At 68.4% G+C, this 56,167-nt stretch carries 54 protein-coding genes and 1 tRNA gene (1 of these 55 running past the window's edge); 25 read left to right on the top strand and 30 right to left on the bottom strand.

The features are described 5' to 3' along the window. Positions 1–317: 317 nt before the first annotated feature. A complete protein-coding gene (locus tag ABZY89_RS11235) occupies positions 318–797 on the top strand; it encodes a GNAT family N-acetyltransferase (RefSeq protein ID WP_355227128.1) in 480 nt (159 codons plus the stop codon). A gap of 141 nt (positions 798–938) precedes the next feature. Beyond that, the gene (locus ABZY89_RS11240) at positions 939–1,328 is read left to right on the top strand and encodes a VOC family protein (RefSeq protein ID WP_355227130.1); all 390 of its coding nucleotides are present in this window, start codon (positions 939–941) and stop codon (positions 1,326–1,328) included. Positions 1,329–1,426: 98 nt separating this feature from the next. Here the strand turns inward: ABZY89_RS11240 and ABZY89_RS11245 are convergent, their stop codons facing one another. Beyond that, positions 1,427–1,903 carry a VOC family protein gene (locus ABZY89_RS11245; protein ID WP_355227132.1) on the bottom strand — a complete coding sequence of 159 codons (477 nt, stop codon included), beginning with the start codon at positions 1,901–1,903 and terminating at the stop codon, positions 1,427–1,429. A gap of 548 nt (positions 1,904–2,451) precedes the next feature. Here ABZY89_RS11245 and ABZY89_RS11250 point away from each other — a divergent pair. From ABZY89_RS11250 to ABZY89_RS11275, 6 genes are all read left to right on the top strand, one after another. After that, positions 2,452–3,465: an NAD(P)-dependent alcohol dehydrogenase gene (locus tag ABZY89_RS11250; protein ID WP_355227134.1), complete on the top strand. Its 1,014-nt coding sequence runs from the start codon at positions 2,452–2,454 to the stop codon at positions 3,463–3,465. Positions 3,466–3,621: 156 nt separating this feature from the next. Continuing rightward, positions 3,622–4,224: an antibiotic biosynthesis monooxygenase gene (locus tag ABZY89_RS11255; RefSeq protein WP_355227135.1), complete on the top strand. Its 603-nt coding sequence runs from the start codon at positions 3,622–3,624 to the stop codon at positions 4,222–4,224. Positions 4,225–4,349: 125 nt separating this feature from the next. Continuing rightward, positions 4,350–4,757, top strand: coding sequence for a hypothetical protein (locus ABZY89_RS11260; RefSeq protein ID WP_355227136.1), 408 nt, complete (start codon positions 4,350–4,352; stop codon positions 4,755–4,757). Continuing rightward, positions 4,754–6,658 (top strand): caspase family protein, encoded by a 1,905-nt coding sequence (locus ABZY89_RS11265; protein ID WP_355227137.1) that lies wholly within the window; start codon positions 4,754–4,756, stop codon positions 6,656–6,658. Before ABZY89_RS11260 ends, ABZY89_RS11265 begins: the two co-directional genes overlap by 4 nt. A gap of 239 nt (positions 6,659–6,897) precedes the next feature. After that, positions 6,898–8,775: a tachylectin-related carbohydrate-binding protein gene (locus tag ABZY89_RS11270; RefSeq protein WP_355227139.1), complete on the top strand. Its 1,878-nt coding sequence runs from the start codon at positions 6,898–6,900 to the stop codon at positions 8,773–8,775. Between the two features lie 55 nt (positions 8,776–8,830). Then, positions 8,831–9,523 carry a hypothetical protein gene (locus ABZY89_RS11275; RefSeq protein WP_355227141.1) on the top strand — a complete coding sequence of 231 codons (693 nt, stop codon included), beginning with the start codon at positions 8,831–8,833 and terminating at the stop codon, positions 9,521–9,523. Here the strand turns inward: ABZY89_RS11275 and ABZY89_RS11280 are convergent. The 3 genes from ABZY89_RS11280 to ABZY89_RS11290 form a co-directional block, all read right to left on the bottom strand. Further along, entirely contained in the window at positions 9,517–12,411 is a 2,895-nt protein-coding gene (locus ABZY89_RS11280; RefSeq protein ID WP_355227143.1) for a metallophosphoesterase, read from the bottom strand. The genes ABZY89_RS11275 and ABZY89_RS11280 overlap by 7 nt on opposite strands. A gap of 119 nt (positions 12,412–12,530) precedes the next feature. After that, positions 12,531–13,199 (bottom strand): response regulator transcription factor, encoded by a 669-nt coding sequence (locus ABZY89_RS11285; protein WP_355227145.1) that lies wholly within the window; start codon positions 13,197–13,199, stop codon positions 12,531–12,533. Further along, on the bottom strand, positions 13,196–14,332 hold the full coding sequence (locus tag ABZY89_RS11290; protein ID WP_355227147.1) for a histidine kinase: 1,137 nt from the start codon (positions 14,330–14,332) through the stop codon (positions 13,196–13,198). The genes ABZY89_RS11285 and ABZY89_RS11290 overlap by 4 nt, the downstream gene beginning before the upstream one ends. 132 nt (positions 14,333–14,464) lie before the next feature. Between ABZY89_RS11290 and ABZY89_RS11295 the strand changes: the two genes are divergently transcribed. After that, on the top strand, positions 14,465–16,606 hold the full coding sequence (locus ABZY89_RS11295; protein ID WP_355227149.1) for an MMPL family transporter: 2,142 nt from the start codon (positions 14,465–14,467) through the stop codon (positions 16,604–16,606). Here ABZY89_RS11295 and ABZY89_RS11300 read toward each other — a convergent pair. Then, the gene (locus tag ABZY89_RS11300; protein WP_355227150.1) at positions 16,580–17,089 is read right to left on the bottom strand and encodes a GNAT family N-acetyltransferase; all 510 of its coding nucleotides are present in this window, start codon (positions 17,087–17,089) and stop codon (positions 16,580–16,582) included. The two genes, ABZY89_RS11295 and ABZY89_RS11300, sit on opposite strands and share 27 nt — an antisense overlap. 241 nt (positions 17,090–17,330) lie before the next feature. Between ABZY89_RS11300 and ABZY89_RS11305 the strand changes: the two genes are divergently transcribed. After that, positions 17,331–17,660 (top strand): hypothetical protein, encoded by a 330-nt coding sequence (locus ABZY89_RS11305; RefSeq protein ID WP_355227152.1) that lies wholly within the window; start codon positions 17,331–17,333, stop codon positions 17,658–17,660. A gap of 27 nt (positions 17,661–17,687) precedes the next feature. Here ABZY89_RS11305 and ABZY89_RS11310 read toward each other — a convergent pair whose 3' ends face one another. The 3 genes from ABZY89_RS11310 to ABZY89_RS11320 all read right to left on the bottom strand — a co-directional run bounded on the left by ABZY89_RS11310 (position 17,688) and on the right by ABZY89_RS11320 (position 20,870). Further along, positions 17,688–19,211 (bottom strand): FAD-dependent monooxygenase, encoded by a 1,524-nt coding sequence (locus ABZY89_RS11310; RefSeq protein ID WP_355227154.1) that lies wholly within the window; start codon positions 19,209–19,211, stop codon positions 17,688–17,690. Continuing rightward, positions 19,208–19,804, bottom strand: a complete 597-nt coding sequence (locus tag ABZY89_RS11315; protein WP_355227156.1) for a hypothetical protein — start codon at positions 19,802–19,804, stop codon at positions 19,208–19,210. Before ABZY89_RS11315 ends, ABZY89_RS11310 begins: the two co-directional genes overlap by 4 nt. A 154-nt stretch (positions 19,805–19,958) precedes the next feature. Next, positions 19,959–20,870 carry a LysR family transcriptional regulator gene (locus ABZY89_RS11320; protein WP_355227157.1) on the bottom strand — a complete coding sequence of 304 codons (912 nt, stop codon included), beginning with the start codon at positions 20,868–20,870 and terminating at the stop codon, positions 19,959–19,961. A 115-nt stretch (positions 20,871–20,985) separates the two neighbouring features. Between ABZY89_RS11320 and ABZY89_RS11325 the strand changes: the two genes are divergently transcribed. Further along, the gene (locus ABZY89_RS11325; protein ID WP_355227159.1) at positions 20,986–23,049 is read left to right on the top strand and encodes an alpha/beta fold hydrolase; all 2,064 of its coding nucleotides are present in this window, start codon (positions 20,986–20,988) and stop codon (positions 23,047–23,049) included. Here ABZY89_RS11325 and ABZY89_RS11330 read toward each other — a convergent pair. Then, the gene (locus tag ABZY89_RS11330; protein WP_355227160.1) at positions 23,034–23,777 is read right to left on the bottom strand and encodes an SDR family oxidoreductase; all 744 of its coding nucleotides are present in this window, start codon (positions 23,775–23,777) and stop codon (positions 23,034–23,036) included. The two genes, ABZY89_RS11325 and ABZY89_RS11330, sit on opposite strands and share 16 nt — an antisense overlap. A gap of 101 nt (positions 23,778–23,878) precedes the next feature. Between ABZY89_RS11330 and ABZY89_RS11335 the strand changes: the two genes are divergently transcribed. Further along, positions 23,879–24,718 (top strand): helix-turn-helix transcriptional regulator, encoded by an 840-nt coding sequence (locus ABZY89_RS11335; RefSeq protein ID WP_355227162.1) that lies wholly within the window; start codon positions 23,879–23,881, stop codon positions 24,716–24,718. Positions 24,719–24,736: 18 nt separating this feature from the next. Here the strand turns inward: ABZY89_RS11335 and ABZY89_RS11340 are convergent, their stop codons facing one another. The 5 genes from ABZY89_RS11340 to ABZY89_RS11360 form a co-directional block, all read right to left on the bottom strand. Next, positions 24,737–25,582, bottom strand: a complete 846-nt coding sequence (locus ABZY89_RS11340) for a hypothetical protein (protein ID WP_355227164.1) — start codon at positions 25,580–25,582, stop codon at positions 24,737–24,739. 3 nt (positions 25,583–25,585) lie between these two features. Further along, on the bottom strand, positions 25,586–26,245 hold the full coding sequence (locus tag ABZY89_RS11345) for a hypothetical protein (RefSeq protein ID WP_355227166.1): 660 nt from the start codon (positions 26,243–26,245) through the stop codon (positions 25,586–25,588). A gap of 43 nt (positions 26,246–26,288) precedes the next feature. Then, positions 26,289–27,653, bottom strand: a complete 1,365-nt coding sequence (locus ABZY89_RS11350) for an NAD(P)-binding protein (RefSeq protein ID WP_355227168.1) — start codon at positions 27,651–27,653, stop codon at positions 26,289–26,291. A 73-nt stretch (positions 27,654–27,726) separates the two neighbouring features. Further along, positions 27,727–29,115: an aspartate aminotransferase family protein gene (locus tag ABZY89_RS11355; protein WP_355227169.1), complete on the bottom strand. Its 1,389-nt coding sequence runs from the start codon at positions 29,113–29,115 to the stop codon at positions 27,727–27,729. Further along, on the bottom strand, positions 29,108–30,628 hold the full coding sequence (locus ABZY89_RS11360) for a CoA-acylating methylmalonate-semialdehyde dehydrogenase (protein WP_355227171.1): 1,521 nt from the start codon (positions 30,626–30,628) through the stop codon (positions 29,108–29,110). The genes ABZY89_RS11355 and ABZY89_RS11360 overlap by 8 nt, the downstream gene beginning before the upstream one ends. A 129-nt stretch (positions 30,629–30,757) precedes the next feature. Here ABZY89_RS11360 and ABZY89_RS11365 point away from each other — a divergent pair, with 129 nt between their 5' ends. Beyond that, positions 30,758–32,338 carry a PucR family transcriptional regulator gene (locus ABZY89_RS11365; RefSeq protein ID WP_355227173.1) on the top strand — a complete coding sequence of 527 codons (1,581 nt, stop codon included), beginning with the start codon at positions 30,758–30,760 and terminating at the stop codon, positions 32,336–32,338. Positions 32,339–32,355: 17 nt separating this feature from the next. Here ABZY89_RS11365 and ABZY89_RS11370 read toward each other — a convergent pair whose 3' ends face one another. Further along, complete coding sequence (locus ABZY89_RS11370; protein WP_355227175.1) at positions 32,356–33,405, bottom strand: Lrp/AsnC ligand binding domain-containing protein; 1,050 nt, start codon at positions 33,403–33,405, stop codon at positions 32,356–32,358. Between the two features lie 150 nt (positions 33,406–33,555). Here ABZY89_RS11370 and ABZY89_RS11375 point away from each other — a divergent pair, with 150 nt between their 5' ends. From ABZY89_RS11375 to ABZY89_RS11390, 4 genes are read left to right on the top strand one after another with little or no spacing between them, the layout of a single operon-like run. Continuing rightward, positions 33,556–34,848 carry an MFS transporter gene (locus ABZY89_RS11375; protein ID WP_355227177.1) on the top strand — a complete coding sequence of 431 codons (1,293 nt, stop codon included), beginning with the start codon at positions 33,556–33,558 and terminating at the stop codon, positions 34,846–34,848. Further along, the gene (locus ABZY89_RS11380; RefSeq protein ID WP_355227179.1) at positions 34,838–36,130 is read left to right on the top strand and encodes an amidohydrolase; all 1,293 of its coding nucleotides are present in this window, start codon (positions 34,838–34,840) and stop codon (positions 36,128–36,130) included. The genes ABZY89_RS11375 and ABZY89_RS11380 overlap by 11 nt, the downstream gene beginning before the upstream one ends. Next, positions 36,127–37,542: an amidase gene (locus ABZY89_RS11385; protein ID WP_355227180.1), complete on the top strand. Its 1,416-nt coding sequence runs from the start codon at positions 36,127–36,129 to the stop codon at positions 37,540–37,542. The genes ABZY89_RS11380 and ABZY89_RS11385 overlap by 4 nt, the downstream gene beginning before the upstream one ends. Positions 37,543–37,550: 8 nt before the next feature. Next, on the top strand, positions 37,551–38,429 hold the full coding sequence (locus ABZY89_RS11390) for an alpha/beta hydrolase (RefSeq protein WP_355227182.1): 879 nt from the start codon (positions 37,551–37,553) through the stop codon (positions 38,427–38,429). A 15-nt stretch (positions 38,430–38,444) separates the two neighbouring features. On the opposite strand, the gene ABZY89_RS11395 is transcribed toward ABZY89_RS11390, so the two are convergent. Further along, positions 38,445–38,873 carry a DUF309 domain-containing protein gene (locus tag ABZY89_RS11395; protein WP_355227184.1) on the bottom strand — a complete coding sequence of 143 codons (429 nt, stop codon included), beginning with the start codon at positions 38,871–38,873 and terminating at the stop codon, positions 38,445–38,447. An 82-nt stretch (positions 38,874–38,955) separates the two neighbouring features. On the opposite strand from ABZY89_RS11395, the gene ABZY89_RS11400 reads away from it, so the two are divergent. Then, a complete protein-coding gene (locus ABZY89_RS11400) occupies positions 38,956–39,501 on the top strand; it encodes a YciI family protein (RefSeq protein ID WP_355227186.1) in 546 nt (181 codons plus the stop codon). Positions 39,502–39,529: 28 nt separating this feature from the next. Beyond that, positions 39,530–39,880, top strand: a complete 351-nt coding sequence (locus ABZY89_RS11405; protein ID WP_355227188.1) for a UBP-type zinc finger domain-containing protein — start codon at positions 39,530–39,532, stop codon at positions 39,878–39,880. 49 nt (positions 39,881–39,929) lie between these two features. Here the strand turns inward: ABZY89_RS11405 and ABZY89_RS11410 are convergent, their stop codons facing one another. Together ABZY89_RS11410 and putP are read right to left on the bottom strand one after the other, a co-directional pair. Continuing rightward, positions 39,930–40,133 carry a cold-shock protein gene (locus ABZY89_RS11410; RefSeq protein WP_141804077.1) on the bottom strand — a complete coding sequence of 68 codons (204 nt, stop codon included), beginning with the start codon at positions 40,131–40,133 and terminating at the stop codon, positions 39,930–39,932. A 216-nt stretch (positions 40,134–40,349) separates the two neighbouring features. Next, positions 40,350–41,858: a sodium/proline symporter PutP gene (gene putP / locus ABZY89_RS11415; RefSeq protein ID WP_355227190.1), complete on the bottom strand. Its 1,509-nt coding sequence runs from the start codon at positions 41,856–41,858 to the stop codon at positions 40,350–40,352. 181 nt (positions 41,859–42,039) lie between these two features. Here putP and ABZY89_RS11420 point away from each other — a divergent pair, with 181 nt between their 5' ends. After that, the gene (locus ABZY89_RS11420) at positions 42,040–42,492 is read left to right on the top strand and encodes a hypothetical protein (RefSeq protein ID WP_355018435.1); all 453 of its coding nucleotides are present in this window, start codon (positions 42,040–42,042) and stop codon (positions 42,490–42,492) included. Positions 42,493–42,839: 347 nt separating this feature from the next. Here ABZY89_RS11420 and ABZY89_RS11425 read toward each other — a convergent pair whose 3' ends face one another. Together ABZY89_RS11425 and ABZY89_RS11430 are read right to left on the bottom strand one after the other, a co-directional pair. After that, positions 42,840–43,298, bottom strand: coding sequence for an ArsI/CadI family heavy metal resistance metalloenzyme (locus tag ABZY89_RS11425; protein WP_355227192.1), 459 nt, complete (start codon positions 43,296–43,298; stop codon positions 42,840–42,842). Between the two features lie 73 nt (positions 43,299–43,371). Further along, the gene (locus tag ABZY89_RS11430; RefSeq protein ID WP_355227194.1) at positions 43,372–43,752 is read right to left on the bottom strand and encodes a DoxX family protein; all 381 of its coding nucleotides are present in this window, start codon (positions 43,750–43,752) and stop codon (positions 43,372–43,374) included. A gap of 79 nt (positions 43,753–43,831) precedes the next feature. Here ABZY89_RS11430 and ABZY89_RS11435 point away from each other — a divergent pair, with 79 nt between their 5' ends. Beyond that, a complete protein-coding gene (locus tag ABZY89_RS11435; protein WP_355227196.1) occupies positions 43,832–44,053 on the top strand; it encodes a sigma factor in 222 nt (73 codons plus the stop codon). Between the two features lie 31 nt (positions 44,054–44,084). Here ABZY89_RS11435 and ABZY89_RS11440 read toward each other — a convergent pair whose 3' ends face one another. The 7 genes from ABZY89_RS11440 to ABZY89_RS11470 all read right to left on the bottom strand — a co-directional run bounded on the left by ABZY89_RS11440 (position 44,085) and on the right by ABZY89_RS11470 (position 50,885). Continuing rightward, complete coding sequence (locus ABZY89_RS11440) at positions 44,085–44,675, bottom strand: hypothetical protein (protein WP_355227198.1); 591 nt, start codon at positions 44,673–44,675, stop codon at positions 44,085–44,087. Continuing rightward, positions 44,675–45,268: a VOC family protein gene (locus ABZY89_RS11445; RefSeq protein ID WP_355227199.1), complete on the bottom strand. Its 594-nt coding sequence runs from the start codon at positions 45,266–45,268 to the stop codon at positions 44,675–44,677. Before ABZY89_RS11445 ends, ABZY89_RS11440 begins: the two co-directional genes overlap by 1 nt. Positions 45,269–45,274: 6 nt before the next feature. Next, positions 45,275–46,708 carry a cytosine permease gene (locus ABZY89_RS11450; protein WP_355227201.1) on the bottom strand — a complete coding sequence of 478 codons (1,434 nt, stop codon included), beginning with the start codon at positions 46,706–46,708 and terminating at the stop codon, positions 45,275–45,277. A gap of 193 nt (positions 46,709–46,901) precedes the next feature. Next, positions 46,902–47,777, bottom strand: coding sequence for a polysaccharide deacetylase (locus ABZY89_RS11455; protein WP_355227202.1), 876 nt, complete (start codon positions 47,775–47,777; stop codon positions 46,902–46,904). A gap of 2 nt (positions 47,778–47,779) precedes the next feature. Further along, the gene (locus tag ABZY89_RS11460; protein WP_355227203.1) at positions 47,780–48,901 is read right to left on the bottom strand and encodes an NADH:flavin oxidoreductase; all 1,122 of its coding nucleotides are present in this window, start codon (positions 48,899–48,901) and stop codon (positions 47,780–47,782) included. Continuing rightward, positions 48,898–50,256, bottom strand: a complete 1,359-nt coding sequence (locus tag ABZY89_RS11465; protein WP_355227204.1) for an amidase family protein — start codon at positions 50,254–50,256, stop codon at positions 48,898–48,900. Before ABZY89_RS11465 ends, ABZY89_RS11460 begins: the two co-directional genes overlap by 4 nt. Beyond that, entirely contained in the window at positions 50,253–50,885 is a 633-nt protein-coding gene (locus ABZY89_RS11470) for an urea carboxylase-associated family protein (protein WP_355227206.1), read from the bottom strand. Before ABZY89_RS11470 ends, ABZY89_RS11465 begins: the two co-directional genes overlap by 4 nt. 118 nt (positions 50,886–51,003) lie before the next feature. Between ABZY89_RS11470 and ABZY89_RS11475 the strand changes: the two genes are divergently transcribed. Next, a complete protein-coding gene (locus tag ABZY89_RS11475) occupies positions 51,004–52,557 on the top strand; it encodes a PucR family transcriptional regulator ligand-binding domain-containing protein (protein ID WP_355227207.1) in 1,554 nt (517 codons plus the stop codon). Positions 52,558–52,656: 99 nt separating this feature from the next. After that, positions 52,657–53,211: a hypothetical protein gene (locus tag ABZY89_RS11480; protein ID WP_355227208.1), complete on the top strand. Its 555-nt coding sequence runs from the start codon at positions 52,657–52,659 to the stop codon at positions 53,209–53,211. Positions 53,212–53,360: 149 nt separating this feature from the next. On the opposite strand, the gene ABZY89_RS11485 is transcribed toward ABZY89_RS11480, so the two are convergent. Next, entirely contained in the window at positions 53,361–53,852 is a 492-nt protein-coding gene (locus ABZY89_RS11485) for a hypothetical protein (RefSeq protein WP_355227210.1), read from the bottom strand. Positions 53,853–54,095: 243 nt separating this feature from the next. Beyond that, positions 54,096–54,170 (bottom strand) — tRNA-Val (locus tag ABZY89_RS11490). A gap of 110 nt (positions 54,171–54,280) precedes the next feature. On the opposite strand from ABZY89_RS11490, the gene ABZY89_RS11495 reads away from it, so the two are divergent. Next, complete coding sequence (locus ABZY89_RS11495) at positions 54,281–55,090, top strand: alpha/beta hydrolase (protein WP_355227212.1); 810 nt, start codon at positions 54,281–54,283, stop codon at positions 55,088–55,090. Here the strand turns inward: ABZY89_RS11495 and ABZY89_RS11500 are convergent. Then, complete coding sequence (locus tag ABZY89_RS11500; RefSeq protein ID WP_355227214.1) at positions 55,087–55,449, bottom strand: nuclear transport factor 2 family protein; 363 nt, start codon at positions 55,447–55,449, stop codon at positions 55,087–55,089. The two genes, ABZY89_RS11495 and ABZY89_RS11500, sit on opposite strands and share 4 nt — an antisense overlap. A gap of 99 nt (positions 55,450–55,548) precedes the next feature. Here ABZY89_RS11500 and ABZY89_RS11505 point away from each other — a divergent pair, with 99 nt between their 5' ends. Further along, positions 55,549–56,167, top strand: the 5' portion of a protein-coding gene (locus ABZY89_RS11505) for a LysR family transcriptional regulator (protein WP_355227215.1). 251 nt of this gene lie beyond the right edge of the window; the window shows 619 of its 870 coding nt (coding positions 1–619); it begins with the start codon at positions 55,549–55,551; the stop codon falls past the right edge of the window.

The following is a 56,167-nucleotide window of genomic DNA, read 5'->3' on the forward strand; positions in this document are numbered from 1 at the left end:
CACAGCATCTCCCTCGTGTTCGCAGACCTTGAGGTCACAACGATCCCGCCCGGGTTCGCGCCGTTCGTGGTGCCGGCATCAGGGCCGGATGCCAAGTTCCCCCTGGCTTGAAGTTCGGGCTCCGACGCCCGCCGTGCTGCTCCAACGCAACCGCCACCCTTAAGCGCGCGACTCTGCCGCTGACATCGCTACTCAGGCCACTTCCACAGGCGCCTTGGCGGTGCCGGCTTCCCCCGCGAGATGCCGGGAGCGCACCGACCAGGAGCCGAGTCGAAATCTAGTGGCAGCACCGACAGGTTTGCTGTCAACTCGATGCCATGAACGTCGAGGTACGCACCATCACCGCTGATGACTGGTCCCTCCTTCGCAACGTCAGCCTGCGGGCGCTGGCCGACTCACCCGACGCCTTCAGAACGACGCTCGCCGAGGCCCAGGCGTTCACGGATGACTTCTGGCGGAAGCGGGCCGAGGGGTCAGCACCGATCCTGGTGGTGCTGGACGACGGCCGAGGGGTAGCGATGGGTGGCGCCTTCACTCCCCCGGACAGCGCCGTCGCCTATGTCTGGGGCATGTGGACGGCGCCCGAGGCACGCGGCCGTGGGTACGCCGCCGGGCTCCTCACCGATCTGGTGAACTGGTGCCGCGACCGAGATCTCGGCGTACGTCTGCACGTCACCGAGGGCAACCAAGTCGCGCGCCGCCTCTATCTCGTCCACGGCTTCAAGTCGACCGGTGTGTGGGAGCCGCTGCGGGAAGGATCGGCACTGCGGGTCGAGGAGCTACAGCTAGGGACGTGACTTGCGGTGACGCTCAGGACGAGGCGTCTCCGAGCAAGCACACACCCGGATCTGCCTCATCCCGCGCCGGCGGAACCTGCGTCACACCACCGCCTGCGCAGCAGCCGCCCGAGGTCTAGACTCAGGCATGATGCTGCCGTGATGACATCAGACGAAGCGGATCCGCTCGCCACCTTGGAATGCGTCGTCCTGGACTGCCCTCAACCAATCGTGCTGGCGACCTTCTACCGCGAACTGCTGGGCGGCGTGATCAATCAGCCGGATCCACGCTGGGCAGTCAATGAGGCCTGGGCAACGCTTCACACGCCTACCGGTCAGGTTCTGGCGTTCCAAGCGGTGGAGCCCTACGTCTCGCCAGACTGGCCCGATCCGGAACGTCCGCAACAGTTCCATCTCGACTTCCACGTCGGGAGCCTCGATCTGGCGCATTCGGCCGTGCTCGCATCGGGTGCTCGGCTGCTTGAGTCAACACGGGGTTGGCGGGTCTACGCCGATCCGGCCGGACACCCCTTTTGCCTTGTCGGGAAATAGCGTCGGAAGCGAGGCGTCCTCCGAATCGCTCATCTAGTCGGCACCCGCACTGCGCTGCACTAAGCGCGTCTTTCCGCCGCCTGTGGCGTACGCCTTGGCTAGAAGTTGAGTCGCGGTTGGTCATAGAAGGTCGGCGGCCCGGGCCCGAACTCGACTCCAGCGAAGGTGCCAGGTGGTCCGGTGTGCGATCCAGCCACGAAACGAAGGATCGTCCCGTCCGGATCCGCCACATCCATAGCGATGCCGAACTCCCCGCGATCGTGAATCTCGCCGTGCGCGATGCCCAGATCGACACACCGAGCGACCACCGTCATCATCTGTTCGGGCGTGCTGACCATGAACGCACAGACATCGAAACCGTCCAGCACCGGGCCACTCGCACAGTACTCTCGCTGACGAAGGCCGATCACGAAACCCGCAGCGTGGTCGGCAAGCACGATCCCCCGGACCGCCGAGTCCTCGTAGAACTCAGCCGCCAACTCGAGGCCGAACAGGTCGGAATACCAACGAGCACTGCGAGCCAGATCGCTCACCGGGAGCTTGATCTGGCGCACACCGACAATCGGGAGCTTCATGCCTCGCAGCATTCCGCAGCCACGAGGCACCAGTCGACATGAGTACGCGTGTTTCACCATCGGTGATGAGTGCCGCCGCAGCGTGTGCAACTTTCCGCCGCTTGTCGGCGCGCTCGATGCGCCGGCTCCTACGGACCGGCGGGCGCGTTGCCTGGACGGGGCAAGACGGCTGAGCGCTAGGAGTAGCGGTGGCTCTTCGCCGCGTGGCCTTGCTCGCGTGTGCAGGTGCGTCCATTCATCGAACGGTGGCCACACAGCGCCTCGGCGGGCGAAGGCGGAGCAGCCGACCTGGCGGCCTGGGCCTTCGCAGGTCGAATCGCCGATCTGGTCGGCGTCGAGTCGTCGGTCGACGCATCTTGCCTTTCGCGATACCGGGCCTCGCGCATTGCCCGCATTGCGGCGTCCTTGCTCATTGTGTAATCACCTGACGAACTCTAGGCGTGCGTACCGACAGTTTCGTTCAGGCGCGGCGCCGACAGCCGCCGCCGCTTCCCATCTTCGGCTTTCGTATTCATCGGTCGAGGACGCCGTCCCAGTACGCTCCGACCATGAGAGCGATCGTTCAGGGCCGCTACGGATCCGTCGACGACCTCAGCCTGAGCGACGTCCCTCGGCCGGACCCAGCCGAGGACGAGGTGTTGGTCCGGGTCCGGGCAGCGTCCGTACATCCGGATGTGTGGCACGTCGTGGCCGGCCGGCCCGCGGTCCTCCGCCTCATGGGCTCCGGAGTCAGACGCCCCCGCGAGCGCGTACCCGGGACTGACGTCGCCGGGGTGGTGGAGTCCGTCGGGAGCGCGGTAACCCGGTTCGAGCCGGGTGACGAAGTCTTCGCGGAGACCATTCGCGGTATCCAATGGCGCAACGGCGGTGCGTTCGCCGAGTACGCCACGGCCCCCGAGGAGGGAGTGGCGCTCAAGCCTTCCGGCGTCAGCTTCGAGGAGGCGGCCGCGGTGCCGACCGCCGGGCTCATCGCCTTGAACAATCTGCCCCGACGACGGGTGCCCTCAGGGTCGCGAGTCCTGGTCAACGGCGCTGCGGGAGGCGTCGGCGCGATCGCCGTACAGCTTGCCAAGGCCTACGGCGCGCAAGTCACCGGTGTCGACCACGCGAGCAAGCTCGCACTCGTGCGCTCCCTTGGCGCGGACCGAGTCATCGACTACACCTCTGAGGACTTCACGCGCAGCGGTGAGCAGTGGGACCTCATCTTCGACGTGCCCGGCAACCACTCCTTCAAGGCGATCCGCCGTGTGCTGGACCCGCGAGGGCGCTACGTACTGATCGGGCATGACGCATTCGGGGCAACCGGCCACCGCTGGCTCGGCAGCATCCCGCGCGTCCTCGGACTCGTGGCACGCTCGGCGGTCTCCCCGCAACTGCGCGGAGGGTCCTTCGCGTCACCAGACAAGCGGCAGTTGATGGGCACCCTTGCGAGTCTCATGCAGACCGGCCAGCTGCGCGTGGTGATCGACCAGACCTTCCCCCTGAGCCAAGCGCCACAGGCACTGCGCCACCTCATGTCCGGTCAGTCGCTTGGACGAGTCGTTGTCCGCATCGACAACTGAGACACCGCGTCTAACAGCACAGACAATGTCGGACCAGCCCGACGGGGGCCGAGAACCCCAAAGCTTGGCTATGGCTTCCCCGCGCACAGAGGAGTAGACAGGAAACTACCGGCGGTGCCGGTCCGGGCACTGCCCTGTCCTAGAAAGGAGCGGGCCGTGTACGCACGTTCCAGTACGTTCCACGGGAACCCCGGCAACATCGACGCGGGCATCACATTTGTCAAGGACGAGGTCGGGCCCATGCTCGACAGCATCGAGGGCTGTCGCGGCCTCTCGATGCTGGTCGACCGCGAGACCGGGCACTGCATCGCAACAAGTTCGTGGGAAGACGAGGCGGCCATGCGCGCCAGCGATGAGCAGCTTCGCCCGGTACGCGATCGAGGGAAGGACATCCTCGGCGGCTCCATGCAGATCGACGAGTGGGAGATCGTCGTCATGCACCGTAGCCATCACGGCGAGTGCGCCCGAGTCAGCTGGCTGCAGGGTGACCTCGACGCCATGGCCGAGACCTTCCGGGTGGGGATCCTTCCCGAGCTCGAGCAGACCGCTGGATTCTGCAGCGCCAGCCTGCTGATGAGCCGGTCGTCCGGCCTGGGTTGCGCCACCACAGCCTGGGAGTCCCGCGCCGCGATGGAAGCCAGCCGCTCGGCGGCCGACAACATGCGCAGCCGGGCCGCGAGCGACGCGGGCGGCGAGATCCTCGACGTGCACGAGTTCGAGCTCGCGTACGCACACCTGCATGTCCCCGAGATGGCCTGAGGTCCACGTCTTCGCCGAGCCCGCCCTGGCTGGGCTCGGCCACCGTGTCGGTGAATCCGCTGACGAGCCCCCGGTCTGGGAGGACACTGACCATAAGGGGAGTCCTTTGAAGCGAGGAGCCGCGGATGAGTCGCCAGATGACCATCACGATCCACGATCCTGATGTGGAGCGTCTCGATGAGCTCAGCTCGGTCTTGCGCCGGGAGCTGCTGGACCTCGGCGTCGATGATGTCGAACGCGCGAGCGCGTGCGCGGCGCCTCCTGGCACCCGTGGCATCGACGTCACGGAGATCGGGGTTCTGCTCGTGGCTTTCCAGGAGTCACTGGTCGCCGTGACCGCCATCGCGGGGGTGATACGGGGGTGGATGTCCTCTACTCGCGGGGCCAACGCGGTCGAGCTCACCATCGGCGACCAGACACTCAAGATCGACTCGGCGTCGCGGGAGCAGCAGGATCGACTCATCGACGAGTTCGTCGCAGCCCTGCACGGGTCAGGGAAGCCGGACCCACCTGCCTCCTCACCGGTGCCATGACCGCCGGTCGGCGCAGCGCGCTGGTGGTGGCGAACGACACGTACGACGACCAGCGGTTGAGCAGGCTTCGCGCGCCCGCCACCGACGCCGAGCAACTGGCAAGCGTGCTCCGGAACGCCGAGATCGGGGGCTTTGAGGTCGAGGTGTCACTCAACGAGCCGGAGCATGTGGTCCGGCGCAAGGTCTCCAGCTTCTTCGATGACCGCGGGCCTGACGATCTTCTCCTGCTGCATCTTTCGTGCCACGGGGTGAAGGATGAGGACGGGAGGCTCTACTTCGCTACGCCGGACACCGAGATCGACCACCTGGACGCCACGTCCCTGCCCGCCGACTACGTGAACAGGCAGATGACGAAGAGTCGATCCCGGCGCATCGTGCTGTTCCTGGACTGCTGTTACAGCGGCGCGTTCGCGCGCGGGATGATGAATCGCGGCGACGAGCGCATGGACATCATGGAGCGTTTCGATGGCCGCGGGCGGATCGTGCTGACGGCGTCGAGCGCGATGGAGTACTCATTCGAGGGCGACCAACTTGCCGGCGAGGGCAAGCCTTCGGTGTTCACCTCTGCTCTGGTCGAGGGTCTGGCCACCGGCGAGGCGGACCGGGATCGTGACGGTTTCGTGACGGTCGACGAGTTGTACGACTTCGCCTTCGACCGCGTGCGGACCGTCACGCCGTCTCAGACGCCGGGCAAGTGGGTCTTCGACGTGCAGGGGGACTTCCACATCGCCCGCAGCAACCGCCCACCTGAACCGGTGGACCTGTTGGCCGACTTGCGTGGTGCCATCTCGAGTCCGTTCACCAATGTGCGTCTCGGTGCAGTGGAGGAGCTGGCCGCGTTGCTGGACGACGCGGACTCCGCTCGCGCCGCCGCGGCCCGCATGGCGCTGGACGACCTGGCTGAGCATGACACCCAGAGTGTCGTACGAGGGTCGGCCGACCGAGCTCGTACGCCCGCCGAGGCCTCGCCCCCGCCCCCGCCGGCCGTCCCTGAGCAACCGACGGTCGTGCCGCCCCCACCAGACATACCCGCACCGGCGGCCGAAGCCGCTGTGGCGCGCGAGCCCGAGCACAGCCCGCGGCCGGTGGCAGCTACCGAGCCCCAGCCGCCCGCGTGGGTGCCGGCCGTCGCGTCAATCGCTGCCGTGGCGCTCCTGGCTGCGATTCCGTTGCCGATGCTGGCCGAGGCCCCGACGTCCTGGGACTCGTTCGCGGTCGTCACGCCGTTCGAGGCAGGGCTTGCCGCCCTTGCTCTCCTCTTCGCGGCGGGACAGCTCCGCCGTGAGCAGCTGGCTACAGCCGACGCAGCAGGACTGTTCATCGTGGTCGGGATCCTCATGGGCGCCGCCGGCATCGGACTGGTGAAGTTCTCCCTCGAGGAGATCGGCGCCATCGGTGTTGTTCTGGGTCTTCTTGTCGCGTGCGGCGGAGTGGGAGCTGTCGTGGCAGGCCGGGCGTGCTTGAGCGTGTCGCCGAGGGATCGCGACGTTGGTCCGGTCGAGCCCGTCTGGCTCGTATCGGCCCTGGCGGGCGCTGGACTGGCCATCCTCGCGCTGTTCATCCCGTACGACGGCTTCAGCTCGTACTGGACCGAGGTCGAGGAAGGCGCAAGCGCCGAGTTCATCTTCGAGCCGGCGGCAGTGGTCGGTTGCCTGGCCTTCGGCATGCTGTCTCTCTCCTCCCGGCGTCGGTTCGCCACCGCCGTCCTCATCTCTGCCGGTGCCCTCACCGCAGTCCACTACGTCGGGGTCGTCATAGCGGCCTGGGTGGCGATCGGCGAGGAAGGCGAGGTGCGTTCCGCCGGATGGGTCGGCATTGCCGGCGGCCTGCTGGTCGCCTTCGCTGCATGGCAGATCCAGCAGTCGCTGACACGGGGCGGCGCGGGGTCTGGCACAACCTGACCCGCTCAGCAGGGGCACGTCAACATCGCCTAGATAGGGCATGACTCCATACATCGGCAGCAGTTCCATGGGTTATGGCTTTCTTTCCTGCGTCTTTGGCCGACTTCGGCCACAGCTCCATGACCCTGGGCGACGGGACGAAAGCCCTGGGTAGCCGTCCACTAATGGCCCTTCTTGTCGATTGGGATAGCAATCCCAGCAAGATCGCGAGTTTCCATGGACTCGGCTACTACGAGCAGTTGGCATTCGGCCACCCATCGCCGCCGTTCTCGACGGCCGACCCGATCAACCCGGCCAGCCTCTCCGCGTACTTTCAGGAGAACAGCCTGGGCCGCTTCGGCTACACCCGGGTGGGCCTGTTCGAAGTCACGATGGGATCAACGGTTCCGGACGGGGTGCCGTCCAAACGCTGCAGGCAGGTGCTGGAGACGTTTCCGCCCAACATGCTTGCGCAGCACAACGTCGACGCTGACGCCGTGCTCGAGGAGAGCGAACTCAGCATCGTGATGGTGGAGAACTTCGCCGGCGCCTTGCCCGGCATCGCCTTCAACGAGGCCTTCACCCTGACCGGCAGCACCGTCCCCTTCCTCCCTGACGGCATCCAGATTCGGATCCGATTGGCGGGAGGCGGCCCCCTGACACCCTTCTATCAATTGGCCCACGAAGCTTCCCACCTGTTGCGCACGATCGACATGTACAACATGGGCCAGCAGCCCAACAACGGCAACGTGCTGATGACGCTGATGAGCTCCTTCTCCTTCACCAGCGACGACCAGGTCGTCGTGCACCTCGACATGTGGCACAAGATGCAGCTCGGCTGGGCGGAACCACGCCGGTTCGCGCTCAAGAGCCAACGGTCCGAGGACGTGCGCGACGACACCGCCGACGGGGCCATCATCCTCTGGGACGAGACCCGGCAGGACAGCGAGTACTTCCTCGTCGAGCGCCGCAGGTCCGACGGGCCGGCCCGGCGTTACGACGCTGACTTCCCCGGTGACGGCGTCTGCGTCTGGCGAGTGCAGAAGTCGACCCCGAACGGACCCATCGTCCAGAACCTGCGCCCGCCGGACCTGCTGGCCGGCGTCCAGGGAGTCTGGCAGGTGGGCGAGGAGACGCCTCCCCTTGTGTGGTCAGACGGGACGACGACAAACGTGACCCTCAAGTTTGCCGCGGCCCCGGACGGCCGCGTGCGCGTCTCCTGGGGTGAGGCGCTGACCCACGCCAGCTCGGTGCGGCACCTGCGGCTGTTCCATGGAGGCAACGGCTCCGACGGTGTCGGTGGTCTCACCCGGCAAGGGGTCTTCTTCGGGGTGACGACCGAAGGCAACCTGGAGTGGAACCGCTACAACGGCCAGGGCGAGCAGGCCGGCGACCCGCTAGCCCTCCAGTCGTGGTCCCCCAACACCGGGAACCTGATCGGCCGAGGGTTCGCTCACCTGAAGCAGGTCGTCGGCGCCGGAGACGGGGTGATCTTGGTGGTCCACCCCGACGGGACACTGCGCTGGTTCGGCTACGACGGTGCCGGCGAGCCCGACATAACCGGCGCCGCGGGGTTCGTGCCGAACTCCGGAAACACCATCCGCAGCGGGTTCGAGAACGTGACCAAGATGTTCGTCGCGCCGCGCATCGGCATCGGCATCCATGGGTTCAACATCTTCACCGTCGAGACCGATGGCTTCCTGCGCTGGTACCGGTACACGGGCAACGGCGAGCACGACCCGGCCGGCACGACAGGCTGGCACCCCAACTCGGGAAACATCATCGGGCAGGGCTGGCAGGGCGTACGCCTGGTGTACGCCTCGGCGAACGTGTTCTTCGTGGTCACCGAGGACAACCTGCTGCGCTGGTACTCCTACTCCGGAAATGGTGAGGAGGACCCATCCGGCGTGCTGGGCTGGGCCGCGAACACCAGCAACCCGATCGGCCGCGGGTTCGGTGACATCGTGCACCTCTTCGGCGGAGTCACCAATCAGGGTGGCTTCGGGCACAGCATGTTCGCAGTCAACCGAGCCGGGGACCTCCGCTGGTTCCACTACCGAGGTCAGGGCGAACGGGACGAGACCGGCGCGAGCGGATTCATCGCCCGCTCGGGAAACGTCATCGGCACCGGCTGGTGAGCGCAGCCCGAGCTTCTGATCGAAGACGTCGACGATACTAGCCGCCGCGAGGCGGTTGCTCTCCGGCATCGAGGCCGGGACCTTAAATGTCGGAGTTCCGGTCATCAAGGCAAACCCCGCAATGGAGGATCGTTTGACTGTGAATGCGGACTGGATCAGCGGACTTGCCGCTGCTGGGGCTTTGGTGATCTCGATCATCGCCCTACTCCTCCAGCGGCGCCAGCATGCGGGACAACTGTCGATTCAGGAGCGAATGACCCGGATCGAGGAAGCGCGGCGTCTCGATGAGGTCGCCGCCGCGGCTGAGGCGCAGCGCGCCAGCGCGGTCGCCGACGTCCGAGTGGTGTCGTTCGATTTGGAAAGGCCCAACGGCGCGCAGGCATCAGACAAGGTCAGCATCACGATCGTTAACCACGGCCCAGCCGAAGCACGCGGGATTGATGTTGCGATCCTGGAGAGCGAGGACCGAGTTGCTGCCCAAAGGCTCGGGGAACTCGCAGAGTCGACGAACCTGGTTGGCGGCTATAGCGGCGAATCTCCGCTGGGCTACTACCAGATTCCCTGGGAACTCCCTATCCCCCGGCCTGTAGCCCATCTCTCACCCGGGCAGGAGCTGGTCCTACCGTTCTGGCTCCGCCACCGCGCGTACGGGCAGAACCAGATCCGAGTCGAATGGTCTGACGATCGTGGGCCCCAAGTGGCGAAGTGTGCGGTGGCGTTCAACCTGGAAGCGCGACACCGCTATTGACCCAGGACAAACCTGCCATCATCGGCCGCAACCGTAAGACTGATCCTGGCCACCTCTTCGATCTCAACCGGCTGATCGCCGCGGACGCGGTGGATCTTCACCACGACCTCGGTGGGTGAGGTCTCGAACTCGAGGAAGTGCTTGAAGAACGGCGGCTCGTCGAGTGAGTAGATCTCGGAGACGAACTTCTGGATCGGCCCGAACGGCGGGTTCAGGCCGGGGAAGGCGATCTGCGCGCGACGTCTGGTCCGCCGATCGACGCCCTCGACCGCCGCGGCTTGGCCGCCCTCCTGCTCGGCCTTGATGATGGCCGTCGCGGCCACCTCGCTGATGAAGTCGAAGTGCGTCGCGGCGCCCTGGTGGTAGCGGGGACTCACCCACGCCTTGGGATCCAAGATCAGCAAGTACGCGCCGAGGAACACCAGATGGGCGAGGAAGACGGCGGCGCCGACCGCGATGACAGTGAAGAAGGCCGCGCCGACCGCCACGGCCGGCCACCACGTCCTGAGCTCGTTCGCAACCTGGCCGGGCGCCGAGAAGCCCGGTACGTCGAGCAGGCCCGGCACCGCCGCCCCCAGCAGGAGCACCCCGAGGGCTAGGACGGCGACGACCAGCAGCGGCATGTACAGGCGCTCGTGCTCGCGTCGCACCCAGTCGACGACCAGCATGCCGATCACGGTCACCACGATGAGCGCTGGCAGCGCGAAGGCGGCCCGCATCCACTCTGAGTCGACGGCGTCGGCGATCCACCACCAGAGCACCAGCGTCACCGGCGGCGCAAGGAACACGAGGGGCTGAACCAGCCGACGCCGCCAGCGGAGCCACGCCCGCGCGCGGCGTACGGGCTCCTCGTGCAGGCGTCGGGTGAGGAAGTCCGGGGCCAGAACAGCCGCGAGCACCACCACCGCGATCACCGCCAACGGCACGAGGCCGAGCAGACCACTGAGGAACAGCACGGTCAGGCCCTCGCCGCTCATCACGCGCAGCATCTCGCCCGAGACGACGGCCGTCTGTGCGAGCACGGCCCACACGACCGAACGCTCGAGCCAGCGCGCGGCCCTCGCGCCGTTCACGGTGGTGACGATCCGCTTCCGCCACCCGATGATCGCCAGGACGACGTAGAGGTCGACCGCGACGACGAGGACCCAGGACACCGTACGTCCGTCGTCCGAGCCTCCCGCGTCCAAGCCCATCGGCAGCAGAGCCAGGACCACTAGAGCCGCCAGCACGCACGCGAACGCGACGTGATGCCAACCGGGCACCCGCTCGACGGGGCTCCACCATCTCGACCAGCGCACGCACCAAGCGTTGAGGCAGATCCACAGGGTGCTCGCGCCGAACAGCACCAGCAGCGCTCCGGCCGCATCAGGCAGATAGTGGTGCAGGAACAGCGTCGCCAACACCCCCACGACCAGCGCTTCGAGACGCAGGAGCAGGCGGCGTACGAAATGACTGTGTCCGGGACGTTGCGGCACCAGGTGCAGCAGCATCAGCACGATCATCGCGGCGATGGTCACACCCCCGGGCCCGACTCGCACGACCTGGTCTCCGAGCTGGAGCTGACGGCTCCAACCGGTCTCGGCGAGCCCCCGGCCCAGGACCACTCCCCCGCCGAACATCACGACGGTCAGCAGCAGCCGCCAGATGCTGGGGACCAGCTGCTGGGCGAAGTACGCCAGAGACTCGGCCGACCCCGGGAAGATCCTGGTCGGCCGAAATCGAAGGTCGGTTCGCGCGTCCGAGGCGGCCGTCCGGATGGGATGGGTGGCGTGGGTGTACGCGCCGCCACCACCACTGACGATGTGCCACAGGCCGTCGCGTGAGCTGTCCGGCGTCGTCGGGTCGTACAGCTGGAAGTTGTGGGTGTCGCCTCCCACCGTCGCGACGTAGCGGTGCTTCCTCTCGGCCACGACGTCGTAGACGGTCTCGCCGGGTCGCCCGGGCACCGCACCCTTCCGGCGCTCACCGTTGACGAACAGCGGCTTGCCGGTCATCAGGATCTTCGGCTTCTCGCCGCTCAGCGAGCTCAGCCAGTCGAGCTGCGGTCCGTCGATGGTCCCGTCGATGCCGGTGTCGATGCACACCAGGTCCACGTGCTCGGCCTCGATGACGAAGTACGGCGCCGGCTGCAGCGTGGCTTCTGGTGCCGGGTCCCCACCCGCGGCTGGTTCCCCCCACCGCGCCGGCGCGGCTCTGCCCGCCGGTTCGCTGGGTGTGCGCCACATGATGCGGCCGAAGCGGTCCCGGATCAGCTGCCATCGCCCCAACGGCTCGTCGAACGAAGGCGCCAGGAGATCGCTGGGCCAGGTCGGCGGTGCATCCGCCGCGTACAGGAACTGGTGGGCGAAGCCGTAGAGGCCGTCGTACCAGTCGTGGTTGCCCGGCATCGCATAGACCGGGACGTTCTCCGGAAGCGAGAAGCTTTCGCGTACGTCGAGGGGCGCCTTGAGGTCCGGCACCCGGTTCGACCGGTACGGCTTGTAGAAACCGTCCACGTAGTCGTTGACGTTCCCGGACGGGTAGATCACGTCGCTCAGGACGAGTACGAAGCCGGCTCGCTCCCGGTCCGACCTCTCGCGCGCGGCTCGCGCCAGGGCGGGCGCGACGACGTACTGGGACGCATCCTGCTCGCCCGTGTCGCCGATGACCAGGAACCTCGAGACCTCGGAGGCGGCGATCGTCAGCGGCTCGTCCTTCTTCGTCCAGTTCGTACGCAGCTTCTCGACGAGCCCCTGCGTACCGCGTCCCAAGACGTCGTTGACCGACTCGATGAGGGTGCGCGCGGCGATCCAGGAAAGGCTGTTCCACTTGGTCGGATCGTTCTGCAGGTAGGCCTTCGTGCGATCCCAGTCCTCGCTCCCGGTCTCGGAGTCATCGCCCAGAGTCATAGACATCCCCTCCGCAGAACGGAACTGGTCGGCCCGCGCGACCGCATGTAACAGGTCTAAACAGATCCCCGCGCGGCGCTACGGTAGCGCGAGCCATCTCCTCAAGATGTGGTACGGCCCTATTCCTTCACGCGCTTGGTCTCGTACGCCCACATCGCGACCTCGACGCGGTTGCGGGCGCCGAGCTTGTTCATCAGCGCGGCGACATGGGTCTTCACCGTGCTCAGGGTGATGTTCAGCTCCTCGGCGATCTCGGCATTGGTGCGGCCGCGCGCGACGGTGAGCAGGACCTCCTCCTCGCGCTCGGTGAGCGGCTCGATCGGCTGGGCCGGCGGCGTGGCTCGTTCCAGGCCGGCCAGCGTGGTGAGGAGGCGGCGGGTGATGTTGGGCGAGATGAGCGCGTCGCCGTTCGCGGCTGCATGGATCGCCTGGACCAGCAGCTCGGTGCCGGCGTCCTTGAGAAGGAAGCCGCGGGCGCCGGCCTTGAGGGCTCCGTGGACGTACTCGTCGAGGTCGAAGGTCGTGATGACCACGATGGCGAGGGGGTCCTCGACGCCGGGGCCGGCGAGTTGGCGGGTGGCTTCGACGCCGTCGATGCCGGGCATGCGGATGTCGAAGAGGCAGACATCGGGACGTAGCTCGCGGGCCATCGTCACTGCTTGATGACCATCGATCGCCTCGCCGACGACCTCGATCCCGGGCTGCGCGTTGAGGATCATCGTCAGGCCGGTGCGGACCAGGAGCTGGTCGTCGGCGACCACCACCCGAATGGTCCCCTGGCTGGTCACCGAGACACCTCGCGCGGCAGGGTCGCCTCGACGGTCCAGCCACCGGCCGGGTCCGGCCCGGCCTGGCACACGCCGCCGAGCAGCTTGGCCCGCTCAGCCATCCCGAGCAGGCCGTAGCCCGTGGTGGTCGCGGGGCGGGCTGCTTCTCCGTCGTCGTGCACACGCAACCGTACGACGTCGGCCTCGCCCCGGACCTCCACACTGACCTTCGTGGGATAGAGGGCGTGCCGGATCGCGTTGGTGACCGACTCCTGACAGATCCGGTACACCGACACCTCGACCGGCTGCGGCAGGTCGGCGAGATCGCCCACGCACTGCACCTCCACCAATGGGCTCATCCGGGTCAACTCGTCCAGGTCGCCGATGCCGCGCTGCGGCGCGTAGTCGGCCGCGTCGTCGCCGTCGCGGAGCACCCGGACCATGGTGCGCATCTCGGACAACGTACGCGACGCCTCGGCCTCGATCACCGCCAACGCCTCGAGGGCCGAAGCCGGGTCGGTGGCTGCCACCGCTCGCCCCGCCTGGGCCTGGATCGCGATGGCGGAGACGTGGTGCGCGACGGTGTCGTGCAGCTCGCGGGCGAGGTCGCCGCGCTCGAGCGTACGGACCTGCTGGACCTCGCGCTGTCGCGCAACCGCGCGGTAGCGCATCGCGGCGCCGAGGGCGAACGACGCGATCACCACGGTGGCGCCGCCGATCAGGTCCCCGGCGTTCTCGGTCGCGGCGAGTCCCAGAGTCACCGGGACCGCGACGATCGCCGTACCGATCAGAGCCTCGCGTCCTGATGCCCAGCGATACAAGGAGTAAGGCAACAGCAGGACGCACGCCATGGTGTTGAGCCCCACCTCGTCGACGCCGTCGAGGATCGTCGGGATCTGCAGCACCATCGCGCCGCCGCCGAAGCCGACCGCTGTCGCCAGGAGTGGATGAGTACGCCGAAAGAGCAGGACCGGGATCACCAGGAGCGTGACCACGGTGGCCAAGGGGCGCCACGGTACGTCGGACCGGAAGATCGCCTCGCCCACGGCCGTGACCAGCAGGGCGCCGACCAGGGCCCAGTCCCACCACGCCCGAGCCGGCGGGTCCGGGGCACGGGGCTCGGCTAGGACTGAGCGGACGAAGGCGGTCACCACCTCTCGACCCTAGCGAGCGGACGGCCTCCTCGTACGGGGCACAAGCACGATCCTCACCTCGTACTTTCGGCCGAGGAGACCACTGCTCCTTGGCCCGATGTGGATCGTTCGTCGTCGGGCCACGGTGGAGTCATGTCCAATTTCCTCTACCGGCTCGGCCGGTCAGCCGCGACCCGTCCCTGGACTGCCATCGGCGCCTGGGTCGTTCTCGCGCTCGTCGTCATCGCCTCCTCCGCCGCCTTCGGGCGCGAGCTCGAGGAGAGCTTCGAGGCCCCCGGCCTCGACTCCTACCAAGCCGCGGAGCTGCTCTCCGAGGCCCAGGCCGACGAGGGCGGGATCAGCGCCCACGTCGTGCTCGAAGCACCGAACGCCACGACGCAGGTGGCGCCCGTGGAGGCCGCACTCGCGGAGCTCCCGGGTGTGCTGGGTACGACGAGCAGCGTCTCGCCGGACGGTGACATCGCGCTCGTGCGGGTGCAGTATCCGGCGGTCGAGCACCTCGAAGCCTCCGACCTGGACAACCTCAAGGACGCCGTCGCCGATCTGCGAGAGGAGTCGTCGCTGACGCTGGAGACCGGCGGCGACCTGTTCTTCGCGTTCGAGGAGGCACCCACCGGGCTCGGCGAGGTCGCGGGGATCATCGTCGCGATGATCGTCCTGCTGATCGCCTTCGGCTCCTTCGTCGCGATGGGCCTGCCGATCGGGATGGCGCTGTTCGGTCTGGTCATCGGCATCACCTCGATGAAGCTGGTGACGTACCTGATCGACATCCCGGCGTGGGCGCCGGAGCTCGCGGCCATGGTCGGGCTCGGCGTCGGCATCGACTACGCGCTCTTCCTGGTCACTCGGCACCGCGAGAACCTGGCTGCGGGGATGCCGGTCCCTGAAGCGGTCGGCCGAGCCCTGGCCACCGCAGGACAGGCCGTGATCTTCGCCGGCGGCACGGTCGTCGTGGCGATCCTCGGATTGCTCGTCGCCGGGATCCCGTTCGTGACCGGTGGCGGGGTCGCCATCTCCGCGATGGTGCTCGTGATGGTGCTCGCCTCGGTCACCCTGCTGCCGGCACTTCTCGGACTGGCGGGGCATCGGATCAACGGCCGCCGGCGACGGGCCGGAGTCGGAGCGCATCAGCCGAGCACCGGCTGGTACCGGTGGGGCGCCCACGTGACCCGCAACGCGACGGCGTACCTCGTCGGAGGAGCGGTCTTCATGATCGCCCTGGCCGCACCCGTTCTCGCGCTCAACCTGGGCTTCCCGGACGACGGGACCAAGCCCGAGTCGAGGACCGAACGCCGTGCGTACGACCTGATCGCCGACGGTTTCGGGCCCGGCGCCAACGGGCCTCTGGTGATCGCTGTCGACATCTCGCAGGACAAGTCCGTCGTGGCGCCGCTGGCCGAGGCGGTGGCCGCCGACCCGGGCATCACCGCGGTCGGCGAACCGATCATCGATCTCTCCTCGGACGTGGCCACGCTGGTGGCGCAGCCGACCACGTCGCCCCAGGACGTTGCCACCCAGGAGACCGTCACGAGGCTGCGCAGCGAGGTCTTCCCGACGGTGCTCGACGGCAGCACGGCGACCGCCCATGTCGGCGGTCAGACAGCGACCTTCGCCGACCTCGGTGACCGGGTGCAGGAGCGGATGCCGCGCTTCGTCGCGGCCGTGCTGCTGCTGTCGTTCCTCCTGCTCGCCGTGCTGTTCCGCTCGATCCTGGTGCCGCTCAAGGCGGTCGTGCTGAACCTGCTGAGCGTCGGTGCGGCGTACGGCGTGCTCGTCATGGTCTTCCAGTGGGGCTGGGCGGCCGGCCTGATCGGCGTGGAGTCGACGGTGCCGATCGTGTCCTTCATCCCGCTGTTCATGTTCGCGATCCTGTTCGGGCTCTCCATGGACTACGAGGTGTTCCTGCTGTCGCGAGTGCGCGAGCAGTACCGCCGCCACGGCGACAACACCCGCGCCGTCATCGAAGGGATCGCCGGCACCGGCCGCACCATCACCGCAGCCGCACTGATCATGGTCGCGGTCTTCTCCGGCTTCGTCCTCGGCAGCGACCCGGTGGTGAAGATGATGGGCGTCGGCCTGGCCACAGCCATCTTCCTCGACGCCACCGTCGTACGCCTGATCCTGGTCCCCGCGACCATGAAGCTCCTGGGCGCCGCGAACTGGTGGCTCCCCGCGTGGCTCGATCGGCTCCTGCCCGAGCTGGACTCTGCGCAGGCGGAGCAGCCGGTCGAGGAAGAGACGGCCGACCTACTCCCTGACCTCAGGGGGCGCTAGGTCGAGGCTGAGCGAGGCTAGACCTTCGACCGGCCTGAATCCGAGGCCTAGATAGAGGCGGAGAGCGGCTTGGTTGTCGGTTTCGGTCACGAGGGACAGGCGTGTAGCGCCTGCTGAGAGCGCCGCCTCGCGGACGGCGCTCATCAGCGCGGCAGCCACTCCCCTGCGGCGGGACCCGGGGAGGACGTACAGGTCACGCAGCTGCCAGAACCGTCCCATGGTGAGGGACGCAGGGACCGCGTGGCTGGTCGCCAGGCCGATCGGCGGTGCGTCCTCCGACGGGTTCACGAAGGCCGTGTAGATCGTGAGCATCTTCGACCGGACCATGTCGGTGAGCCAGCCGATGGTGCGATCGTCCGCGTCCGGCGGCTCGCCGTAGTGGTGGCGGTACTGGTTGAACAGGACACTGGCCGCTGCGAGCGACTCCTCGGTCTCGCACGTCACGACCCGCAGCGCTTCGTTGGGGACCGACGCGCTACTCATGCGCCCTGACGCTACCGCCCTGGCTGCTCGAGTGTTCGACGGCTGACGCGCTGACCTCGTATGGAAAGCCCCCAGATTGGCGTATAGCAACGCGTCGAGGCCGGACAGATGATGAAAGTGCTAGCCCTAGAACGACATCTCGGCCTTCCGGCCATTCGTCTGGTTGAGCGGACCGCCAACCACAAGCTCGGTGGCACGGCAGGGCAGGTCAGGGCCATCGAAGACGGAAGGAACAGAGATCATGAGGATTTGGATCGGAAGCTGTGCCATGGCGGCGGGGCTCGTGCTGGCGGGAGCCGGGGCCGCGAGCGCCGGAGAGGTGAACGGCAACGGCGGCGAGATCCCCGCGCCGGACCGCGCCTCGTCGGAGTGCGTGTTCTCGGGCCAGGACACCGCAGACTCCATCGAGGGCAACCCGGAGGGCTTCGACGACGACGGGCTGGCCGTACGAGGCAACCAGAGCCCGGGCGGCACCGACCGCTACCACGGGACGCAGAGCTACGGCATGTTCGCCCGAGCTGGGCTCAAGGACTTCGTGCCGTCTCCCGGCGAGGCATGCAGGGGCCGCTGACGGCTCGCATGGACCTGACTCCAGAGATCAGGTCGCTCCGACGAGTTCGAGCCAGTCGGTGAGAGCGCGCGCGCTGCGCGCCGATCGGTAGCCGACATGGCCGTCCGGACGTACGGCTGTGAGGCCCGTGCCGGGCCAGCTGTCGATCCGGTGGACAGTGACGCGTGGACCGAGACGGTCGAGCTCGGCGCGCTCGGCGTCGCGAGCCAGAAGCAGGTGTACGCCGGGCGAGGCCGTGAGGTCGTGCAGCCGCGTCTGCCGGCCCGCGCACGTGACGACGCGGTCCGGCAGCCGGTCGCCGGGGCGCGGTCCTCGGGCCAGGAAGCCGTCCGCCACCGACAGGGCACTGCCCGGGTAACGCACCCACGGCTGTGAGAGAAGCGTGATGACGGCGGCCATGGCGTGCGGTTGTCGCACCATCATGGGGAGCAGCGGTGCCAGCAGGGGCAGCACCCTCCCGCGCAGGAACTGCGGCAACGGGTGGGTCGATGCCTCGGCGAAGAAGACCGCGTGGGTGAGTGCGAGCGCCTGGCGCGCCGCGGGCCGACGTTCGCGGTCGTAGGAGTCCAGCAGGGCGGGGCGCGCGTGGTCGGCGTATGCGAGCTTCCAGCCGAGGTTGACTGCTTCGATGATGCCGGTGTTCATGCCTTGGGCGGCCGCGGGTGAGTGTGTGTGCGCGGCGTCCCCGGCGAGGAAGAGGGGCCCGTACCGGAACTTTCGGGCGACGCGGTGCTGGAGCCGCACCTGCGCCGACCACGGCATCTCCCGGACCTGTGCCTCCAGTCCGGCATCGTCGATGAGGGCCTGCACCTCGGCGGCGTCCACCGCCTGGCCGGGCTGGCCGTAGGGCTGGTCCGCGCTGCCGGCCGGACGGGTGCCGAGCAGGCGCCAGGTCGCCCCTTCGCCGAGTGCGAACAGGAACAGCAGGCCAGTGCGACCGGCGACCACATGGAGTACGTCCGGCATCAGGTCGGCCTCCAGTTCGAGGTCGGCGAGCACGATCTCTTGGCGGTACGAGCCGCCGTCCCAGGCGATCCCCGCGGTGTTCCGCACCATGCTGGCGGGGCCGTCGCAACCGACGACGTACCGAGACGTCGTCGGCTCGCGGCCACGAGTCGTTCCCAAGGTCGCCTGCGCGCGCTCGTCGGCCACCTCCAACGCGTCGAGCTCCACGCCCCACTCCAACTCGACGCCTCGCCGGCGCAGGGCGTCCTGCAGGATCTCCTCCACGTCCGCCTGCCGCACCATCGTCAGATGCGGGTACGCCGTGCCCCGCATGGCCGCCGCCCCCAGCCCGACGTCCACGACCCGGCTCCCGACGTGCAGCTGCGCGCGCGGGCTACGGTCGGCACGGTCGAGCAGGGCGGCCGTCACCCCGAGCGGGCGCAGGCACTCGAGGGTCCTGGCGTGCACGATCATCGCTCGCGAGCGCCGGAACGCCTCGCTCCGGCGATCGACGATGCGTACCGTGGCGCCGTGCTCGTGAGCCTGCAGGGCAAGCGTGAGACCGGTGGGGCCGGCCCCGACGACGAGCACGTCCAGGGAGCTCACGACGTGCCGACCGGGCACCACCAGTCGGGGACCAAGGGGTCGGCGTGACCTTCGAGCACGCCGGGATCCGCGAGCACCTCGTCGCGTCGCAGCCTGGGCACGACCCGGAAGTCGATCGACTCCGGCTCGCTCACCAGCGCGAGCACCCTCCACAGCGACCGGGCGTAGTGATCGGCAAGATCTGCTCCGTCCCATTCGTAGACCCCGCGGTAACGGCCGCGCTCGTCGGCGGCGAGCCAGAGCTTGGAGACGAATCCCGGGAAACCCACGAACAGCGGGGTGTTCAGCCAGCTCTCCCACCGGAACAGCAGGTGTCCGCGACCGCGGACCCGGCGGAGCCGGAAGCAGACGACCAGAAGGCACGGCTCGACAGGTGGCACTGCGACCACTGTCTCTCGGTACACCTCACCGGTGGTGCCGTCGGCGAACCGGAGTCGGCGCCCCACGTTGCCGCGCGGCCAGTGCACGACCCCTGTGGCGAGCATTCGCGCCGAATCGACGACACAGCGTGCCACCGCACGCCACGCCGTCGCGGCTGGCAGCGGTCCTGCTCGGGAGCCGCCGAGGGTCGACTTCGGCTTGTCCGTGCTCATCGGCGGATCCTCTCGTCCGACGGGTGACGACTTCGTGCTTCCAAGGCAACCCGAGGACGTCGTCGCCGACGAGGGGCCTTCGTCCTCTCACCCGGTGACAGACGCCCTCAGGCCATCCGCGACCCACTCGACGGGAGCGGCCAGTTGCGGCCGATCAGGAGCTCAGGAGCAAGGCGCCGTCGGGCACCGTGATCCAGCCATGCGCCTCGGACAACGCGCGTGCGCTGCGTCTCAGCACCTCGAGACCGGGGTGATCGAGATCCGCGCGCCAGCGCATCGTCCAGGGGAACAGTGCGACGGGCTCGACGAGCGGACGCATGACGATGCCCTCGACCGGCGCCTGGCTCTCCAGGGCCAGCCCGGGCGCGCCGTGCAGCCGTAGGTGCGCGGCGAGCTCGGCACCGCCGAGGACATGGGGATGCCCGTCCGTCGGGTCCACGCCGAACGGCGCGAGGAGCTGACCCATCGCGCGAGCCCATGCGGGAGTCACGTGGTCGCCGGAGCGCGTGCACACCTGGGCCGTACGAAGGGCCTCGAGCGGTATGGCGTCGAGCGCGGTGAGCTCGTGGTCGTCGGGGAGCAGCACGATGACCCGCTCATGACGGACCGCCTGCCCACGCGTGGCGGCGAGGCCCTGTGGGGTGGCGCCGAAGCCGACGTCCGCCCCGACCACCGTGTCCGCGGATCCGCCGCCGAAGCGGACGATGAACTCGATGTCAGGGGCCGTACGCCGAGCCGCGTCGAGCACACGAGCCGGCGTCGTCCCCGGAGCGACGGCGTCGATGACGAGGCTGCCGGTGTCGGCGCGCAGGTCGCGTACGGCACGGTCGTGCAGCGCGATGAGCTCGCGCGCCCGGTCCACGAGACGCCGGCCCTCCGGCGTGAGTGCGACGCGGCGCGAGGAGCGGTCGAGGAGGCGGACGCCCGCAGCGTCCTCAAGGCGGCGTACGTCTCGGCTGAGCGCCTGCTGGGCGATGAAGAGCCGGTCGGCCGCGCGCCCGAAGTGCAGCTCCTCCGCGACCGCCACGAAACGGCGCAGGAGCCTGATCTCGAGGTCGCCCGTCACGGGCCCATTCTGTCCGGTCGGCGAACCGGGCGGCAGCGGATCGACAACAGAAGTGCGTCGATCCGCGCTTCGCCGGTGTTGGACGTACATCCGAAGCCGCGAGCAACCTGGAGGCATGTACTCGTCGAGCCCCGCACCGGAAAGCCCGCGCGTGATCACCGCGCTGCACGGTGGAGTGGGCATGCTCGTCGCGGTCTGGGGCGCGGGGCTTCCTGTCCTCGACGCCCGAGTCGATCTCGGCCCCACGCGACTCGGTCTCCTGCTCCTCACCCTGGCACTGGGCGCGGCGATCGCGATGCCGCTGGCCGGACAGCTCGCCCATCGCTGGAGCGACGCCGCCGTCTTGCGCATCGCCCTCCCCACGGCAGCGCTCCTCCTCGCCACGATCGGGGCGATGCCCGCAGCCGAGCCGATGATCGCGCTCGCCGCCGTCTTCGGCCTCTGCTGCGGCGCCATCAACGTCGGGCTCACCTCGCAAGCGACGGCCGCCGAGCGCGCAGCGGGACGACCCGTGATCGCCCGGATGCACGGATGCTGGACGCTCGGCGCCGTCCTGGGGTCGTCGGCACTGGCAGCGGCGCTGCGCGCCGGCGCGGACAGCCTCCTGCTACTGCCTGCCGCCGCGCTGAGCGCCGGCGCCCTGCTCACTCTGCTGTCGCTGCGGCTCCCGATCGGACACACCGGCACCGCCCCGGGCAGTGCGACGGATCCGAACGCGGCGGCTTCTCAGGGGCCGACTCGCGGGGTGAGCCCCGTACTCGTCGGCGCCGGGGCCGTGGCCGCCGCAGCCTTCGTGGTGGAAGGTGCCGCAACCGACTGGGCGGGCGTCCACACCACTCGCGTCCTCGGTGAGGAACCGGCCGCCGGAGCGACGATGTATGCCGCCTTCTTCGCTGCGATGACCGTCGTCCGCTTCGCCGGAGACCGTCTGCGCGGCGCCGTCGCCGCACCGATCCTGGTCGCGACAGCCGCCGGAGTGACGCTGCTCGGGTTCGTACTCGTCCTCCTCTCCCCCGTCGTCGCGGAGGGTGCGCAGGTCGTGGTCGCCACGGGAGGATGGGCGCTCGCCGGCGCGGGCACGGCTCTGGTCTGGCCGATCGTGATCGGCAGCCTGGGCGCCACCCGGATCGACCCGCGGCGGCTCTCGGTCGTCACCACGATCGGCTACCTCGGCGGATTCGTGGGCCCCGTTCTCATCGGCGGACTCGCCGCCGGGGTGGGGCTGGCCGGCGCGATGGTGCTGCCCGCGGCGCTGACCGTCCTGCTCGCGGCGGCTGCGCCGCCCCTCGTCGCAAGGCTCCTGCCTGGCGACGACCCGACCACTTCAACCACCGATATCGACACCGAGGAGAACGCCATGTACGCACCCAACCTGATCAACCTGCCCGAAACACGCCTGAGCTACGAGCTACGCGGATCCGGACCCGCGGTCGCACTCGTCGGATCACCGATGACCGCCGAGGAGTTCGCCCCGCTCGCCGAGGCGCTCGCCGCCGACCACACCGTCCTCACCCACGACCCACGCGGCCACGGCGGGAGCGTCCTGGCCGATCGGTCCGTCGGCTCCACACCCGAGCAGCGCGCGGACGATCTCGCCGAGCTCGTACGCCGCACGGGCCTCGGCCCCGTCGCGATCCTCGGGTCCAGCGGCGGTGCCGTGACGGCCCTCGCCTTCGCCCAGCGCCATCCCGAGCTCGCCACGACGATCGTGACACACGAGCCCCCGCTGCTGGAGCTCCTCGACGACCGGGAGGAGCAGCGTGCGATGACGGACAGGATGAGGCGTCGGTACGCCGACGGCGACGTGGTCGGCGCGTGGGGCATGTTCTTCGAACAGGCGAACATCGTCGTGCCGGACGGCATGCTCGAGGCCATGTTCGGCGGCGAGCGCAGCCCGAGCGCCCTCGCGGAGGAGGCGTTCTGGTACGCCCAAGAGCTGCCGGCCTCCGTGCGGTGGGAGCCGGACGAGGAAGCTCTGCGCCGCGGCCCTCGGATCGTCCTCGGCATCGGCGAGGAGTCGGCTGGTCAGCTGTGCGAGCGTACGGCCGAGGCGCTCGCCGCGCGGCTCGGACTCACCGCCATGCGGTTCCCCGGCGACCACACCGGTTTCGTGGACCACCCGAGTGCCTTTGCCGCGCGGCTGAAGGACGCACTCGCCTACCCTCACGCGCTCCGCTGAGCGGCCGGACGGATGACGATCTCGTTGACATCGACGCCGGTCGGCTGGGCGATCGCATAGCTGACGGCGCCGGCAATGGCGTCCGCGGGGATGCTGGCGGCTCGGTACGCCTCCATCGCGGCTGACGCGACCGGATCCGTGATGTGCTCCGCCAGCTCGGTCTCCACGACTCCGGGCGAGATCGTGGTGACTCGGATGCTCGGATCGGACTCGAGTCGTAGGCCCTCGGTGAGTGCCCAGGCCGCGTACTTCGTGGCCGAATAGACCGCCGAGGTGGGAACGACCTCGTGGGCACCGATGGACGCGATCGTCACCACATGGCCGCCGCCCTGCGCCTTGAAGCGCGGGAGGACGGCAGCGATGCCGTGAAGAAGGCCCCTGACGTTGACGTCGAGCATGCGGTCCCACTCGTCGACCAGCAGCGCGTCGAGCCGCGACAGCAGCATCACCCCGGCGTTGCCGACCACGACGTCGAGGCGTCCGTGGTCCGCCACGACGGAGTCGACCAGCGCGGCGACCGCGGCCCGGTCGCTGACGTCGAGACCGTGGGCCTCCGCGCTGTGTCCGCTGTCGCGGAGCTCGGCGGCGACCGTCTCGAGGCGCTCCGTACGCCGAGCGGTCAGAATCACGTGGTGGCCCTCGGCAGCCAGGCGCCGCGCGGTTGCCGCGCCGATCCCGCTGCTGGCACCGGTGACCAGAACTGTCTTGGATGTCTTCGTTTCTGTCATGCCTCAACGCTGCTGCCTTCAACAGCCGCCATGAAGGCCGCGCTGTACCTGGGAGTAGCGCACCCACCCATCGACGCCCTGTTCGCCCTAGCATCGGAGTCATGGCCTCGACTCCCCTCGGTGACTATCTGCGCAGTCGGCGCGCCCTGGTGAGCCCCGACGACGTGAAGGTGCCGAGCCACGGAGTACGCCGTGTCCCGGGTCTGCGTCGGGAGGAGGTCGCGATGCTGGCGGGAATGAGCGTCGACTACTACGTCCGTCTCGAACAGGGCCGCGAACGTCACCCGTCGGCCCAGGTGCTCGACGCCCTCAGTGACGTCTTCCGACTCGACGACGAGGCCCGGTTGCATCTGTATCGGATCGCCGGCCTGGCACCGGCATCGTCCCGCGCGATCCTCCCCGAACGCGTCGATCCCCAGCTGCTCCAGCTGCTGGAGCTGTGGCCGGACACCCCTGCCCTCGTGCTGGGCCGCGCCTACGACGTGCTGGCCGGGAACCGCCTGGCGTACGCCCTCTTCGACGGGTTCCGTCACGGCGCCAACCTGCTCGTCAAGGTGTTCCTGGACCCCACGGCGCGGACCTTCTACCCCGACTGGGAGCAGGCTGCAGCGAACACGGTGGCAGCCTTCCGCCTCCTCCACGGCGACGCCCCGCACGACCCGCGCATCCGCGATGTTCTACGCACCGTCAGCGAGCAGAGCGCGGACTTCAGGCGACTATGGGCCCGGCAGGATGCGCGCGGCAAACGCCATGAGTCCAAGCGATTCCACCACCCTGACGTCGGCGAGGTGACGCTCCGCATGGAGGCCTTCGACGTCCGTTCCAGCCCCGGGCAACAGCTCGTCGTGTATCACGCCGACGTCGGCTCGCCCAGTGCCGAGGCGCTGCAGTTGCTGGGCACGCTGGATGCGACCAGAGCCGAGGAACAGAAGACCAACTGACACCCGATCAAGCCCGAGCTAGCTCGGTGGCGAGTTCCGGAACTGGAACTGGACCCGTACGTCGTCATCGAGCCGGACCAGGATGGTGGTGCCGCCGGCGCTCCAGGTGTCGGGCACGAGGAACATCCGGTCGTCGCCCTGGATCAGCAGCCTCAGCTTCCAGTAGCGGAAGCGGTAGTCGTCCTCGCCGGCATCAGGTCGTACGACCTCCTCGACCCCGGCGGTGGCCGGGACGTGCAGCCGCTCGCGGGTGTCGAGGACGACGCTGGGCAGGCTGCGCAGGTTGCGGGCCTGCTCCATCGCCAGGCCACGGCCGGTCCATTGAGCGGTCGTGGCCGTCGCCCAGATCACGCAGGCGGCGACGCCCACCCAGAGCAGCACGATGCGCGGTTCGAGGCGGCCGCCGCGCAGTCGCAGGGCGTACGCGACGAGTGCGGCGCCACCGCCGAGCAGGACGGGCGTCACCAGGGCGTAGTAGGCCCAGCCGCCGACGAAGGAGAAGCTCGCCAGCAGCACCGTTCCGGCCGCCAGGAGGACCAGCCCGACGCCGAGGACGATCGTGACGAGCCGGCCGAACCAAGGCTCCGCGGACTGTCGCCGAACCCAATGGTGGAGCGCGACCACCGCGACACCGCCCAGCACCAGGACCAGCATCGGGGTCAGCAGCGGCTGCGGGCTGCGCATGACGTACGCGCGGGTGCTGAGCCCGATCACGTCGACGTCGAGGCCGAAGTAGTCGTACTGGGCGCGGGCGGCGACGTACCCGAAGTAGAACAGGACGCCGCTGATCACGGTCACCGGCGCGACGAAGCTCGTCGCCAGGCTCACCCAGCGATCGATCCCCGTCGGCGGCGTATCGGTCATGGCTCAGCCAGATTCGGCCGGGTCCGTCGACTCGGACGACTCGGACGACTCGGACGACTCGGACGACTCCGACGACTCGGACTCCGTGTCGACCTCCGGCGCGTTGAGGAACGCCTCGGTGTCGCCACCCTCGACGTCCTCGAGCTCGCAGGGCTCGGACGGGCAGGTCATCTCGCCGCTGAGCCGCAGCACGGCGTCCTCACCCTCCTGCTCGTCGGTCCAGGGAACCAGGGAGAGCATCGCCACCTGGCAGCTGGTCGAGTCGGCGGTGAAGACGAATCCGTCCAGGCAGGACGCACCGTCGCACGCCGCGTCAGCCGGCTCGAAGACCTCCGGGTCGATCTCGTAGCCGGTGACGACGACCGAGACGCCCTCGGGCACCGACGGGTCGTTGCCGCTCGGCCAGAGCCAGCTGACGTCGGCGCAGACCACGCCGGGGCTGCCGTCGAGCGGGTACGACCCGCCACCGATCGGCAACGTCGGCACGGCCACCGCCGGCTCGTCGGGATCCGTCGGATCATCGGGATCAGGGTCAACCTGCCCGGTCTCCGCAGAGCTCGCATCCGTGACGTCCACCTCCGACTCTCCGCCGGACGAGCCGCACGCGGCGAGGAGCAGGAGTGCGCACGTGATGACAGCGAGGAGCGAACGGTTCACCAGCATGAACAACACCTCCTGAGAACAAAGACGGTGCCGGGACGTACGCTCAGGTCAGCTGAGCCAGCTGAGCGAGTCCGGATTTCGTGTGCTTCGCCAGACGTTCGCGTGCGTCGTCGAGGGCAGCCGATGCGGGATAGCCGGGCGGGACCCGAGCCGGGTTGAGCGCGACCCCGTCCGACCACGCCTTGATGTCCGGCTCGGACGAGAACGACATGGCCGCCTGGGTGCCCAGGACGTTCATCATCGCCCAGGTCGCCATCGTGTCGGGGAACGGGCTCGGCGGGCAGAGCCTGTTCTTCTCGGCGTCGGCGTCGCGAGTGGCCTCGACGTACCCGGTGACCGCGGCGCCGAAGCAGGGGAAGCCGGCCCGGATCGGCTGCAGCGTGATCGCCTCGGGGCGCCAGACCGGTAGCAGGGGCGGATACTTCAGGCCGTCCGCCGCGCAGTGCACGACCAGGGCGTCGTCGGCGATGGCGAGCGATCCGTCGGCGAAGGTGAGGCTGCCGCGGTCGACCTGTCGGATGTGGCCGCGGCGTACAACGTTCTCGAGCGTACGCAGCTGCTCGAGCTCCCACATCGCCAGCGTCGGCGCCTTGGCCATCGTCGGCATGACCGTGCGGTCGATGCGCATCATGATGCCCGCGTCCTCGAGCCGCAGGAACAGGTCCTCGAGCGACGTCGACCTCTCGGCGATCTGCATCGTGTCGGCTGCCATGCCCAAGAAGATCGCGGGATCGGGCTGGATGAGGGCCCGGTTGAGCATCCACGGGTCGCGCGGCCTCACCCAGCAGATCGCGTCCGGGTCGACACCACGCGACAGCAGCCAGATGCACGCGTCGGTCGCGGTCTTGCCGGATCCGACGATGACGTACTGGCTCGGTGTCTCCTCGAGCCGGGCCAGATCGTTGACCGGCAGCACCCGAGCGCCCTCGGCGACGCCGAACGGCGGCGGCTTCTCGGCGGGGATGCTCGGGGCCAGGTAGCGGGCGTCGACGACCCGCGCCCCGGGCATCTCGAAACGCTCCCCCGAGATGCGCGAGACGACGGTGCCGTCGCCGGCGTACTCACTGTTCGGGAAGAACTCGACCTTGCCCGACTCCACCATCCGCTCGAGGATCCGGGCGTAGTAGGCGCAGATCTCCGCCTGGGTCGCCCGCTCCTGAAGGCCCTTCTCAGGCCCATGCTGCTGCAGCTGCCCCCCGCCGAGAAGCGTCGAGGGGACACCGTAGAAGGCGGAGGACTGATGCAGGCGTACGAAGGGGTACGCCTCCAGCCAGTGCCCGCCGACACCGTGGCGCCGGTCGACCAGCGCCACCCGCGCGTCGGCGTGCTCGATCAGAGCGTCTGTGAACGCCATCCCCATGGCGCCGGCACCCACCACCAGGTAGTCGACCTCGACCGTGCGGCTCATGCCTCCACCAAAGCACGGCTAGGAGCCGCCCGGTCATTAGCCAGCTGGGTCTATGCCGCAGACGGGGTACAGCTCAGCCCGAGGTGACCGAAGCCCGCGCCTCCCCCAGAGCCTCACCGATCAGCCGGATCCCCCGGCGTACGTCCTCAGCCGCGGTGTTGATCGGAGGCACTGTGTGGATGCGGTTGAAGTTCACGAACGGCAGGACGCCCTTCGTGTTCGCGGCCGAGACGACCGCCGCCATCTCACGGCTGGAGCCGCCGTAGGGCGCGAGCGGCTCCCTGGTGGCTCGGTCGGATACGAGCTCGATTGCCCAGAAGGCGCCCACACCTCGTACCTCGCCGATCCACTCGTGCCTCTCCGCCAAGGCACGGAGCTCGGGCCCGAAGACCTCTTCGCCCAACGCCGCGGCATGGTCGACGATCCCCTCGTCCTCCATCACCTCGATCGTGGCCACCGCGGCGGCGCACGCGAGGGGATGCCCCGAGTAGGTCAGTCCTCCGGGATAGGGCCGCTGCGCGAACGACTGATAGATCGCCTCGCTGATGGCGACGCCTCCGAGCGGGACGTACCCGGAGTTCACGCCCTTGGCGAACGTCAGGAGGTCGGGTACCACGTCGGCGTGCTCGATGGCGAACCACTTCCCGCTGCGCCCGAACCCGGACATCACCTCGTCGGCGATGAGCACGATGCCGTGCTCGTCACACAGCTCGCGTACCCCTCTCAGGTAGCCGGGCGGCGGGATCATGATGCCGGCGGTGCCCGGGATCGACTCGAGGATGATCGCGGCGATGGTCGAGGCGCCCTCGAGGGCGATCACCTGCTCGAGGTGTTCCAGGGCGCGCTGGCACTCCTCTTCCTCCGTGGTGGAGTGGAAAGGGCTGCGGTAGAGGAAGGGCCCGAAGAAGTGCACGGTGCCGGTCGAGCCGTTGTCGTTCGGCCAGCGGCGGGGGTCGCCGGTGACGTTGATCGCCAGCTGGGTACCGCCGTGGTAGGAGCGGTACGTGGAGAGCACCTTGTGCTTGCCGGTGTGCAGCCGTGCCATCCGGATCGCGTGCTCGTTCGCATCGGCTCCCCCGTTGGTGAAGAAGACCCTGTCCAGGTCGCCAGGCGTGTGCGAGGCGATCAGCCGAGCCGCCTCGGACCGGGTCCCGTTGGCGTACTGCGGCGCGACGGTGCAGAGGGCAGCGGCCTGCTCCTGGATCGCCTGGACGATCCGCGGGTGCTGATGGCCGAGGTTGGTGAACACCAGCTGCGAGGTGAAGTCCAGGAGCTTGCGACCCTGACCGTCCCAGACGTACGGGCCTTCTCCGCGGGTGATCACGGTCGGGTCGATCAGCTCCTGGGCGGACCAGGAGTGGAAGACGTGCTGCCGGTCCAGCTCGTACGCGCGGCCGGCGTCCTCGGTCAGTGCTTGCATGCTCGTGCGCGCGTTCGCAGGCGCGGAGATGGTCTCAGTCATTCTGCGGGAACCCCAGCTCGAGGCCGCCGACGGGTCGGGCGGCCGGGTTGATCCACCGGGAGGTGACGACCTTGCCTCGGGTGAAGAAGTGGACGCCCTCGGTGCCGTGGGCGTGCGTGTCGCCGAACAGCGAGCGCTTCCAGCCGCCGAAGGAGTAGTACGCCACAGGCACCGGGATCGGCACGTTGATCCCGATCATGCCGACCTGGACATCGGCCTCGAAGCGGCGAGCGGCGCCGCCGTCGTTGGTGAAGATCGCGGTGCCGTTGCCGTACTCGTTGGCGTTGATCAGCTCGACGGCCTCGTCATAGGAACCGGCCCGCACGACGGAGAGGACCGGGCCGAAGATCTCCTCCCGGTAGATCTCCATGTCCGGGGTGACGTGGTCGAACAACGTCGGACCGAGCCAGAAACCCTTCGCCGCTCCGTACGCCTCGACGTCGCGGCCGTCGACGATGACCTTCGCTCCGGCCCGCTCTCCGGAGTCGATGAAGGAGGCCACCCGGTCGCGGTGCGCCTTGGTGACCAGCGGTCCCATGTCGGCCTCGGCGGCACCGTCGGTCCTCTTGGCCCCGTCACCGATCCGCAGCGTGCGGGTTCGCTCGGCGATCCGGGCCACCAGGTCGTCCGCGACAGGCTCGACAGCGACCAGAACGCTGATCGCCATGCAGCGCTCGCCGGCGCTGCCGAAACCTGCGTTGACCGCCGCGTCCGCGGCGAGGTCGAGGTCGGCGTCGGGCAGCACGACCATGTGGTTCTTGGCACCACCAAGGGCCTGGACCCGTTTCCCTGTCCTGCTCGCCTCTTCGTAGACGTACTGGGCGATCGGCGTGGAGCCGACGAAGCTCACCGCGTCGATGTCGTCGCTGCGGAGCAGCGCGTCCACGGCGACCTTGTCGCCCTGCAGGACGTTGAAGACACCGTCGGGAAGCCCGGCCTCCTTCCAGAGCCTGGCCATCCAGATCGCCGCCGACGGATCCTTCTCGCTCGGCTTGAGCACCACCGCGTTGCCGGCAGCCAGCGCGATCGGGAAGAACCACATCGGCACCATGGCCGGGAAGTTGAACGGGCTGATCACCGCCACTACCCCGAGCGGGTCGCGCTTGGAGTGCACGTCGACGCCGGTGGAGGCCGACTCGGAGTGTCCGCCCTTGAGCAGATGGGAGATCCCGCAGGCGAACTCCACGACCTCCTGACCGCGGGAGATCTCCCCCAGAGCATCGGAGTGCACCTTCCCGTGCTCGGCGGTGATGATCTCCGCCAGCTCCCCCTTGCGAGCGTTGAGGAGCTCACGGAAGGCGAAGATCACCTGCGTACGCCTGGCCAGCGAGGTCTTCGCCCAAGCCTTGCCGGCCGCCGCTGCGGAGTCGATGACGTAGCGGGCATCGCGGTCGCTGGCCAGGGCGACTCGGCCACTGACATCGCCGCTCGCGGGGTTGGTGACATCGGCCCACTGCTCCGAGGTGCCGATGAACTCGGCGCCGTCGACCCAGTGTGGGATCTGCTTGGTCATGGAAGTCTCCTTGCTGTGTCCAGGTGCCTTGATCCTGGCGGCCGATGCCCGCGACCCATCCCGACATTTCGTAGGATCTGTACAGCGATCGCAACAATCTGTCAGGACGAGGGGGCAAGCGTGGCCCTGGTGACGGTCTCCCGTGTGCTGGATATGCCGGTCATCCGCACCGCAGCACCAGTTGTCGTGGCGGGGCGGGATGGTCTCGACCGCGAGGTCCGTTGGGTGCACTCCGCCGAGCTGGCCGAGATCGGCGCCCTGTTGCGCGGTGGTGACCTGCTGCTGAGCACGGGCATCGCTCTGCCCGGTGACGCAGCCGGGCTTTCGGCGTACGCCGACTCCTTGGCTGACAGCGACGCGGCAGGGCTCTTCATCGAGCTGGGTCGGCGCTGGTCCGAGGTTCCTGCGGCGCTGACCGCGCGATGCGATGAGCTCGGTCTCCCCCTGATCGCGCTCGGGCACGAGGTCCGCTTCGCCGCCGTTGCCCAGGCCGTAGGTGAGCGCATCGTCGACGAGCAGGTGGCCGACCTTCGCGAGGCTCAACGCGTCCACGACACGTTCACCGAGCTGAGCATGACCGAGGCTGGTCCACCCGAGATCCTCCAAGCCGCCCAGAGGCTGTGCGCGGCCGCCGTGGTGCTCGAGGACGATCAGCACCGGGTGCTCGACTACCGCTCGGGCCCTGACGACATCGACACCTTCCTGCACGACTGGACCATCCGTTCCCGGCGCGTGCCGCTCGAGGGAAGGTCGGCCTGGGACGAGACCAACCGCTGGCTGGTCACCCGGGTGGGCCGACGCGACCGTGGCTGGGGCCGACTCATCGTGCAGTCGGACCAGCGCCCCTCCCCCGGGCTGGTCGCGACCGCGGAGAGGGCCGCTGCGGCGCTGGCCATGCATCGGCTGAACGACGGCCATCGGGACAGCCTCGTGCGACGTACCCATCACGAGCTGCTGGTGGCCCTCCTCAACGACCCGAGCGACCCCGACCTGCTGCGTCGCTGCGAGCTGGCCGGGCTCCCGATCCGCAGGCGCAAGTTCATCGCGGAGACCGTACGCCCGATCTCGCGCCCGGCAGACCGAGCCGTCGGCACGGTCCGCGCCGACGAGATAGTCGCGGCCAGCACCCACGTCCTCAGCGCACGAGAGCTCCCCGGGCTCGTCGGGATCATCGATCAGGACGTACGCATCCTGCTCTCGCTCCCCCTGACGGCAGATGCCGACCTCGTCGCCGACGAGCTCGCCGAGGCGGTCACGGCCAAGCACCCGGCAACGGTCGCCGCTGCCCGCCCCGTCGAGGACAGCAAGCTCATCGACCGCACCCTGCGCGAGTCACAACAGGTCATGGACGCACTCAAGCCGGACCAGCTCACGACGATCTCGCCCCGGCCCTACCGCCTGGAGGACGCCCACATCCGCGGCCTGCTCACCCTGCTCGCGGGAGACGACCGGCTCGCGCTCTACACCGACCGCGAGCTCCATGCGCTCGACGCCCACGACGAACGTCACGGAACCGATCTGCTCGGCGCGGTCCGGGCACTGGTCACCAGCCCCGGCAAGTCGGAGGCGGCCGCCAGCCTGCACATCTCCCGTCCTGCCTTCTATGACCGCCTCGCCAAGGCCGCCCGGGTCACCGGCACCGACCTCGACGATCCAGACATCCGTGTGTCGCTCCGTGTGGCCCTGCTGTATCGGGAGCTCCTGGCCTGACCCCACAACGCGCGCGGTCAGTGCGCGCGGGGTAGCGCTCCGACGGGCGCCAGGGCATGGGAGGTGGAGATCTGGTGGGAGAATCGTCCGTCCTGAGTGAGGACTGCGCCGGAGCGCTTGGCGACGGAGGGGACGAGCCAGGTCTCGCACAGTTCGATGCGCGGGTGGGCGTGCTCGATACGTGTCAACAGCGGCTCGAGGTCCTTGGCGTGGTGCAGCCACACGCTGATGGCGAGGTTCATCCGGTCGAGGATGGCGGCGGACAACCGCACTCCCGGGACCTCCGCGATGCTCGCGCCGACGGTGCCCAGGTCGGTCGACGGCACGCGGTACCAGAGGGACGCGGCCGTGGTGTAGCCGAGGGCATCGTGGGCGAAGTCCGTCTTCGCCGTGAACCAGGGAGAGCCGAACAGACGGTGGATCGCGCGGGTGACGCTGGTCGTGGAGAGCCCAAGCTCGGCAGCGATCTCGGACGCCGGTCGGCGCGCGTCCGACAGCAGGCTCTGCATGACGCTGACGAGGAGCGGGGTGGGAGCGGAGGCTTCACCTGCGAAGCCCTCGGACGCGCGTCGAAGGGCGTTGATGACGTCAGGTGCGAGGACATCGAGATGTGAGCGCGCCCCGTCCTTGTAGAGGGTCTGCACGAAACGGGTACGCGTCGCACGGATCCCGGGGACGCCCGCGATGCTCTCGGCGATGAACGCGTCGGCGGTCGCGATACTCGAATGCACCACCGTGAGCAGCAGATCGCGCGAGCCGGAGGTCCGGGCGATCTCGATGACCTCTTGGAGCGGGGTCAGCGCGGCGACGACCTGCTCACGCTGCCCCGCACGGACGTCGACTTCGACGAGCGCCATCGCCGGAAGGTCGACGTCGAGATGCTCAGGCTGCTGGTAGCAGACCGTCCACGCCAAGCCGGCATCACGCAGTCTGCTCCAACGGCGGGCAAGCGTGGTGGGGTCGTAGCCGATGATCTTGCCCAGCTGCATCCAGCTGATCCGCGGAAAGATCTGGAGGGCGTTCGCCAGCTGCTTGTCGACGACATCGATGACCGATTCCTGCACCACGTACGCGAATCTAGCCCATATCCGGATGGCTGAGGTTCCTTTACGAACCGAATCCCGGCGACCTGCCTACGATCCCGGAAATCTTCGGACTCAAGGCGGGCCCGGCTCGGCGCGTGCAAGCACCGTGCATTACGTCATCAGGGAGCATCTGTGAGCAAGACCTCGCCACAACCGGCGCTCAGCCGGACTCAGAAGCCGCGGGTACGGCTGCAGCCTGACGCCAAGCTCGCCGTCCTCCTCTTCTTCCTCGGGTGGGTGATGAGCTACGCCGACAGGCAGCTCATCACCCTCGCACTGCCCTATATCGGCAAGGACCTCTCGCTCACTCCGACGCAGCAGGGCATGCTCATCTCGGCGTTCTTCGTCACGTACGCGATCGTGCAGATCCCCGGCGGCATCCTCGTCGACAAGGTGGGCGCGAAGCGCACCGCTGTCACGGGCGTGCTCGCCTGGTCCGTCTTCACGGTGGCGACGGGGACCGCTGGATCCTTCGCGGTGATGCTCGCCATCCGCGCGCTGTTCGGCATCGGCGAGGGCGTGTATCCCGCGGCATCCGTGAAGGCCGTTGCCGAGCGCACCAGTTCCGAGCAGCGCATGACCGCGACCGGGTGGATGTACAGCTCGAACGCTGTCGGCACCATCGTCGCCGCGGTCGCGGGAGCGGCGCTCATCGGCGCCATCGGCTGGCAGGGGGCGTTCTTCATCCTCGGAGCCGTCGGCGTGCTCGTCGCGGTGGCGATCGGCTTCTTCCTCCCGAACACACGCGCCGACTCCACGGCGGCCATCGAGGTGGAAGAGCAGTCGGACTCGATGATCACCTCCAAGGATCTGTTCCGGTCCCCCGCGCTCTGGGGGCACGTGGCCATGTTCTTCGGGTACGGGGTCGTCGCATGGGGCATGAGCGCGTGGGTGCCCAGCTATCTCGTCGACGCCCGGGGCATCCCTCTGGGCGTGGTCGCAACGGCTGCGGTGATCCCGGTGCTCGCCGGCGGGGTCGCCTCGGTGCTGGGAGGGCGCCTCGTCGACCGGCTGGGCGGTCGGCACCGCCTGATCATCATCCCAGGGATGCTCGCAAGCATCGTGACGTTGGCGATGATGACGCAGGAGCTGCCCGTCCCCGTCTTCGTCACGCTGATCGGACTGCTCTCGTTCTTCAGCGGAATGTGCTACATGCCTGTGTTCTCGAGCCCCGTCCGCGGCCTGCCCACCGCGGTCGTCGGGACGGCGTACGCGACGATCAGTACCGGCAGCCAGGTCGGCGGCATCCTCACCCCCACGATCATGGGCGTCGTCGTGGAGAACGTGAGCTGGGAGGCTGCCTTCGGCGTCCTCATCGCAGGTTGCGTGATCTGCCTGGTCGCCGCGATGCTCGTGCCCCGCGGGCCGGAGGAGTTCTTCGCCACCTTCACGCGTCGGCAGAAGGTGACGACCGATGTCGCCTGATCATCTGCGCCGGCCCGTCCCGGCCGGCTCCGTGGTGGACCTGTATCGCGATCTGCACCGTCATCCCGAGCTCAGCGGCCAGGAGACCCGCACCGCGGCACGTCTGGCATCAGAGCTCACTCACCGGCAGATCGACGTCACCGAAGGCATCGGAGGCACCGGAGTGGTCGGCATGCTCCGGAACGGTGAAGGCCCCACCGTTCTCCTCCGCGCCGACATCGACGGTCTCCCCGTCAAAGAGCTGACCGGCGCGCCCTACGCGTCGGCCGCCAGCGGCACCGACAGGACCGGGGCGACCGTCCCGGTCATGCATGCCTGCGGCCACGACATGCACGCAGCCGCTCTCATCGGCGCGGTCGACGTCCTGCTGGCGCGTACCACCGAGTGGGCAGGCACCGTCGCCATCGTCTTCCAGCCCGCCGAGGAGACCGGCGAAGGCGCTCTCGCCATGATCGCCGACGGGCTCCCCGAGCTCGTCGGGACACCGGTCGTCGCGCTGGGGCAGCACGTGTCGCCGGTGCCGGCCGGTGCCGTCGTGGCCGCCGCGGGCATCTACGGCGCCGCGTCGGACAACTTCCGTATCCGCATCCATGGGGTGGGTGGCCACGCATCGACCCCGGAGGCAGCCGTCGACCCGATCGTGGCCGCGGCGGCGATCGTGATGCGGCTCCAGACCGTGATCTCGCGGGAGACCGCGGCGCACGAACCCGCCGTCCTCACCGTGTCATCGATCCATGCGGGTCGTGCCGAGAACGCCATCCCGGACGAGGCGGAGCTCACCGTCAACCTCAGGAGCTTCAGCGCCTCGACCCGGCACCGCCTCGTCACCGCGATGCGTCGGGTGATCGATGCGGAGTCGGCGGCGGCAGGGATGACCCGGCAGCCGAGCATCGAGCGCATCAGCGGCGCGCCTCTGCTCCTGAACGACCCCGATGCCACACGCCGCACGCTCGACGCGCTCGGCGAATCCGGGCTCGACGCACACCTGGTCACCCAGCCGATGACCGGCAGCGAGGACTTCGGCGCGCTCGGCGAAGCGCTCGGCTGCCCCAGCGTCTTCTGGCACTGGGGTGGCACGGCACCCGACAGGTACAGCCCGGCGGAGCTCGCCACGCTCCTGGCCGAGGCGCGCTTCCCCGACCACGTTCCGATGAACCACTCCCCCGAATACCTGCCAGATCTGGAATGGGCGCTTCCCGCCGGCATCCAGGCGATGAGCGCGGCCGCCCTGCACTGGCTTCAACAGCCCACTTCCGCTCCCCTAGATCAAGGAACACGATGAACGATCTCATCTACCTCTCCGCCACCGAGTGCATCGAGCGATTCCGCACGGGCGCGCTCTCACCCGTCGAAGTCCTCGAGGCGCAACTCGCCCAAGCGGCTCTCGTCGACGGCTCGCTGAACGCCCTCACCGAGACGATGGCAGAGGCCGCTCGTGCACGAGCAGAGGAATCCGAGCGTCGCTACCGCGACGGCACCGCGCGAGCGTTGGAGGGCGTCACCGTCGCCGCGAAGGAGAAGCACCAGATCGCCGGCATGGAGGTGGTCGAGGCGTCGAAAGCCTGGGCCGGCTACACGGCGACCGAGAACGCGCCCCTCATCGACAGGCTCCTGGACGCGGGCGCGATCATCCACGCACGGACGACCACGCCCGAGTTCTCCATCGCCGCCTTCACTCATTCCGATCGGTGGGGAGTGACGCGCAACCCCTGGAACACCGACTTCTCCCCAGGCGGCTCATCCGGTGGGTCCGCGGCGGCCCTCGCGGCGGGGATGACGACTCTCGCCACCGCATCCGACATCGGCGGGTCCACCCGTGGGCCGGCGGCGTTCACGGGGAACGTCGGCTACAAGGCCCCTTATGGGCGGATTCCGGGAGCAGGCCCCATGAGCGTCGACTACTACCGCGGCGACGGTCCGATGGGACGTACGGTCGACGACGTCGTGCTCTTCACGAACGTGATCAGCGGGCCCGACCCGCGTGACCATGTCGCACTTCGGCCCAAGGTCACCCTGCCGTCCAGCTACCCGGGGGTCGAGGGACTACGCATCGCCCTCAACCTTGATCTCGGCGGGTTCACCGTCGCGAAGGAGATCCAGGAGAACACCCGTCGCGTCGCGGAAGAGCTCGCCAAGGCCGGCGCAGAGGTCGTCGAGGTCGACTTCACCTGGACGCGCGAACTCCTCATCGGCGCCGCGATGCCGCACTTCGGCCACATGATGGGCGCCATGGTCCACGATGCGATCGGCGGGAAGACGTCAGACCTGAGCGACTACGCCCGTGACTTCGTCGAGCAGACCCGGGAGATCCGCGCGACGGCAGCGATGTTCGACGCCGCGAAGGCCGAGTACGCCGTCCAGCAGGAGCTCGCGCGCGTGATGACCGGGTTCGACGCCCTGATCTGCCCGACCACGGCGGCCGTCGGGTTCCCCGCGGGCGACACGCTGATCAACGGGATCGACATCGACGGCCACACGGTCTCCGGCCTCGAAGGCACGCTCACCCTTCCGTTCAACATCACCAATCGCTGTCCCGTCCTCGCCGTGCCCAGCGGTCACGCCGAGAACGGAATGCCGACCGGTGTGCAGATCGTCGGCCACACCTACGATGACGCCACGGTCTTCCGCGTCGGAAAGGCGGTCGAGAGCCTGCTTCCCTGGGCGTACACCGACGAGCACCGCCCCCAGCTGTGAGTGCGTCGATGAGGCTCGTCGCTCTCTACCTGCGAGCGAGGAGCAGACGACATTTCGCCACCGTCGACGGCGCCCGCCGGATGCTGGCGAGGGAGAAGACCACGTCGGCGCCGCCGAAACGACTTCGGGCTCGTCATGTGCTGAGCTACGCCCTGCACGAGGGGTTCGGCTGCTGGACCGTCGAACCGCAGCACCCCAACCCCAGCCGGACGGTGATCTATCTGCACGGCGGCGCCTACGTCAACGAGATCTTCCCGCAGCACTGGAGACTCATCGAGCAGATCGCCGACGCAGGTGCCCGGGTGGTCGTGCCGGTGTACAGACTATCCCCGCAGCACGGATACCAGGACGCGTACCGTCTTCTCACCGCGGTCTACCGCAGCACGCTGTCGACGACGCTTCCCGCTGACATCGCCATCGCCGGGGACTCCGCCGGCGGAGGACTCGCCCTGGGATTCGCTCAGACCCTAGTCAGCACCGGGCTGCCACAGCCCGGTCGGCTGGTGCTCATCTCGCCCTGGCTGGACCTCACCCTTCAGAACCCTGACATCGTGCGCGTCGCCCGCAAGGACCCGTGGCTCGCAGTGCCTGGAGCGCGCGAATGCGGGCGGGCATGGGCCACGGGCGACGACCCACACGTTCCGCAACTGAGCCCGATCTACGGCCCCCTCGCCGGTCTCGCTCCCATCGACGTCTACATCGGCACCCGCGACATCCTGCTCCCCGACGTACTGCTCCTACGGGACCGCGTGCCGGACGATGCCGATATCACCCTGACCGTCTGCCCAGGCGGGGTGCACGTCTACCCGCTCACGCCGACACGGGAAGGACGGGCCGAGTCCGCCCGGATCGTGCAGTGCCTGGCCGCCGAGAGACTCGAGGTCTGACTCTTCGCGCGTCAGTCAGGCGTCCTGCACCCGGCCCCGGGAGCACGCGATGAGCTCTCCGAGGTCGAGACCGTACGTCGGACCAGCACCCCGTTCGTACCTCTCGAGCCGACCTGCCGCGCGCTCGATCAGGCGGGAGGCGCCGACGGTGTTGCCGCGCTCGTGGTGGGTCAGGCCGACACACAGCTGGGCGAGGCCCTGCCACAGCTCGCGCTCCTCGTCCGGGCACGATTTCCACCGGACCTCGAGGGCCTCGTGAGCGGCGAAGGGGCGTCCGTCGTCGAGCAGGCTGCGGGCGTACGCCAGGGTCTCCGCCGGCGGGAGCGGTTCCTCGGAGATCGGCTCGACACCGACTGCGCCGTACGGCAGCGGGCGGCCGAGCGCGTCACGGGGCCGAGCCTGTTGTGCCCGCCCTTGTTCGTTCCGGTCGCGATCGCTCACCATGTCAGCCCTCCTCGGCTCCCACCCTACGGACCCGCTGAGATATCCGATTGCGCGGGACGGCAGGGCCGGTGAGTCTCAGCCCATGGAGTTCTTCTGCTACCACCGCGACCGACCGGGGTCGACGCCGCTGCGCACCGAGATGGTGGAGGAGCACTGGACCTACATGGACCGGTTCGCCGCGACGATGATCGCCCGCGGCCCGACCTTCACCAGCGACGAGACACTGACCGGGAGCGTGCACATCCTCGATCTCCCGGATCCCACCGCAGCTCGCGCGTTCGCCTTCGAGGAGCCCGGCTACCAGGCCGGTGCCTACCGTGACGTGCTGCTGCGGCGGTGGCGCACCACGCTCGATCGCACCATGTGGGACTTCGGCGACGGCCGGCCGGACCGCGACCGGTACCTCGTACTCGGGTTCTGCGAACCCACGACAGACGACATCGACCTGCCTGACGGCGACGAGCTGATCGCCTGCGGGCCGCTTCTCTCCGACGACGGAGCCGTGGCCGTCGGGGCGGCAGTGCTGCTGGAGACCGCCTCCGCAGGCGATGCGCAGCAGACCCTCTCCCCCGCTCATTTCGCGGCGATCGAGGTCCACCAGTGGGACTTCGGCGGGCGGCCCACGTAGAAGGCCTCCGACCGGTAACGTGAGCGGCATGATCGGCACCCCAGGGATCAACGTCGCTGCCCCGCCGTCCGGCACAGGATGCGCCGAGTGCCTCGCGAGCGATTCCGGATGGTGGTTTCACCTTCGACGGTGCGCCGAGTGTGGGCACGTGGGCTGCTGCGACAGTTCCCCGGCGCAGCACGCCAGCCACCACTTCCGCGAGACGGGCCACCGCTACATGCAGAGCTTCGAGCCCGGCGAGACGTGGTTCTGGGACTTCGAGAGCCAGGAGGCGCTCCAGGGACCGGCGTTGGCCGAGCCGACGAGCAGACCCGAGCCGCAGTCCCCACCTGCGCCGGCGGATCGAGTCCCACAGGACTGGCAGACGCACCTGCACTGACGCACGAAGGGCCCCGACCGCAGCTGCGGTCGGGGCCCTTCAGTGAAAATCAGGCGACGCGGACGTTCTCGGCCTGCGGGCCCTTGGGGCCGGCGGTGACGTCGAACTCGACCTTCTGGTTCTCGTCGAGCGACTTGTAACCGCTGGTCTGGATAGCGGAGAAGTGAACGAACACGTCCTCGCCGCCACCGTCCTGCGCGATGAAGCCGAAGCCCTTGTCAGCGTTGAACCACTTGACGGTGCCCTGAGCCATGATCTTTTCCTCTGTTCGGTGCAAGGGACACTGTGTCCCAAGCCGCTGAAGACATCCATCTGTGCTGATGTCCAGCGAACCGAAAACCAGATAAAAGATACAAGCCGCGACGTGGTGTGCGGCCAGGACGGCTTACAGAGCCGTCCCTTCAACAAGATCAACAGTACGCCATCAGGCCCGGGATCGTGGTTTCCACGAGATCCCGGGCCCGTCGCGTCAGACTCGCACCGAGTCCTCGCGCGATCCGTCGGCGTCCAGCAGCCGGATCGCCTCGTCGAACTCGGCCTCGATGTCCGGGTTCTCCCGGTAGGTCACCAGGCTGACCACGACCGCGACGATCGCGTTGAGAGCGAAGCCCGGCACGATCTCGTACATCTGCGAGCTGAGCGCGTCGATGTTGCCCCACACGACGACGGTCACCGCGCCGACGATCAGACCGGACAGAGCGCCGGCCGCGGTGAGCTTCCGCCACCACAGCGCCAGCAGGATGATCGGGCCGAAGGAGGCGCCGAAGCCCGCCCAGGCGTACGCCACCAGGTCGAGCACGGTCCCGCTCTTGGGCCACGCCAGGACGGCAGCGATGACGGCGATGCCGAGCACGGCGAGCCGACCGAACAGGACCAGCTGGCGGTCGGAGGCGTCGTTCTTGAAGACCGCCTTGTAGAGGTCCTCCACCAGCGCCGAGGAGGTCACCAGGAGCTGCGAGGAGATCGTGCTCATGATCGCGGCGAGCACGGCGGCGAGCATGATGCCCGCGACCAGCGGGTGGAAGAAGATCTGACCGAGCACGATGAAGACCGCCTCGGGGTCGTCGAGCTTCGCGTCGGGGTTCTGCTGGAAGTAGGCGATGCCGACGAGAGCGGTGCCGACGGCACCGAAGAGGCTCAGCAGCATCCAGCCGATGCCGATCCGCCGTGCGGACGCGGCCTCCCCCGCCGTACGCAGGGCCATGAACCGGACGATGATGTGCGGCTGGCCGAAGTAGCCCAGCCCCCATGCGACCGCCGAGATGACACCGAGCGTGGTCGCGCCCTCGAGCATGCTCAGCCGCGACGGGTCGACGGCGCGGATGCTGTCGAGAGTCTCGGCGGGCCCGCCGGTCACGAAGACACCGACGACGGGCACCAGGATCAGCGCGAGCAGCATGATCGCGCCCTGCACGAAGTCGGTGTAGGAGACCGCGAGGAAGCCACCGAAGAGCGTGTACGCCACCACGACGCCGGCCACCACCAGCATGCCGGTGTGGAAGTCCGTGCCGAAGGAGCTCTCGAAGAAGACGCCGCCGGCGACCATGCCCGAGGACACGTAGAACGTGAAGAACACCAGGATGACGGCCCCGGAGGCCATCCGCAGCAGCCGCGAGCTGTCCTTGAGCCGGTTCTCCAGGAAGCTGGGCACGGTGATCGAGTCACCCGAGACCTCGGTGTACGTCCGCAGCCGCGGCGCCACGACCTTCCAGTTGAGCCAGGCGCCGACGGTCAGACCGACAGCGATCCAGCCCTCCATCAGCCCGGTCGCGTAGATCGCACCGGGCAGGCCCATGAGCAACCACCCCGACATGTCCGAGGCACCCGCGCTCAACGCACTCACCATCGGGCCGAGATCGCGCCCGCCCAGCATGTAGTCGTCGAGGTTCGAGGTGCGCCGGTACGCCCAGGCGCCGATGCCGAGCATGGCGACCATATAGGCCACCAACGCCAGCATTTGATAGGTCAGGTCTGACATCGAGAAACTCCAAGATCGGGGGAATGCCGCCGCAGAACCTAACCCGTAGACCACGTTTGACTGTGATCGGCACCCCACGACTGCGCTACGCCACGCCTGAGGCCGCTTGGCACCGGCGCGAACGACCGCCAGGCGCGGATCCCGATGCGCGGCGACGTCGGATGCCCTACGGTCTCCCGACGTGACTACGACTGTCGTTGTGACCGCGATGGGCATCCTCGCCACCCTCCTCGGAGCCTGGTGGGGCGCGTACTGGCAGCACCGGAACTCCCGCGACCTCCAGCTGCTGGACGCCAGGGTCCGCGTCTACGGCGAGTGCGCCGCGAGCCTGTACGAGTTCGAGCGCGTCACCTACAGCCGCGTCAAGGCCCGCCTCGCCGACCTCCCCGCAGCCGAGCGGGAGTCGCTGCGCCAGGAGGCGTACCGCAACAACTCAGCCGCTCGAGCAGCCATCGGCCAGCTGAGCATCCTCAGCGCAGGCGGGAAGATCCCCAAGGGATTCGAAGCCCTCCGTCAGGCGATCGGCGACCTCAACGACGCACCTGGTCTCGACGAGCTCAGGGAGCGGCACGACGAGATCTACGTGGAGCTCGACCGAGTCCTGGAGCAGGCGCGCGCCGACCTCGCCCGTTAGCCAGACCGAAGGGGGCCGACGCAGCCCCCGCCGGGCGGTGCCGAGGACTTCACGGCCTCGCCCGGCGGTAGCCGTTGCTGGTCGCGGCTCCGATCGTTCAGCCGCAGCAAACAGCCGGCTGACGCAACGATGAGCGATGTGTCGCAGATCGGGCCATGGCGACGGCACGGGTGACTGCGCTCTTCCAGGTGCTGGGGCGGCAACAGCGAGCGATCGCGGCCAGGCGCGCCGTACGTGCCTGCCGGATCCGATCGCTGATCTGCTGTTCGGCAACCGCGCTGGTGAGGTCTACTGGTCTCACGGGATCTCCTCCTTTCGGACGATCGTCGTTTCTGTCCGGCCGACAGTCAGCAACAGGCGGCCTCGGCCGGCGCGGGTGCAGCCTCGGCGGAGGACCCGCAGCACGATGACCCACCGGTCTCTGTTGCGTTGAAGGTCTCGCTGTCGGCGAGCACGGTGTAGACCTCCCACCGCTCGCCGTTCGGGGCGTTCTCGACCCAGAACTTGTCCTGCTTGGCGTAGCAACAGGTGGTGGCGCGCTCGTCGACCGAGGCGAATCCGGCGGCGTTCAGCCGGTTCTGCTCGGCGTCGACCGTGTCGGTGTCCGCGACCTCGACGCCGAGGTGGTTGATGGTGCCGCCCCGGCCGGTGTTCTCGACGAGGACCAGCTTGAGGGGCGGCTCGGCGACCGCGAAGTTGGCATAGCCGGGCTTGGTCTTGACCGGCTCGACGCCGAACAGCGTCGAGTAGAACGCGACCGACTCCTCGAGATCGTCGACGTTGAGCGCGAGCTGGATACGGGACATGATTCCTCCTGAGCGAGATATCGATGGTTGTCGATATGTGATCTTGCGCCTCATATCGATGACTGTCAATGTTTTAGAAGGGCTGCAGGTCGAACCGGCCCCAGGCGACGAACGCGAACAGGCTCAAGTAGAGGAGGTCCGGGCCGAGGTGCTTCCACTCGCTGCGCCGGAACCGCGTGGTGGCGGCGCCGGTCATCAACATCGCCATGCCGCAGGCTGCGAGCGGGGTCAGGACCGGCAGGATGCCGAGAGCGCCCGGCAGGATCAGGCCCAGGATCCCGATGATCTTGACCGTGGCGATGAACTTGATGTGCCCGTCACCGAAGTCGTCGATCCAATGCTGGCTGGGTCCCAGCGCACGGTAGCGCTCCCGGGGCATCAGCAGCAGACTCGTACCTCCAGCGGTGAAGGCCACGGCGAGAAGTCCGGCGACGATCCACAGTGCGATATTCATGGTGTTCTCCTTGGGTCGTTACAACGGCCCGCTCTGGCCCGTCATGGTGATGACGGGCAAGAACGAGGAGAGGTAACCGATGACCGCGCACGGAGCTCTGGCCGAGGAGTTCGAGACACATCGACCACGGCTGCTGGCGATCGCGACCCGAGTCCTCGGGAACACGGCTGACGCCCGAGACGTCGTGCAGGACGCCTGGCTGCGGCTCGCTCGCCAGGAGCCGGGTTCCATCGAGAGCCTGGGCGGATGGCTCACGATCCGGTGGTCATCCCGGACGACGCCGACGAGCGCAGGAGGCTGAGTCAGCCGTCTTCGCGACGAGGTCAGCCGGGTTACAGCAACCCAGCCGCCTTCAGCAGAGCCGGTGCGATCACGAGCACCCCGCCAAGCACGACAGGCGCACCCAGGACCCCGAGGACCATCACCCAAACGCCCAGGCCAACCCGACGGGCAAAGGAGACTGCAAGGATTCCGAACCCGACGGCCGCCACCAGGAAACCGAGCACGTAGGCGATGGACCGGGCGTCGACTCCGTCACCATCGCCGGCGATACCCGTGAGGATCACGACCGCCTGGGCGAGGCTGCCGAGGACGTACACGGTCACCGTGGCGAATGCGCCCCACAGCACCAATCCTGTGATCCGCGGCGCCACCGGACGGGATCGGATCGCCAGAAGCGCTGCCACAACCCCGAGCACCTTGAGGACGGCCACGAGCCAGTTCATCACCGAGAGCGCTTGTGCTTCCTCCGCGTACCTGCCCGTCGCGAACTGGTCCGTGAGCTCGAACCAGACGCTGATCGCGGCGAACCCGGTGCACCACAGAGCGATGACGAGCCCGACCACGACAACGAATCGGCTGGGCGGGGCAGGTACGTCTTCGGTGGCGGACTCGGGCTCGCCCGCAGTCAAGTGCCTGGTCATCATGAGTGCTCCGAGCTCAGAAGGTCGTGGGAGGGCTCCAGCCCGGCGGGCGGGGGCCCGGGGAACCACTCCTCGGGCTCGGGCCACACGAACCCCTCGGGGATCGTGTAGGTCTCGAAGGTCGTGGTGGTAGCGCCCTCGGTGTCGAAAAAGGCGAACGCGTTGCGGTCCATGAACCTCCCCGCCTGCGAACACCGGAACCCACGACTGGCGAACTCCTCGGCCCGGCTGTCCCAGGCGGCCTCGCCACAGTCGAAGGCGAGGTGGTGGACACCCTCGCCATGGCTGTCCAGGAACTCTCGGATGATCGACGGCCCGTACAACGGCTGCATGATCTCGAAGGCGATGTCGCCAACGTCAGCAAAGGCGACCTTGAGCGCCCAGTCGGCAGGCTCACCGCCGTACTCACGGTCGGCCACGGTCGACCCGTCGAAGGTGTACACGCGCCAAGGACCGATACCGAGACGGACCATTCCCTGCATCGTTCGCGTGCAGTCCTCCGTGGCGAAGCAGACCTCGATCAGGTTGCCGAGGAAGGTGTTGCTCATCGAAGACGCGCTCAGCACCTCGGGCAAGGAGTTGGACTCGGACATCTGGCACTACCTGACCGTCTCGGGCATGCCGAGCGACTCGGTGGCGGCACGTCGCGCCAGGACCAGATAGAGGACACCCGCGACGAGTCCGCCGGACAGCCACGACAGGTCGGTGTTGTTCATCAGCCGGGCGAGCGGCCCCTGCATGACAGGCACCATGCCGTACTGCCAGGCCCAGCCGGCGACGATGCCCAGCGCGAGGCTGACCATGCCCGCTCTGTTGACCGATCCGTACGGCGAGTCAGCACCGTCGCGGTAAAGGTCAGCCACGTAGAGGCGACCTCTGTGGATCACGAAGAAGTCCACCAGCACGATGGCGGCCCATGGGCTGATCCAGACCAGGATCGACAGCATCCAGTGGTCGAAGGCCTGGGCGAAGCTGTCAGCGCTGACGAAGACGACGAGCACAGCAGATGCGACGACACCAGCCACCAGCGTGACCTTCCACCGCGCTGCGCGGACTCCGACCGAGAGCGCGGCGAGCGAGCAGGAGTAGAGGTTGAGGATGTTCGTCGCGACCGGTCCGTGCATGATCAGCAACAGAACCGGGATGGCCATCACCCCGAACGTCGCGATCACCAGCTCGGCAGGGTCACCGCCGTTGCCCGCGCTCGCCAGGCAGGCGCCCAGCACCGCAAGCCAGACCGTCGGGACGTACATGCCGGCGGCCGCGGCCCAGAACACCGACTTGTCGGTGGCGTCGCGGCGTACGAAACGGCTGTAGTCCGCCGAGTAGGGAATCCACGAGATGCCCCAGCCGACACCGATCGCGGTGACCAGCTGCGTGATGGCAGTGACCTTGTCCGCCGTGGTGGTCGCCTGGCCCGTGGTCCAGTCGATGCTCACCTGCGAGAGCGCGACGACGGTCATGATGACCATCACCACCGCGGTGGCCGGCACCGTGTACTTCTCGAAGGTTCGGATGGCGTAGAAGCCATAGAGCGCAAGGCCGAGCTGGGCCAGCATGATCACGGCCGCGACGGCGTACTTCAGGACCGTGCCGCCTTCGACGCCGAGCTCTGCGAGCACCCCGAGCGCGAGGTCGAGGACGACCCAGGTGTTGACGCCCACCCAGCCCATGGTGAGCAGACCTTGGATGAGGCCCGGTACGACGCTTCCGCTGCGCCCGAAAGCAGCCCGGCCGAGCACCATCTGGTTCACGGCGGTGCGGTGGCCGATGACGTTGAACAGCCCGAAGAGCGCACAGCCGATAATGTTGCCGATCGCCACCACGAGAATCGTCTCGAGCAGGCTGAGGCCGAGCACGATTCCGAGAGCTCCCAGGACCCAGTTGACCGGCGCCAGGTTCGCGCCGAACCAGATCCAGAACTGCTCTGCCGGGGTCGAGTCGCGTGACTCTGCGGGAATTGGCCCGATGCCGTGGGCATCGAACGGCACAGCTTCGTTGTCGCTGGGCGGGGCCGATGGCGAGATTGTCATGGTGATCCTCCTGGTGTGATGACCGCCACTGAATCACCGGCCTTGTACGACCGTCAGTGGACATTCACACAGGATCTGGGCAGTGTCGATGTACATTCTCATCCGTCCTGAGTCCGTCCGCCAGCACAGCCGAAAGGCGCCCGGCGGGGATCCCGCCAGGCGCCTTCATGGTTCTGTCTTTGCTGATGAAACGTCAGTCCGGATAGGTCTCCGGGTCGATCTCGGTGGGCGTCGCGTACACCTCGCGTACGCCACCGAACTCAGCCACTCGAGCCGCGACGTCCCGGCACCGTTCGAAGGAGATGTCACCCCGATCGCGTGCCCACTCGACCAGGCGTCGCACGACGCCCAGACGGCCCGGACGAGCGGTGAGGAAAGGGTGCAGGCACAGGTTGAACAGACAGCCGTACTCCCTCATCCCCTCGAGCTCGTCGCGCCACATGTCGAAGACCTTCGACGGCGCTTCGATGAGACTGCCCACGAAGGGCTCTGGCAGGAAGGCGTACTGCTCCCAGTCGTCGAGCGACCAGTGGACCGGAAGCTCTACGACGTCGGCGTCAGCCAGCTTGAGCAGGTAGGGCCGGTCGTCCGCCATCATCGACGAGTCGTAGGACAGACCATGCTCGGCCAGCAGCTCCATCGTGGTGGTGGTCGTCTGCCACATGGCGGCCCGGTGTCCGGTCACCTCGATCCCCTGGGTCTCGAAGACGGCGAGGGCACGTTCGAAGTCGTCGCGCTGAGCCTGCTCTGTCATGTCCGTCGACGCCCGGTGGCTGTAGGAGTGGTGCGCCACCTCGTGGCCGCGCTCGACGATGCTCGCAGCCAGATGAGGACGCTTCTCGGCCACCCAGCCGGGGACGAAGAAGGTTGCCGGCACCTCGAGCTCATCGAGCAGATCCAGGATCCGCGGCACGCCCACATCCGGCCCGTACGCCTGGTGAGACATCGTCGTCAGGTGCCGGGAGTAGCGACCACCCGCCGCGAGGACGGGCGTCTCGGCGTCGACGTCGAAGGTCAGAGTGGCCACCGCGGCGGCCGCCCCGCGCCACGCGTCACTGTCCACATCCATGCTCATCCCGCCTGTCGCCACCGGATGCTGGACTCGATTGTGACACTTGGCCGCAGCATGGCCGGGTCGAACTCGGCCAGCTCGTCACCGGCGGCCAACCGACGCGGCAGGTCCGGGTTCGCGAGCGCGACGTGCCCGATGGCCAGGAAGTCGGCGTGTCCTTCGGCGAGCACGCGCGCAGCCTGATCCCGGTCGTGCATCCCGCCGTTGGCGATGACCGGGAGCCCAGACACCTCGCGGGCCAGCCCGGTGACGGTCGATCCGTCGTCGAGCTGCGCGGTCTCGAACCAGGATCGTCCTTCGCTCGCGACGTGGATGTAGTGGGCGCCGGCCTTCGCGAGGGCCTCAGCAATGACGACGACGTCCTCGGCACCGCCCGACCAGCGGTAGACCACGTCATTGACCTTGGTCTGCGAGACCCGGACGCCGACGGTGAAGCCCTCCGGCGCCTCCGCGGCGATCCGTTCGACGACCTCGGCTGTCAACCGGATGCGGTTGACCGTCGAGCCGCCGTACTGGTCGGTCCGGAGGTTGGTGTACTCCGTCACGAACTGGTCGAGCAGGTAGCCGTTCGCGGCATGCACCTCGATGCCGTCGAAGCCCGCCTCGGCGGCGTTGCGGGCCGCTGCGGCGAACCCCTCGACCACCTCGGCGATGTCGTCACTGGTGGCCTCGCGCGGCAGCGGCCAGGGGCCGATGCCGCCGTACGCCGGCATCATCGTGCCGCGCGGCTGGACTGCCGACGGCGCGAGCGTCTCCGCACGGTAGGGGTTGCCCTGGGAGAGGGCGCCGGCATGCATGAGCTGGGCGACGATGTGCGCTCCTTCGGCGTGTACGCGGTCGGTGACCGCTCGCCACCCGTCGATGTGCTCCTGGGTGACCAGGCCCGGCTGGTCGAGGTATCCCTGGCTGTAGGCGGCATCAGGGTAGATGCCCTCCGTGATGAGCAGCCCGAATCCGCCGGCAGCGAACTCCGCGTAGTAGTCAGCCATCAGCTCGGTGGGCACACCTGCCGACGTTGCTGAGATGCGCGTCATCGGTGCGACCGCGAGCCGGTTGGCAAGGTCCATCGAGCCCAGCAAGCGGGGCTGAAGGGCTGGGTGTCGGTCAGAGGTGTCGATCATCGGATGGTTCCCATCTGTTCTCTTGGTGATGTTTTCTTGGGCAGGTCGTCGAGCAGCTGGGCGGCCCGGATGACTGTGGGATCGTGGCCAGCGGGCGCTGAGACGAGGAGCCCGAACCCCCGCCGACGGCCGTCCCCGCGGGGCACACTCACGCCGGGCATGCCGAGATAGCTGAGCAGCATGGTCGTACGCAGGATGCGGGCGTTCCACCGATCGAAGGCGTCGGCGGACGCGGTGACCACCGAGACCGCCGGTGGAGCATGACGGACGGTGGGGCACAGCAGAAGGCCACCGGCGAGCTCGACCGCCACCTGCTCCCGCAGCTCGGTCATGCGCGCACGGACTGGCCCGATCGTGGGGACCACGCCTGACGCACTGCGAAGGCGACGCGCGACGGCCGGGTCGAGCGACGCGGCCGACGAACCGTCGAGGAGCCGGCCGTAGCCGGCAAAAGCCTCAGCAGCGACCAGGGTGCCGTGGCGGTCCATCAGCTCCTGGGCCTCGGCGAGCACGGGGAGACGGCGCCGCTCGATCAGGATGCCGTCGAGGCCGGCGATCTCCTCGACAGCGTCGCCGAACCAGGCCGCGACCTCGGGCGCGGCGTCCGTGACCACCTCGTCCTCGGGCACCACCAGTCGTACCGGGCCGGCCGCCCGGGGGTAGGACGAGCCGGTGCCGGGATCGAGAGCGGCGGCCGCGAAGGCGAGATCGGCCGCGGTCGGGGTGAGGAGCCCGATGCTGTCCAGGGCGGGTGACAGCGTCCGTACGCCGTCTCGGGGGAAGCGCCCTTCGGACGCTTTGTAGCCGACGATCCCGCAGAACGCGGCCGGCACCCGGACCGAGCCCGAGGTGTCGGTGCCGAGGGCGAGGCGTACCTGTCCCGACGCGACGGCTGCCGCAGACCCTGATGAGGAGCCTCCGGTGATCAGCGGCTCCAGGCCCGACAGCGGATTGGCGGGTGACCCGAAGTGCGGGTTGGTCCCCACTCCCGAGAAGGCGAGCTCGCTCAGGTTCGTCTTGCCGATCAGGACAGCGCCGCTCGCCCGCAGGGCCTGAACGATCCCGGCATCACGTACGACCGGCGCCGGTGACGCGTCCACGACCGATCCGTTCGTCGTGGGCATGCCGGCCACGTCGATGCAGTCCTTGACGGCGACCGGGAGGCCGTCGAGGTATCCGGCCGGGCGTCCTTCCAGCCAGCGCTCGGTGGATGCGGCCGCGTGCTTGCGCGCCTCGCCGGGCACGACGCACGTGTACACATGCTTCTCGTTCCGGAGGCTCCGGAGAACGTCCTCGAGTACGCCGGTCGGCGTGTCCTCCACGCGGCCGAACCTGGAGATCAGCTCAGCGATCATGACAACGAACGTCCGCCCGCGTGGTCGTGGGACGGCTGGAGCCTCAGCTCGACGTCACGGGGCGCATGGTGGGCACCGTTGGTGGGCGCCAGGTCCTGAGGACAGGCTGATAGCACCAGCACGACCGGTTGGATGGCACGCAGCGTGACTCGATCCCCGGGTCGGCTCATCGGTGGCTCGATGCGCAGAGTCCCATCGGTGCCGACAGGAACGTTCATGAACAGGTTGAGCGGCTGGGGAACCTGGCCCGGCACTGGGACTCCGAGCTCCTGCAGAGCGTCGCGGAAGTTGGCCGCGCAGCTGTCATGGTGGCCGATGGCGCCGAGCTGCAGGTATCGAGCCGGGTCGCACGCGGGGATCAGGGTGTCGTGGTGACCTTCGGACGTGTCGGACTCGAGTGTCAGCATCGGCTCACGGTCGGAGCCGACCAACGCGTCGCCCGCTTCGACGGCAAGGCGCCCGTTCGCCATCCGGGTGTGGGCCATCGAAAGCACCGTTGCGGGGTCGACGGCGCTGACCGCCCAGGTGTCAACCACCTGCTGGCCGAACAGGTTGACGATGGCGATCGAGTCACCCACACCGAGCCGGAAGGCCCGGCCGGTGCGCGCAGCGAGGGTGATGGGGGTCAAAGCAGATCCCTTCCGGAGCGATGTGCTGGTCGAGTCGCCCAGAGAACCAGGATTCAGCGCATCCGGTCATTGGAGATGTCGACAGACATCACGATCATCACGGTGGATAATCACAGTCATGCTGTCGTTGCACCGCCTGCTGGAGCAGGCCGAGCTGGAGCTCAATCTGCTCGTCCCGGGCGAAGGTGAAGGTACGGACCGGGAGCTGCTCTGGCTTCACAACACCGAACTGGCCGACCCCGCGCCGTACGTCCGGCCGGGGGAGCTGGTCCTCACCAACGGTGTCTGGCTCGACGAGGCCGACCCCACGTCCTTCGTCGACGCCGTACACCGCGCCGATGCCGCCGGCATCGTCTTCGGGCTGCGCAAGGAGACGCCCGCCACCCCGCCCGAGCTGATCGAGGCATGCAGGCGTATCGGGCTGCCACTTGCCGAGATCTCCATCGAGGTGCCCTTCACCGCGGTCACCCGAGCCGCGGCGACGCTGCTCGCGGAGTCACGCCTGAGCGAGCTCTCGGGGACGGTGCGGCGCAGCGGTGCCCTGGCCTCGGCGATCTCCCGCGGGGCGGGAGCGGCCGGAATCCTCCAGGTCGTACGGCAGGACCACGACCTTCCGCTCGTCGTGGTCGATCGGACGGGACACCAGCTCGCGGGCACACAGGTGGACCTCTCCCCCGCCCAGCTGAGGGATGCGACGCGCGCCCTCACCCGGCACCCACCTCCCCTGGAGACCGAACTCGACGGGACAACGGCTTCGATCTTCCTCGTCACGGCCCTCGCGGACATCGACGCGGGCCTCTTCTGCCTCCGGGCCTACCGCGACCTGGCGCCCAACGAGGTCGCCGCCCTCGAGCAGGCCGGTACGTACCTCAGCCTGGAGGCCGCCAAGCAGCAGGCCGTGCACGCGATCGAGCAACGGTTCGCGGCCGAGGTCCTCGACATGGTGCAGGCGGGTCCGAGCCGCGAGGCCGATGTCGCCGAGCGCCTCCGTACGTTCGGCGTCGATCCCACCGGCCCCGTCGCCGTCCTCGCCATCGCGGGACCGTCCGCGGCAACGGGACAGATGTCCCACGACGCCGAGACCGTCACCGACCTCCTGCTCGACCAGGGGCTCGCTGCATTGGTCGTCGGCGGCTCGCGGGAGACGATCGCGTTCGTCTCGTGGCCACAGGCAGGACGGATGTCCCTCCGCGCGGTCGGCGAGGAGCTCCAACGGAGAATCTTCCGCACCCGCGGCGCCGGCCGCGTGCTGGTCGCCATCGGCGGAGTGAGCCCGACTTCGGCCGGCCTCGGCACCATGCTCATGCAGGCACGGGAGACCTGCCGCGCCATGCAGGCCCAGGCGGACGGGCCAGTGGTGCAGGAGTTCGGCGACGTCGACAGCCACCGGCTTCTGGTCGCCATGCTCGACCGGGAGACGCTCGGGCGTTTCGCACGCGGTGTGCTGGGCGAGCTCCGCGCTCAAGATCGCAGCGGCGACCTCGAATCCACGCTCCGTACGTTCCTGGAGCTGGACGGCCACTACGGGGCCACTGCGGAGCGGTTGCACATCCATGTCAACACACTCCGCAACCGACTCGGGAGGCTCGCGGAGCTCACCCGACGGGATGTCCGGACCACCGACGGCAGGGTCGATCTCTTCCTCGCCCTGCAGGCCGACTCGCTCTCCTGACGCCGGCCGGAGGCGAGCTCGGTGAGCACGCCTGTCACGTTTCGGCTCGCTGATTCGTCAGGAAGGCACGCGACACCTCTGAAAGGACGAGTCACACGCATGCCTGCACAGGTAAGACGATGGGCGGTGGCAGCCACCGCGCTGGCGATGACCCTGACCACGGCGGGGTCGGCCTCCGCCCTGAGCCACGCGCCAGGTTCACCCAACCAAGAAGTGGCGAGCGTCGCCGGTTCCGGAGGAGGAACCCTGGGATCCGGCAGCCTGGCGGGCGACCTGGTCTCCTTCCAGGTGCGCGGCTCGGCGCCCAACGCGAAGCCATGGCTCGCCGGCGGGACCTTCGAGGTCAAGCACCTGAAGCCTGACGGCACCCTGCTCTCTCACTTCGGCGGCGACATCAGCTGCCTCATGGCCAGCAACGGAGTGGCCGTGGCGACCGGCACCGTGGCGTGGACCCGAGGTCCAGGCCTGCCCAACCAGGACCCGAGCGGAGTCCGAGTTGGCCTGACCATCCAGGACCACGGACGGCGCGACCAGGTCGGCTGGAGTTGGTGGGTCTCGGGCTTCCGGGACGCTCCGCACTGCATGAGCACCGCGCCCTTCTTCCCGATCACCGAGGGCAATTACCGCGTGGACGCGCCACATATCTCATCTTGAGGAAGGGTCGATCACCCCGATCAACTCGGTGAAGCTTCTCCGCTGAAGGAATCGTCGGCCATGGCGATACACGCCGACCAGGAGGCCGCCCGACCTACTTCGCAGCAGGTCAGACGGCCTTCTAGGATATTGAAACGCTGAACAACAGGTTATGGTCGCCAACCGTTCGAAACCGCGCCTTGCTGCACTCGGTCGGTGTCGACGCCTTGGGGGTTCCTGCACATTCCGTTGTCAGAATCCGGCCAGATCATCACCGTGTCCGCGTCGTTCGCCCATGTCTCGTTCGGGCCTCGCAACGTGTGGCTGTAATTGCCGAGATTCACGTAGGTGTCTGCGGGGATACAGATGTAAGCGTCCGGGCTGGTGCCGGTATCCAAGAGCCAGATCGAGTCGTTGTTCTTGGTGTTGATGACAGAGTCAGCCTTGTTCTGATCGCCTGACGGGAGGTTGCGATAGCCGGATGCCGAGCCGTACCAGATTGCGTCACCAGTGCTGTACGTCCCGTTCTTGAGGCACAGGTTCGGATAGCTGCAACCGTAGTGCGACGCTGCCTGCGCGGGTGTGGCGACAACGACTCCGACGACCGTTGCCAAGGCAGCGAAGACGACGCCGGCGGTGAACTTTCTGAGCAGTGCAGGCATATGCCCTCCTTCTAATTAGCGCGAGCTCTCAACGTATGGCGCCGCGCGGTCTCGCCGTTCCCGCACAAAGCCCGTACTTAGCCCGTACTCACGCACGAGTCGGGTGATGTGCGTGGTCGCTTCGCTCCAGCGAGTCATCGTGCCTGTCTGACGCAGCGGGCACACCGATGCATACCCGATGCCGAGGCAAGTCAGAAAGGCCGCCTGATCTGCTTCTCAGCAGGTCAGACGGCCTTTTCGAGGTGGTGCGTGATACTGGGTTCGAACCAGTGACCCCCTCGGTGTGAACGAGGTGCGCTACCACTGCGCCAATCACGCGTTGCGGGTGAAACATTAGCGCATCCGCTCACCGGACCCACATTCGGGCCATGCCGGACGTAGGCTCCCGGCCATCGGCAGGACACGTGGATGCAACCGAAGGAGCGAAGATGCTCGCGTACGAACGGACCGGCAGCGGGGAGCCGCTGCTTCTGATCCATGGCATCGCGCACCGCAGGCAGGCGTGGGGTGGGGTGGTGGAGCGGCTGGCCGACGAGTTCGAGGTGATCACGATCGATCTGCCGGGGCACGGTGAGTCGCCGGCGTTCGATCTGGCGGGCCGTACGGTGCGGGAGGCGGTGGCCCACGAGCTGAACAAGCTCCGAGAGGAGCTCGGGATCGAGCGGCCGCACGTCGCCGGCAACAGTCTCGGTGGGCTGCTCGCGCTGGAGATGGCCGATGCCGGGCACGCACGGTCGGTGACGGCGCTCTCCCCTGCCGGGTTCTGGATGAACGGCGTCGACTACCTCTACGTCAGAGGCCTGTTCGCCGGGATCCAGGCGGTTGCGCGGCCGCTGGCGCCGGTGGCGGGGTCGCTGCTGCAGTCGAGGGTGGCGCGTACGGTCACGATGGGCTGCTTCTTCGCCCACCCGGAGCGGCTCGATCCTGCCGTCGCTGCCGCCGACACGGCCAACATGGTCGCCTCGCGCGAGGGGATCAAGACGTTCTTCAGCGGTGTCTACCGCTACAGCTACCCGGGGCCGACGCAGACCTGTGTCCCCACCACCGTCGCCTGGGCGTCGCGCGATCTCACGCTGCTCCCCTATCAGGCGAAGGTGGCCGCGCGGCGGCTTCCACACGCGACCCACCGATGGCTGGCGAGCTGCGGTCACGTACCGATGAACGATGACCCCGACCTGGTGGCCGAGGTCATCCGCGAGACCGCCCGGACCCAGCCGCGCGACGAGCAGGTCGCCTAGCCCGTCCGGCCGCGAGCGGCGAGGATCCCGCGCGGGTCGAAGGCGACCCGGATCTCGGTGATCAGCCCGTCCTCGACACGCATCCAGTTGGCGGTGGGGGCGGGCTCGGCGACGGTGGTGTGCAGGTCGAACCAGGTGATCACGCTCGGCCCGTCGGCGAGCCGCTCCCTCACCTCGATCTTGTCGAGCACCTGGGCCATGCCCTCCAGTCCGGCGACACATTCGTCGGCGCCCTCGATCGTGGCGAGCGGGCCGGCGAAGCTCACGTCGTCGGCCAGCAGTGAGCGCAGGCGGGTGAAGTCGCGCTCCTGCCAGGCGGTGAAGTACGCCTCGGCGAGCTCGGCAGCGGTTGCGGTCATCGGATCTCCTCAGGTCGGTTCGGCTTTCATCTCCCAGCCTGTCCCGACGTAAGCGAACACTCAAACAGATAGTTCTGCTGCTTGCTAGCATCAACAGTGATGGAAATCGGACAGCTCCGTTACTTCGTCGCCGTCGTCGACCACGGCTCGTTCACGGCCGCGGCGCAGCGCCTCCACGTCAGCCAGTCGGGCATCAGCGCCCAGCTGGCCAAGCTCGAGCGCGAGCTCGGCCATGACCTGCTCGTCCGGGGTCCCCGCAACGTACGTCTCACCCACGCCGGCGAGACGCTCCTCCCGCGCGCCCGCGACGCGATCCGGGCGGTCGAGGGTGTGCGGCAGAGCGCCGACGAGCTGAGCGACCTGATCCACGGCCAGGCACGCCTCGGGATGATCGCCGGCTGCACGATCCCCGGCTTCCTGGACGCCGTCGCCACCTTCCACCGGGAGCATCCCGGGGTCAGCGTCGAGCTCGTCGAGGACACCTCAGACCGCCTCCAGCGACGTACGCTGGCCGGCGAGCTCGACCTCGGCCTGATCTCCCACGCGGGACCCGTCATCGACGGCCTCGCCACCGAGTCCGTCAGCGACGAGCGGCTCGCGGTGATCACCTCGGCTGGCCACCGTCTCGCCGGCGCCCGGCCGAGGCTCGCCGACCTCCGCGAGGAGACGGTGCTCTGCATCCCGCCGGGCACGGGCATCCGCACGGCCTTGGAGCAGT

Origin of the sequence: Nocardioides sp. NPDC006303 (assembly GCF_040613175.1) — a bacterium.
Taxonomy (GTDB): domain Bacteria; phylum Actinomycetota; class Actinomycetes; order Propionibacteriales; family Nocardioidaceae; genus Nocardioides.

Coding starts and splice junctions, on each gene's coding strand:
- ABZY89_RS11235 (WP_355227128.1), top strand. CDS start 318: ATGAACGTCGAGGTACGCACCATCACCGCTGATGACTGGTCCCTCCTT.
- ABZY89_RS11240 (WP_355227130.1), top strand. CDS start 939: ATGACATCAGACGAAGCGGATCCGCTCGCCACCTTGGAATGCGTCGTC.
- ABZY89_RS11245 (WP_355227132.1), bottom strand. CDS start 1,903: ATGAAGCTCCCGATTGTCGGTGTGCGCCAGATCAAGCTCCCGGTGAGC.
- ABZY89_RS11250 (WP_355227134.1), top strand. CDS start 2,452: ATGAGAGCGATCGTTCAGGGCCGCTACGGATCCGTCGACGACCTCAGC.
- ABZY89_RS11260 (WP_355227136.1), top strand. CDS start 4,350: ATGAGTCGCCAGATGACCATCACGATCCACGATCCTGATGTGGAGCGT.
- ABZY89_RS11265 (WP_355227137.1), top strand. CDS start 4,754: ATGACCGCCGGTCGGCGCAGCGCGCTGGTGGTGGCGAACGACACGTAC.
- ABZY89_RS11280 (WP_355227143.1), bottom strand. CDS start 12,411: ATGACTCTGGGCGATGACTCCGAGACCGGGAGCGAGGACTGGGATCGC.
- ABZY89_RS11295 (WP_355227149.1), top strand. CDS start 14,465: ATGTCCAATTTCCTCTACCGGCTCGGCCGGTCAGCCGCGACCCGTCCC.
- ABZY89_RS11300 (WP_355227150.1), bottom strand. CDS start 17,089: ATGAGTAGCGCGTCGGTCCCCAACGAAGCGCTGCGGGTCGTGACGTGC.
- ABZY89_RS11305 (WP_355227152.1), top strand. CDS start 17,331: ATGAGGATTTGGATCGGAAGCTGTGCCATGGCGGCGGGGCTCGTGCTG.
- ABZY89_RS11315 (WP_355227156.1), bottom strand. CDS start 19,804: ATGAGCACGGACAAGCCGAAGTCGACCCTCGGCGGCTCCCGAGCAGGA.
- ABZY89_RS11325 (WP_355227159.1), top strand. CDS start 20,986: ATGTACTCGTCGAGCCCCGCACCGGAAAGCCCGCGCGTGATCACCGCG.
- ABZY89_RS11330 (WP_355227160.1), bottom strand. CDS start 23,777: ATGACAGAAACGAAGACATCCAAGACAGTTCTGGTCACCGGTGCCAGC.
- ABZY89_RS11335 (WP_355227162.1), top strand. CDS start 23,879: ATGGCCTCGACTCCCCTCGGTGACTATCTGCGCAGTCGGCGCGCCCTG.
- ABZY89_RS11340 (WP_355227164.1), bottom strand. CDS start 25,582: ATGACCGATACGCCGCCGACGGGGATCGATCGCTGGGTGAGCCTGGCG.
- ABZY89_RS11345 (WP_355227166.1), bottom strand. CDS start 26,245: ATGCTGGTGAACCGTTCGCTCCTCGCTGTCATCACGTGCGCACTCCTG.
- ABZY89_RS11350 (WP_355227168.1), bottom strand. CDS start 27,653: ATGAGCCGCACGGTCGAGGTCGACTACCTGGTGGTGGGTGCCGGCGCC.
- ABZY89_RS11355 (WP_355227169.1), bottom strand. CDS start 29,115: ATGACTGAGACCATCTCCGCGCCTGCGAACGCGCGCACGAGCATGCAA.
- ABZY89_RS11360 (WP_355227171.1), bottom strand. CDS start 30,628: ATGACCAAGCAGATCCCACACTGGGTCGACGGCGCCGAGTTCATCGGC.
- ABZY89_RS11380 (WP_355227179.1), top strand. CDS start 34,838: ATGTCGCCTGATCATCTGCGCCGGCCCGTCCCGGCCGGCTCCGTGGTG.
- ABZY89_RS11385 (WP_355227180.1), top strand. CDS start 36,127: ATGAACGATCTCATCTACCTCTCCGCCACCGAGTGCATCGAGCGATTC.
- ABZY89_RS11390 (WP_355227182.1), top strand. CDS start 37,551: ATGAGGCTCGTCGCTCTCTACCTGCGAGCGAGGAGCAGACGACATTTC.
- ABZY89_RS11395 (WP_355227184.1), bottom strand. CDS start 38,873: ATGGTGAGCGATCGCGACCGGAACGAACAAGGGCGGGCACAACAGGCT.
- ABZY89_RS11400 (WP_355227186.1), top strand. CDS start 38,956: ATGGAGTTCTTCTGCTACCACCGCGACCGACCGGGGTCGACGCCGCTG.
- ABZY89_RS11405 (WP_355227188.1), top strand. CDS start 39,530: ATGATCGGCACCCCAGGGATCAACGTCGCTGCCCCGCCGTCCGGCACA.
- ABZY89_RS11410 (WP_141804077.1), bottom strand. CDS start 40,133: ATGGCTCAGGGCACCGTCAAGTGGTTCAACGCTGACAAGGGCTTCGGC.
- putP (WP_355227190.1), bottom strand. CDS start 41,858: ATGTCAGACCTGACCTATCAAATGCTGGCGTTGGTGGCCTATATGGTC.
- ABZY89_RS11425 (WP_355227192.1), bottom strand. CDS start 43,298: ATGTCCCGTATCCAGCTCGCGCTCAACGTCGACGATCTCGAGGAGTCG.
- ABZY89_RS11430 (WP_355227194.1), bottom strand. CDS start 43,752: ATGAATATCGCACTGTGGATCGTCGCCGGACTTCTCGCCGTGGCCTTC.
- ABZY89_RS11435 (WP_355227196.1), top strand. CDS start 43,832: ATGACCGCGCACGGAGCTCTGGCCGAGGAGTTCGAGACACATCGACCA.
- ABZY89_RS11440 (WP_355227198.1), bottom strand. CDS start 44,675: ATGACCAGGCACTTGACTGCGGGCGAGCCCGAGTCCGCCACCGAAGAC.
- ABZY89_RS11445 (WP_355227199.1), bottom strand. CDS start 45,268: ATGTCCGAGTCCAACTCCTTGCCCGAGGTGCTGAGCGCGTCTTCGATG.
- ABZY89_RS11450 (WP_355227201.1), bottom strand. CDS start 46,708: ATGACAATCTCGCCATCGGCCCCGCCCAGCGACAACGAAGCTGTGCCG.
- ABZY89_RS11455 (WP_355227202.1), bottom strand. CDS start 47,777: ATGGATGTGGACAGTGACGCGTGGCGCGGGGCGGCCGCCGCGGTGGCC.
- ABZY89_RS11460 (WP_355227203.1), bottom strand. CDS start 48,901: ATGATCGACACCTCTGACCGACACCCAGCCCTTCAGCCCCGCTTGCTG.
- ABZY89_RS11465 (WP_355227204.1), bottom strand. CDS start 50,256: ATGATCGCTGAGCTGATCTCCAGGTTCGGCCGCGTGGAGGACACGCCG.
- ABZY89_RS11475 (WP_355227207.1), top strand. CDS start 51,004: ATGCTGTCGTTGCACCGCCTGCTGGAGCAGGCCGAGCTGGAGCTCAAT.
- ABZY89_RS11480 (WP_355227208.1), top strand. CDS start 52,657: ATGCCTGCACAGGTAAGACGATGGGCGGTGGCAGCCACCGCGCTGGCG.
- ABZY89_RS11485 (WP_355227210.1), bottom strand. CDS start 53,852: ATGCCTGCACTGCTCAGAAAGTTCACCGCCGGCGTCGTCTTCGCTGCC.
- ABZY89_RS11495 (WP_355227212.1), top strand. CDS start 54,281: ATGCTCGCGTACGAACGGACCGGCAGCGGGGAGCCGCTGCTTCTGATC.
- ABZY89_RS11500 (WP_355227214.1), bottom strand. CDS start 55,449: ATGACCGCAACCGCTGCCGAGCTCGCCGAGGCGTACTTCACCGCCTGG.